This window comes from Massilia sp. 9I (assembly GCF_902506415.1).
In the GTDB taxonomy this organism is placed as follows: domain Bacteria; phylum Pseudomonadota; class Gammaproteobacteria; order Burkholderiales; family Burkholderiaceae_D; genus Telluria.
In genome coordinates this window covers 3142698-3198950 of sequence record NZ_LR733275.1, presented here as the reverse complement: position 1 = coordinate 3198950, position 56253 = coordinate 3142698, and the positions used below count along the sequence as shown (strand labels likewise).

Below are 56253 nucleotides of genomic sequence, written 5' to 3'. Positions count from 1 at the left end.
TCGTGGTGTTCCTGTTCGCGGCGGCGGTGCTGGCGATCGAGGGCCTGTACCTGTGGTGGATGGGCACGCACGGCGCGGCGGCGCGCCGCATCGCGCGCCGGCTCCAGGTCATGTCCGGCTCGCCCGGACGCAGCGGTGAACGGATCTCGATCCTCAAGCAGCGGCCCTACAGCCGCAACCCCGCCTTCGACCGCCTGCTGCACCGGGTCCCGCTGGCGCAGAGGATCGATGCGCTGCTGATGCAGTCGGGCGCCACCCAGACGGTCGGGCAGTTCCTGGCATGGTCCTTCGGCTGCATGGCCGCCTTCGGCTTCGTGTCGCTCGCCTGGCCGCTGCCCGCCCCGCTGCGCGTGCTGGCGATGGCGCTCGGGCTGTGCCTGCCGTGGGTGCTGCTGCGCCGGGCGCGCCAGCGGCGCCTGCTGCGCATCGAACAGCAACTGCCGGACGCGGCCGACTTCATCGCGCGCGCCCTGCGCGCCGGCCACTCCTTCAGCAACGTGCTGCAGATCGTCGGCAACGAGCTGTCGGAGCCGCTCAGCGGCGAGTTCCGCATCGCGCGCGAGGAGATCAACTACGGCGTGCCGATGAACGAGGCGCTGCACGGCATGGCGGCGCGCATCCCCCTGACCGACCTGCGCTACCTGATCATCGCGGTGCTCATCCAGCGCGAATCGGGCGGCAACCTGGCCGAGATCCTGGGGAACATCAGCCAGATCATCCGCGCCCGCCTGAAGCTGGTGGCGCACGTGCGCGTGCTGTCGGCGGAGGGGCGGATGTCGGCCTGGATCCTGAGCCTGCTGCCCTTCGCGGTGCTGTGCATCATGCTGCTGACCAACCACAAGTACGTCAGCCTCCTCTGGACCGACCCGTCGGGCCAGCGCGCGCTCTGGTACTGTGCCGGCATGCTCGTGGTCGGCGTCATCTGGCTGCGCCGGATCATCCGCATCCGCGTCTGAGTCCGGCGCGCGACCCATCCCGAGGTGACCATGACATCCTCCCAGCTGATCTTCCTGTTCATTGTCCTGTGCGTCGTGTCCGGCCTGGCCTGGCTCGGCCTGGTCCTGTTCGCGCCGCTGGCGCTGCGCGAGCGCCTGCGCCACTTCCTCGGCAGCGCCGAGCCAAGCCAGCTCGATGCCGGCGGCGGCTGGGTCGAGCGCGTCGCCAGCGCCGCCAAGCCGCTGACCAGGCTGTCGATTCCCGACGAAGGCTGGGAAAAGTCGACGCTGCGCACGCGCTTCATGAATGCCGGCTGGCGCAACCCCTCCGCTCCCACCCTGTACTTCGCATCGAAGACCGGGTTGGCGCTGGCGCTGCCGGCGCTGGTGGCGCCGGCAGCGCTGATCTACGGCAGCGCGCTGAACGGCGGGCGCCTGATGGCGCTGCTGCTGGTGGCGGCCTCGCTCGGCTACTACCTGCCGAACATCGTCCTGGAACGGATCATGCAGCGGCGCCGCCGCGAGATCTTCGAAACCATCCCGGATGCGCTCGACCTGTTGACGGTCTGCGTCGAAGCCGGCCTGAGCCTGGAACGCGCACTGGTGAAAGTCGCCGGCGAGATCCACATCAAGAGCGCGGTGCTGGCGCAGGAACTGCAGCTGGTGCTGATGGAGATGCGGGCCGGCTTCAGCAAGGAGAAGGCGCTGCGCAACTTCGCGCTGCGTTCGGGCGTCGAAGACGTCGACACCCTGGTGGCCATGCTGATCCAGTCGGAACGCTTCGGTACCAGCGTCGGCGACTCGCTGCGCGTGCAGTCCGACAATCTGCGCTACAAGCGCCGCATGATGGCAGAGGAATGCGCCGCCAAGATCGGCCTGAAGCTGCTGTTCCCCCTGATTTTCTGCATTTTCCCGATGCTGATGGTAGTGCTGCTCGGCCCCGCCGCGATCCAGATCGCGCGGACGCTGAAGGCACTGCCCGGCACGCACTGAACACGAAGGAGGCCGATATGCGTATTCCCGTCCTACTTACTCGCCTGGCCCTGCTGGGCGCCGGCGCCGGCCTGGCGGCATGCGCGCCCTTCGACCTGCTGCCATCCGTCGACAGCGCCGGGCAGGCAGCGGCACTGCGCGCCGACGACGCCTACCTGGCCGGCCGCAACCACCACCTGGCGCGCCGCTACGACGAAGCGCGCGCCGCCTACCAGGCTGCGCTGCTGGCCGCGCCGCAGCACGTCAACGCGCGCAACGGCCTGGCCACCCTATATGCGGAGCAGCGCGACTTCGCCGCCGCCATCGCGCTGTGGCGTGCGCTGACCGAATCGCTGAAGATGGCCTCCGGCCCGGGCCAGGCCTATTTGTTCAGCAACCTCGGCAATGCTTACTTCCTCGATGGCGACTACGCCCAGGCGCTGGTGGCACTGGAAAAGGCCTGCCTGCTCGATCCCCTGAATCCGCGCTCCTGGCAGCTGCTGGGCGAAACCCTGCGTAAACTCGGGCAGGAAGAGCGCGGCCAGCAGATGCTGGGCCAGGCGGCCGCGCTGCGCGCGCACGACCTGCGCGCCGACTATGCGGCGGCCGGCGGCCAGACCCCGGTCGCGGCGATCGACCGCGCGCTCAAGGCGCCGGCGCGCGAGGAAGCGGGTTGGAGCCATGCCCAGCTGGTCGTGGGCACGGACGGCATGCTGGAACTGCGGCGCGGCCCGGCACCGGCAATGCCGCCTGCGCCGCTGCCGGCGCCAGTGGCCCCCGTCGGCAGCTCACCGGGCCTGGCGCTGGTCGAACTCCGTAACGGCAACGGGGTGCCGGGCATGGCGCGCATGCTGGCGCGCCAGGTCGGCAGCGATGGACTGAAGATCGCGCGCCTGTCGAACCAGCCGGGATTCGGGGTGCGCCGCACCCGCATCGAATTCGAGGCCGCCTACCGCGCGGCAGCGGAGCGCCTGGCCGGGCGCTTCGGCGACGTCCAGCTGCAGGAAGTGGCCAGCTGCGCGCCCGCCAAGCTGCGCGTGGTGATCGGCCGCGACATTGCCGGCCGCCGCGGCGCGAAATCGGCATTCGTCCTGCGGCCCCTGCCGCCGGCGATCGACGCCGCGGCGCCGGCGCTGGCTGTGAACAAAGCTGACTGAAAAAAGGTCCGTTTGCACGTTTGGCCGGCATCAAACGCCGATCCAGGGCTCCCGAGAGAATTGGCAGGTACGCCTTCTCTCGGGAGTCTTCCATGAACCTTTCCTACCGCATCCACCTGATCCTGCTCGGCCTGGTGCTGGCGATCCTCAGCGCCTGCGCGCCCTCGGGTACCCACCGCGGCACCGGCGAGTACATCGACGATACGGCCATCACCACGCGCGTCAAGACGGCCTTCGCCACCGACCCGCAGGTCAAGGCAACCGAAGTCCAGGTCGAAACCTACAAGGGAACGGTACAGCTGAGCGGCTTCGTCGATTCGTCCGAGAGCGCCGCGCGGGCGGCCCAGCTCGCCCGCGACGTGCCCGGGGTGAAGGAAGTGCGGAACAGCATGGTGATCAGGGAGCGAAGCCGCCAGTAGGGCGGCTTCGCGCTTGTGCAACTTACTTTGGCTTACTTCCAGGCTACCTTGCCCATGCCGTTGGCGTTGACGTTGCGGCTGGCCGGGTTGCCGTAGACCGTGGCCGAACCCATGCCGCTCAAGTCGACTTCGGCCGCGCGGGTGGCGTGTACCGTCGCGCCGCCCAGACCGCTCAAGTCGAGGTCGACCGATTCCGCGCGCAGGCCCTGCGCTTCCAGGCTGCCGACGCCGGCCAGCTTGGCGCGCAGCAGCTTGCTTTCGCCGCTGACGCTGATGCGGCCGGCGCCGCGCAGGCTCAGGTCCACGCGTTCCGCGCGCACGCCGTTCAGGGCCAGCCCGCCGACGCCGCCCAGGCGTGCATCGATGTTGCGGTAGCTGCTGTTCATGGTCACCGAGCCGGCGCCGTCCAGGGCGACCTGGATCGAATTGCCCGAGAAGCCGGTGAGGGTCGATGCGCCCACGCCCTGCGAGGTGAATTCGGCGAGGTTGGGAACGGTCAGCTCGGCGCGCAGTTTCTCGTGCATGTCGCCGTGGCGGTTGTTGAAGGATTCGGTACCGATTTCCAGCGTGTCGCCGCGCTGGGAAGTCGTGATGCGCTGGACGTAGCGGCGGTCGCCCGACACGACGAGCGAAGGCGTATTGCCCTGGCGCACGACGAGGTCGACGACGCCGTCCAGCTTGACCTTGGTAACCTTGGCATCGACGCTGCGGTTTTCGCGTACCACCTCGTCGGCGAAGGACGGGCTGGCGACCAGGGCGAGCGTGGCGGCAACGGCAGCGGTACTCAACAGTTTTTTCATGTTATGTGCTCCAGTAGGGTGGCGATGGAATCACTATAGGGGGCCGCCGCGGCGAGTCCGAGCCGATTGCGATGAACTGCGCAATCCGCGGGCTGGAGTGCAAAAAAGCGGGCGTGGTGGAACCAGGCCGCAGTCGGGTGAGGGCGCTTGCGCTTGGCAAGGAAGCATCGCGCCGAAGAGAACAGCTCAAGAGCCGGCCCTGGGCGCAGGCGGCCTGGCCAGGGTATGCACGCGGGACCGCCGGCGGCAGCCGGCGCTCCCAGGTGCTTACGGCATCGCTACTGCGCCGGTGCGGCGCGCTTGTACACCCGCACGTAGTCCACCAGCATCTGCTGGGGCAGGACCGTGCTGCTGTCCGGATTGCCCGGCCAGTGGCCGCCGACGGCCAGGTTCAGCAGCACGAAGAAAGGATGCTCGAACACCCAGTCGCCCTTGACCAGGTCTGGCCGCGCCGTATGGAACAGGATGCCGTCGCGGTACCAGCGGATCTCGCCGCGCTCCCATTCCACCGCGAACACATGGAAATCGTCGGCATAGATGCCGCTCGCCAAAGGCGAGGGGCTGCCGAAGGCCTTGTCGCCCGAATAGCCAGGGCCGTGCAGGGTGCCGTGCACGATCGCCGGTTCCTTGCCGATGTTCTCCATGATGTCGATCTCGCCCCCGCGCGGCCAGCCGACCCGCCCGATGTTCGCGCCCAGCATCCAGAACGCCGGCCAGATGCCCTGGCCCTTCGGCACTTTGATGCGCGCCTCGAAGCGGCCGTGCATCTGTTCCATCAGGCCCGCGGTCTTGATGCGCGCCGAGGTGTAGTCATTCTCGCCATGGCGTTCGCGGCGCGCCTCGATGACCAGCATGCCGTCGGCCACCCGCACATTCTCCGGCCGTCCGGTGTAATGCTGCAGCTCCTTGTTGCCCCAGCCATGGCCGCCGGTCTCAGGCACCCATTTGCTACGGTCGAGTTCGGCGCCGTCGAACTCGTCGCTCCAGGCCAGGATCCAGCCGGCGGGCGCCCCCGTGCCGGATGGGACGGCGCCCGGTGCGGCGCAGCCGGTCGCGGCCAGCGCGAGCAGCAGGGCCAGCGGCGCAAGCAGGATGCGGATCGGTTTCATGGGTCTCCTCGAGGTCTCAAGGCGCGGCAGGCTTGCGCGCCTGCTGCTGCCGGACGTGTTTCATGATGTTGACGAAGCTGTCGGTCCAGACCAGCCCCCTGTTTTCGGCAAGGAAGCGCAGCAGTTCCTCGTGGGCTTGCCTGGACACGCTGAGGTAGTCGCCGCCGATGCCGTGGAAAGTGAAATTGACCATCGTGCCGCGCCGCATGGCCTGCTTTACGATGGCGATCAGTTCCGCGCCACTGCTGCCGTTCGGGGCCGCCACCGGCACCGCGCGCGGATCGAGCGTCTCCATGGCGTCGATGACGCCGCTGCCGCCGGCGACCTTGATCCCGACGAAGGCGTCGCGCACCGCCGGCAGATAGTCGCGCCCGCCCGCATGTGTATCGCCGCAGGGCAGGGTATAGGTGCGCTCCCGGCGTCCATCGATGGCCGCCAGCATGGTGTTGGCCAGCAGGACCTGGTCGCGCATCTGTTCCACGCTGGTGGTGTCGAGGTCGCGCTGCGGCTCGACCCAGTCGCGCCCCGGTTTGCTGCGCGCGCACTGGTGGAACAGGCTGTGGTTGCCGAGCTCGTGTCCACGCCGCGCGGCCGCACGCCAGTCTTCCATGCGCCGCGCCACCGAAGGATTCGACAGCGTCAGGTAGAAGCTGCCCCTGAAGCCGTGTCGGTCGAGGGCGGGGATGGCGTGGTCGAGCTGCGAATCGAGGGCGTCGTCGTAGGCGAGGCTGACCGCCGCCCGCGCACCCTGCGGCCAGGGGAAGGCCGGGGCCGTGCCGGGCGCCGTGGCGAGGGACGGGCCCGCATGCAACGCGAGGGCCAGCGCCAGGGCCAGCCGGCGCCGTCCGCGCTCGCCCGTCCCGCCCGTCAACAGGGCGCGCCAGCGTGCCCGACCCGCTTGAAGAATCCCTGCCATGCGCATCCTTTTCGGCCTGATTTTGGAAACGTTACCAGAATGTCAAGAGACTATAGCATCGCCAATTTTTCAGTGTCAATCGCGCTCCCTCCGTTGTGCAGGACTGGGGCAAAGCGCGGTTTTCCCTCTGGCGCGATCGGGGTGTTGCAAATCAGCCGCATTCCAACTCATACCTACGTGGAATATTCCGTTGACAATTTTTTTTGCTAACCCTAATATTCAGACAACTGACGTGGAAACGTTTCCATGTATCAGATGGATTGCTTGAAAACGAAGCATCGCGAGATGCGAGCCTGAGCGATTACAGATGAACGAGCGCAGCGCGCAACCCTTTACCCGCACCCTGGCAGCGAGGACATCGGCACTGGCCGCATGTCCTCGCTGCGCCGCATGGTGGCGAGGAGGTGCCCGGGCTCATTGACAGCAAGACGGCAACAGACAGCAAGACAGCAAGCGCCGGCAGCGTGCAGCCTGGGTTCAGCCGGCACAGGTAGTGGAGACACCGTTGAATTGGGTGACGGTCATATTTAAAAAAACAGGAGAGCACCATGCATTACCCCAAGGCTAAACAGACATTGATGAGCCTGGCAGTAGCCAGCGCGTGCGCGGCATTCATGCCGGCGTATGCCCAGGAAGTCGCCTCGACCCCCGGCGCCGCCGCCACTACCGATCCGGCCGCGCAGGAAGCGACCAGCCCATCCTCGCCGGCCGGCGTCCAGACCGTCGTCGTCACCGGCCTGCGTGCCAGCCTGGAATCGTCGATGAACCTCAAGCGCAACGCGCAGGGCTTCGTCGACGGCATCGTCGCCGAAGACATCGGCAAATTCCCGGATACCAACCTGGCCGAATCGCTGCAGCGCATCAGCGGCGTCTCGATCGACCGCAGCATCGGCGAAGGCTCGAAGGTCACCGTGCGTGGCGTCGGCCCCGACTTCAACCTGGTGCTGCTGAACGGCCGCCAGATGCCGACCTCGATCCTGGGCGACCGTCCGGGCCGCGCCTACGACTTCGCCAACATCGCGTCCGAAGGCATCTCGCAGCTGCAGGTCTACAAATCGGCGCGCGCCGAGACCCCGACCGGCGGCATCGGCGCCACCATCAACGTGATCACCGCCCGTCCGCTGTCGCGTCCGGGCCTGCAGGCCACCGTCGCCGTCAAGGGCGTGCACGATACGTCGGCCTCGAACCTGCCGGGCGACGTCAAGCGTGGCGGGAAAGTCACGCCGGAACTGTCCGGCCTCTACAGCAACACCTCGGCCGACGGCCGCTTCGGTATCGCCCTGTCGGCCAGCTATCAGGAACGCAACCTGGGCTATAACGTGGCCTCGGTCGGCAATGGCTGGAAGGGCCCGTTCCGCGGCGACGAGAACAACTGGGGCACCATCCCGCAGCCGGGCACCCCGGGTTCCGAGAACATCACCAACCGTCCGGACCCGAGCGACGTATACCAGGTGCCGCAGAACCTGAACTACGCCATGAACGGCATTCAGCGCCAGCGTACCAACGGCCAGCTGACCTTCCAGTTCGCGCCGACCAAGGCCCTGACCACCACCCTCGACTACACCTACTCGGAAAACAAGATTCAGACTCGCCGCCAGGATCTGTCGGCCTGGTTCAACTTCGGTCCGTCCTCGAGCACCTGGACTGACGGCCCGGTCGCCGCGCCACTGGTCTACACCGAGATCATCAACCCGGCCACCAGCGACATCGCGATGGGCGGCGCCGACTTCGCCACCAAGACCGCCAACAATTCGATCGGTTTCAACGCCGCCTGGAAGGTCAATAGCGACATCCGCCTCGAGCTCGATGCTCACCATTCGACCGCCGAATCGAAGCCGGATAGCCCGTTCGGCTCGTCCAACGTGCTGGGCACCGCCAGCTTCAGCCGCGGCACCACCAGCGTCGACTTCTCCAAGGACCTGCCGGTCCTGAGCATCCAGGGCGCCGACTTTGCACGCGCACCCCAGCAGGTGACCGGTTCGGTGTTCGAGAACGCCTACGTCAAGAGCGAGATCAACCAGGTCCAGGCCCACGGCAGCTGGAAGATGCTGGAAGCGTCCGAGCTCAAGTTCGGCCTGGCCAGCACCGATGCGAAAAACCGCTCGGCCTTCTCGGTGCAGCAGCGCGACGACACCTGGGGTGGCGCCACGAAGCCGTCGGACTACCCGGCCAGCATGTTCCACCAGGAGAGCCTGCGTCAGTACTTCGACAACATCGATGGCAGCGAGAACCCGAACCTGTTCAACACCTTCTACACCTTCGACTTCGCCGCCCTGCGCCAGCTCGCCGCCAATGTGACCGGCAAGCCGGAGCTGTACATGCCGAAGCAGGGCTATACCACCGACCAGCGCACCCAGGAAAAGTCGAAGAGCCTGTACCTCCAGTTCAACACCGACTGGGACTTTGCGATGCCGGTGCATACCTCGGTGGGCGCGCGCTACGAGAAGACCGACGTCACCTCGACCGCGCTGGTGCCGATCGCCACTTCCTACACCTGGCTGTCGCAGAACGAATTCGCGGTGGGCTTCGGCACGCCTTCCTTCACGACCCTGACCGGCAAGTACCACCACTGGCTGCCGAGCTTCGACGCGGACATCGACCTGCGCTCCGACATGAAGGGCCGATTCAGCTACGGCGAGACAATCGGCCGCCCGCGCTATGACCAGCTAACCGGCGGCCAGGTGCTCGAGGTGCAGGGCCGTATCGAAGGCGGCAAGGGAACCCAGGGCAATCCGGGCCTGCTGCCGGTCAAGTCGAAGAACATCGACCTGGCTTGGGAGTGGTACTACAACAAGCAGAGCTTCGTCTCGCTCGGCCACTTCCGCAAGAGCCTGGAGAATTACGCCGGCCAGTCGGTCGTCGTCGCCCAGCCCTTCGGCCTGCACACCCCGGTGGGCGGCGCCTACTGGAATCAGGCGATCGCATCCGGTTGCGCAGCCTCCGATACCACCTGCATCCGCAACTACATCTTCCGCAACCTGAACGGCCGCCCGGGAGTCACGCGCGGCCCGGACGATACCAACGGCAATGCAACCGGTTCGATCGCCGGCCAGCCGAACGATCCGGTCACCAACTTCCAGATCACGAGCTACTCGAATCAAAAGGAGGCGCGCCTGCGCGGCCTGGAATTCAACATCCAGCATATGTTCGGCGCGTCCGGCTTTGGCTTCCAGGCCAACTACACCAAGGTCGATTCAGGCCTGGCGTATAACAACGCCAGCATCGGCGAGCAGTTTGCGCTGGTCGGCATGAGCGACTCGGCCAACCTGGTGGGTATCTTCGAGAACGAGAAGTGGAACGTGCGTGCGGCCTACAACTGGCGCGACAAGTTCCTCGCCTCGACCTTCGACGGCGCCGGCCCTAATCCGCAATACGTCGAAGCCTACGGCCAGCTTGACCTGAGCATCGGCTACAACATCAACAAGAACCTGAGCGTCCAATTCGAAGGCATCAACCTGACGGACGAGATCCGCCGCTTGCACGGCCGTAACGAGCGCCAGGCCCTGTACGTGGAGCAGTCCGGTCCGCGCTACATGCTGGCTGCCCGCTACAAGTTCTGACCCGACCCTCGCCGGGGCGCAAGCTCTGGCGAACGCAGGCAAGCAGCGGGCCGCATCCCACGGTCCGCTGCGGTTTTTTTGGGGTAGACTTGCTGAGTTAAGGTTTTGGAACGGACATGGTGAACACCACCATCAGGCATGTCGTGATCGTGGGCGGAGGTTCGGCCGGCTGGCTGACCGCCGCCGTCCTGGCTTCAAACTTCCAGCAGGAAGAGCGGGGCGGCCTGCGCATCACCCTGGTCGAGTCGCCCGACGTGCCGACAATCGGCGTGGGCGAGGGTACCTGGCCCACCATGCGCGACACCCTGCGCGCGGCCGGCCTGTCCGAAACCGACTTTTTCCGCGAGTGCGACGCCGCCTTCAAGCAGGGCTCGCGCTTCAACCGCTGGGTCACCGGCAGTGACGAAGACTATTACTTCCACCCCTTCGTGCTGCCCCAGGGCTGGGGCGACGCGGACCTGGCCGGGCGCTGGCTGGAGCGCCATTCGCACATTCCCTTCGCCGATTTCACCAGTTACCAGCCGCACCTGTGCGTGCACGGCCGCGCGCCGAAGCAGGCGATGACACCCGAATTCGCGGCGGTGGCCAACTATGGCTACCACCTCGACGCCGGCAAGTTCGGCCTGTTCCTGAAGAAGCACTGCCTGGAAAAGCTCGGCGTGCATTTTGTTTCGGACCACGTGACCGGCATCCGTTCCCATGAGAATGGCGACATCGCCGCCCTGCACACGAAAGCGCACGGCGAGCTGGCCGGCGACCTGTTCGTCGACTGCAGCGGCATGCAGTCGCTGCTGCTCGGGAAGCACTATGGCGTAGCTTTCCTTGCGCAGCGCGGGGTGCTGTTCAACGACCGCGCACTGGCGGTGCAGGTGCCCTACGCGAACGAGAACGACCCGATCGCCTCCCAGACCACCTCCACCGCGCAGGACGCCGGCTGGATCTGGGACATCGGCTTGCCGACCCGGCGCGGCATCGGTCACGTGTATTCGAGCGCGCATACGAGCGACGAGGACGCAGAAAGCGCGCTGCGCGCCTACATCCGGGCCAGCGGCGGTCCGGAAGACATCCCGTCGCCGCGCAAGCTCTCCTTCGAGCCCGGCTACCGCGAGCGCTTCTGGCACCGTAACTGCATCGCCATCGGGCTGTCCGCCGGCTTCATCGAGCCGCTGGAAGCCTCGGCGCTGGCCATGGTCGAACTGTCCGCCGCGATGCTGGCCGAGGAGATGCCCGTCACGCGCGCGCAGATGGAAGTCAGCGCACAGCGCTTCAACGAGACCTTCAGCTATCGCTGGGAGCGGGTAATCGATTTCCTCAAGCTGCACTACGTCCTGAGCCGGCGCGACGGTGCGCAGGACCCCTGCGGCTACTGGCGCGACAACCGCCGCGACGAGACCATTCCGGACCGTCTTGCGGGCATGCTGTCGCTGTGGCGCCACCGTCCGCCCTCGCGCAGCGACTTCAATCGCATCCCGGAGGTGTTCCCGGCGGCGAGTTACCAGTATATTTTGTACGGGATGGGCTTTTGCCCTGAACCCGGCCTCGCCCGGCGCCAGCGCGCCGGCGAGGGAGACGGCGAGACGGCGGACGGATTCTTCCGCCAGGCCGCCGACCTGACGCGCAGGATGCTGCCTGCGCTGCCGGACAACCGCACGCTCATCGCGCACATCCTGCGCCATGGGCTGCCCAAGTAGTCAACCAAGCGTGGACGCAAGACGCGAACGCATAACCAGAACTGAAAGAGACACACGATGGCCAATCCCGTACTGCTGAATAACATCGAACACAAGGACCTGCGCGTGATCCAGCGTCACGGCAGCGACATGGACGAGAGCCATCCCTTCGTGCCGACCTTCGCCGAAGAATTCCGCCTGCTGCAGGCCCACTATCCGATCATCTTCCGCAAGGAGACCGAGAACAGCCCGTTCGAACCGATCGCGCTGCTAGGCTTCGAAGCCAACGAAAACCTGTTCCTGGACGAGAAGGGCTGGGACGCGGCCACCGTTCCGCTGCTGATCGCGCGCCTGCCCTTCCTGATCGGCCGCGACGGCGACGAGCTGATGATCCACATCGACCTCGACAACCCGCGCGTCAGTAAGACCGAAGGCGAGCCGATCTTCCTGCCGCAAGGCGGCATGAGCCCCTACCTCGAGAACGTCAACGGCATGCTGGTCGCCGTCCACCAGGGCATGGAGTCGAACGTCGCCTTCATCGAGGCGCTGACGAAGCTCGAGCTGATCGAAGGCTTCTCGCTCGACGTCACTCTCGACGACGGCTCGCAGAACCGCCTGTCCGGCTTCTACACCATCAATGAAGAGCGCCTGGCGGCGCTGGACGCCGCGGCGCTCGACAGCCTGCACAAGGCCGGCTGGCTGGCGCCGATCTACTTCCAGCTGGCCTCGCTGTCGAATTTCCGCGCGCTGATCGACCGCAAGAATGCACGCCGTGCCGCTGCCAAAGCCTAATCCCATCCGCGAGCTCGCCGGCCTTACGCCGCGCGACCTCGGCCCCGGCATTCTCGAGGCTACCGAACCGGTAGTCCTGCGGGGGCTGGTGGCCGGGTGGCCGATGGTCCAGGCCGCGCGCGCGTCCGGCGCGGCGGCAAGCAGCTACCTGCGCCGCTTCTATCAGGACGCCAGCGTCACCGCGATGCTCGGGCCGCCCGAGATCGAAGGCCGCTTCTTCTACAACGAGGCGATGGACGGCTTCAACTTCGCACCGGTGCGGGTGCGGCTCGACAAGGTGCTGGCCGAGCTCGAACGCTATCAAGGCGTCTCGACGCAACCGGCGATCTACGTCGGCTCGACCACCATCGACACCTGCCTGCCGGGTTTCCACGACGAGAACCCGATCGACCTGGGCGGACGCGACGCGCTAGGCTCGATCTGGATCGGCAACCGCACCCGCATCGCCGCCCACTACGACCTGCCGGACAACCTGGCCTGCGTGGTGGCCGGCCGGCGCCGCTTCACCCTGTTCCCCCCTAGCCAGGTCGAGAACCTGTATATCGGCCCGCTCGACCTGACCCCGGCCGGGCAGGCCATCAGCCTGGTCGACTTCCTGAAGCCCGACCTGGCGCGCTTCCCGCGCTTCGCCACCGCGATGGAGCATGCGCTCACCGTGGACATGGAACCGGGCGACGCGCTGTTCATCCCGAGCATGTGGTGGCACCACATCGAGGCGCTGGAAGATTTCAATGTGCTGGTGAACTACTGGTGGCGCCAGTCGCCCGAGTTCATGGACACGCCAATGAACGCCTTGATGAACGCCCTGATGAGCGTGCGCGACCTGCCGCTTGAACAGCGCAAGGCCTGGGCCAATCTGTTCCGCCATTACGTGTTCGAGGCCGGCGAGGACACCGCGGCGCACATCCCCCCGGCCGCGCGCGGCGCGCTCGCGCCGATGAATGCCGACACGGTGCGCATGATCCGCGCCCAACTACTGAAAAGAATGAACCGCTGAGGAGACAAGCATGGACAAGGCAAGCATGGGAGCGAACGGCATGGGCAAGCCCGTGCGCCGCGTCGTCATCGCGGGCGGCGGCACCGCCGGCTGGATGGCGGCCGCCTGCATCTCGAAGGTGCTGGGCAAGCGCCTCGACATCAAGCTGGTCGAGTCCGACGAGATCGGCACGGTCGGCGTGGGCGAGGCGACCATTCCGACCCTGCTGAACTTCCATAACCTCCTCGAGATCAACGAGCAGGAGTTCATGGCCGAGACCAAGGCCACCTTCAAGCTCGGCATCAGTTTTGAGAACTGGCGCAACGTGAACGAGGACTATATCCACTCGTTCGGCCTGACCGGCACCGACCACTGGACCGCCGGCTTCCAGCACTTCTGGCACAAGGGCCGCGAACGTGGCCTGGCCGGCGACTACGGCGACTACTGCCTCGAACTGCGCGCCTCGCAAGAAAACAAGTTTGCGCACCTGCCGCGCCAGGGCATGAATTACGCCTACCACCTGGACGCCAGCGCCTATGCGCGCTACCTGCGCAAGTTCAGCGAGCGTTTCGGCGTGCAGCGCATCGAGGGCAAGATCGTCGACGTCACCACCAGCGCACTGACCGGCAACGTACGCTCGATCACGCTCGATTCCGGCGCCGACATCGAGGGCGACCTGTTCATCGATTGCACGGGTTTTCGCGGCCTGTTGATCGGGCAGGCGCTGGGCGTCGAGTACGAGAACTGGTCGCACTGGTTGTTCAACGACAGCGCCGCCGCGCTGCAAACGACCTCGGTGGGGGACGCCATACCGCTGACGCGCTCGATCGCCCATCCTTTCGGCTGGCAATGGCGCATCCCGCTGCAGCACCGCGTTGGCAACGGCATCGTGTTCTCCAGCCGCTACGTGGAAGAAGAGACGGCGATCCAGGCCCTGATGGGCAACATCGCCGGCGAGCCCCTGATGAAACCGCGCGTGATCAAGTTCACGCCGGGCCAGCGCAAGCAGGTCTGGAAGAACAACGTAGTGGCGGTCGGCCTGTCGAGCGGCTTCCTGGAACCGATCGAATCGACCAGCATCCACCTGATCCAGCGCAGCGTCCTGCGCCTGATGCAGATGTTCCCGACCCAGGGCATCTGGCAGACCGACGTCGATGAATTCAACCGCCAGGCCGCGCAGGAAATCGAGCATATCCGCGACTTCATCATCCTGCACTACAAGGTCACCAACCGCATCGACGCGCCTTACTGGCGGGATGCGCGCAACATGGACGTGCCGGCCTCGCTCCAGCACCGCATCGACCTGTTCCGCGAAACCGGCCGCGTGTTCCGCTTCCCGACCGAGCTGTTTGCAGAGAATTCGTGGATCCAGGTAATGCTGGGGCAGGGCATCATGCCGCTGCAGCACCACCAAACGGCGGACCTGATGGGGGACGAGGAGCTGTCGCACTTCCTCGGCGGGATCAAGGGACAGATCGACCGCACCGTGGCCGGCCTGCCTTCGCACCAGGCCTATGTCGAGCGTTACTGCTCGGCGCCGAAGTAAGCCAGGAACATCGACACCGCCGCCTCGATGACCGGTTCCTGCTGCGCGGGGGCTAGCGGGGCGGCGCCCATCGCCACCTGCGGCCAGAAGGCGAAGGCTTTCACCTGGCCCTGCAGCATCGTGGCGGCAAAGACCGGGTCGCCGGGTTTGAGGCGGCCGTCGGCCTGGGCCGCCCGGATCCAGCTGGTGACTCCTTCCTCGCGCTCGTTCAGGCGCGCGAATACCGGCAGCGCGCGCTCGGGCGCGTGGATCGCTTCCGAGATGGCGACGCGCGCCAGGTCGAGGAAATCGGGATCGTCCAGGGTGCGCATCTTCAGGCGCAGCAGCTCAGTAAGCTGCTCGCGCAATCCCACATCGCGGCGGTAAGGCAGCTCGAGCAGGGCTGCGCTGCTCTGGAACAGCTGCAGGATGGTCTCGGCGAACAGCTCTTCCTTGCTGGGGAAGTGGTTGTACACGGTTCGCTTGGAGACACCCGCCTCCAGCGCGATCTTGTCCATGCTGGTGGCTTCGAAACCGTTGGCGCGGAACTGGGCGGCGGCGGCCGTGACGATGGCTTTGCGCTTGAGATCGGTAAGGCGGGGCGTGTTCATCCTTTAATTTTACACTCACCAGTTTACTTTCTCAAAAAGAGAAACTACACTGTGTAGTGTACATTTACCGATTGCCCAATATGCGCATCCTGTTCACCGCCCTTATCCTTGGAGTTGCCGCCATCATGACCTACTGCAGCCTGGCCAGTGCCGCCCCGGCCTATCCCGTGTCATCTCATTACGTAGATGGCAAGTTCCGCAACGGTATAAAGATGCGTGAATACAGCTTTGGCGAGATGGTCTCGCTGTGGTGGAACGCCATGCTCAACAAGCCGGCCGGCACCATGCCGAAGGGGGCGATCCCGGTGCATGCCTTGAGCCGGGCCGCGCTGCTGGCCGCGCCGGACCGGACCCTGTTCCGCCTCGGGCACTCGACCATGCTGTTCAAGCTGGGCGGCGAATTCTATCTGACCGATCCGGTGTTCTCCGAGCGCGCTTCGCCGGTGCAGTGGGCTGGGCCCAAGCGTTTTCATGCGCCGCCGATCGGCATCGAAGAGCTGCCGCCGATCAAGGCCGTGATCCTGTCGCACGACCACTACGACCACCTCGACCACGCTGCCATCATGGCGCTGGCCGCCAAGACCGAACACTTCCTGGCGCCGCTGGGCGTGGGCGACCGCCTGGTGGAATGGGGCGTCGACGAATCGAAGGTGCGCCAGCTCGACTGGTGGCAGGAAGAGCGCATCGGCGGCGTGCGCTTCGTCGCCACCCCGGCCCAGCACTTCTCGGGCCGCACGCTCGGCGATCGTGACAGCACCCTGTGGGCGTCCTGGGTGATCCTGCACGACGAGCTGCGCCTGTTCTTCAGCGGCGATAGCGGCTACTTCAAGGGCTTCAAGACGATCGGCGAACGCTTCGGACCCTTCGACGTCGCGATGGTGGAAACCGGCGCCTACGACAAGCAGTGGCCCGACGTGCACATGCAGCCGGAAGAGACCCTGCAGGCCTTCCTCGACCTGAAGGGCAAGTGGCTGCTGCCGGTCCACAACGGCACCTTCGACCTGGCCCTGCACCGCTGGCAGGATCCGCTCGAGCGCATTGCGGCGCTGGCCGAGGCCAAGGGCGTCGCCCTGACAACGCCGGAGATGGGCGAGCCGCTCTCGCTGGCGCAGCCGCACGCCGGCCAATACTGGTGGCGCAAGGTCGACTGAAATGCATAATGCCCGCATCGAGCGGGCATTATTTTTTACCGAATGGTCAAAAATCAGTGTGCTACGACCGGCTGCTTGTGCAGGTTCGCGTACTTCAGGCCGAAGTACATGATGAACAGGTAGCACACGGCCGGCACCAGAAAGGACGGCTGCAGGCCGATGGTATCGGCGAACATGCCCTGCACGAAAGGCACCACGGCGCCGCCGACGATGGCCATGCACAGGATGCCCGAGCCCTGGCCGGTGAACTTGCCCAGGCCATGCAGCGCGAGGCTGAAGATGGTCGGGAACATGATCGAATTGCACAGGCCGACCGCGATGATCGCCCACATCGCCAGCGAGCCCTGGCCGAAGGTCGCGGTCAGCACCAGCAGGATCGAGCCGAGCGCGGTGACGGCCAGCGACTTGCCCGGGCTGACATAGCGCATCACGGCGAAACCGACGAAGCGGCCCACCAGCGCGCCGCCCCAGTACAGGCTGACGTACTGCGCCGCGTTCGCGTGGCTCAGGCCTGCAATATTGCCCTCGCCGAGGAAGTTGATCAGGAAGCTGCCGATGCTGACTTCGGCGCCCACGTACAGGAAGATCGCGACCGCGCCCAGCACCAGGTGGCGGTAAGCCATGGCGCCGCCCTTGCCGTCGACGGCCGGTTTGCCGTCGTCCGCGTGGCTGATCTTGGGCAGTTTGGCGAGTGCGAACAGGACCGCGAGGATCGCCAGCGCCGCGGCCAGGCCCAGGTAAGGACCCTGGACGGCGGCGGCTTCCGCGGCCTTGTGCGCGGCCTGCTCGGCGCTAGGTAACGCGGCCAGCTGGTCGGCGCTCAGGGCGACGGTCGACAGGATCAGGATGCCGCCCAGGCTCGGCGCCACGGTGGTGCCGAGCGAGTTGAAGGCCTGGGTCAGGGTCAGGCGGCTGGACGCGGTGCGCGCCGGTCCGAGCACGGTGACGTAGGGGTTGGCCGCCACCTGCAGGATGGTGATGCCGCTCGCCAGCACGAAGAAGGCGAACAGGAACAGGCCGTAGCCTCTTGTCGAGGCCGGGTAGAACAGGGCGCAGCCGGCGGCCGCGATCATCAGGCCGGTGACCGCGCCGTTCTGGTAGCCGATGCGGCGGATCAGGGCGCCGGCCGGCAGCGACACGATGAAATAGGCGCCGAAGAAGCAGAACTGCACCAGCATCGCCTCCAGGTAGGTGAGGGTGTAGATCGACTTCAGGTGCGGGATCAGGACGTCGTTGAGCGACGTGAGCAGGCCCCACATGAAGAACAGGATGGTGACGATGACGAGCGCGCTGGTGTGCGGGTTGTGCTCGCTCTCGGTCGCTTGCGCAAGTACTGGATTGGGTGCGGCGTTCTGCATGATGTCTCCGTATTGTTATTTCAGTGCTGCGATATGGTCCGTGAGCATGGCGGACACGCCGCGCAGCGCCGGGTACTGCTCGGTGATGAGGTAGGTTGGGATGCGCGCCAGGTAGGGACTGAGGCGCCCTTTGTCTTCGAAGCGCGTCCGGAAGCTCGACTCCGTAAACAGTTTACCCAGGCGCGGCACGATGCCGCCGCCAATGTACATGCCACCGGTCGCGCCCAGCGTCAGCGCCACGTTGCCGGCCACGCTGCCGAGCACTGCGCAGAAGGTCTGCACGGTCTTTACGCAATCGGCGGAACTGCCGTCGATCGCCGCGCCCGTGATGGCCGGCGCATCGATGCGCTTGCCGGTCAGCGCCCAGTGGATCAGCTCCAGGCCCATGCCCGACAGCAGGCGCTCGGCCGATACGTGGCCGTATTCGCCCCACAGCGCTTCCAGGATCGCGACTTCTTCCTTCGTGGACGGCGCGAAGCTGACATGGCCGCCTTCGCCCGCCAGCGCGATCCAGCGCTTCCCGGCCGGGATCACTCCGGATACACCGAGGCCGGTCCCGGGCCCGATCAGGCCAATGGGACGGTTCAGCAGTTCGACGCCACCGCCGATACGCTCGCGCCCAGTTGCGGCCAGGTGCGGCAGCGACATCGCCAGCGCGGCGAAGTCGTTCACCACCAGCAGCGTATCGAGGCCCTGCTGCTGGCGCAGTTCCTCGATCGAGAAGCTCCAGTGGTGGTTGGTCATGCTGACCCGGTCTTCCTCGACCGGATTGGCGATGGCGATGGCCGCATGGCGCAGGCCGGCGACCGCCAGCCCGCGCCCGGCGGCCTTGCCGAGGTAGGCCTGCATCGCTTCGCCCAGGCTCGGGTAGTCGGCGCAGGCCAGCACTTCGATGTCGTCGAAACCCTCAGCGCCTGCCTGCAGGGCGAAGCGGGCGTTGGTGCCGCCGACGTCGGCCAGCAGCTTCATTGCAGCTCCTCGCAGCGCACGGCGTCAGGTTCGCCCGCGGCGCCGCCAGCGATTTCGATGTTGGTGAAAGCGGCGGCGAAGGCGGCGCTGCTCGTCACGCTGAACGGTGTGTCGACCTTGGCCAGGTCAGTGCCCATGGCCTGGAAGCAGGCCAATGGAATCTTGACGGTCTGCTTGCCCTTGCCCGCGAGGCGCTTGAACAGAGCCGTGGTGTCGACGCTGCCGCCGCCCATGGCCATCTTTACCTTGCCACTCGGTGCGCTCGAGACGATGGTGTCGAAGCGCAGCGCCGCGTTGGCGCCGGCGGCTGCCGGCAGCACCATCGCACGGGCGCCACGCGCTTCCACCGTGGCCGGTCCGGTCCAGGTCACCAGCTTGGCGTCCTGCTGGGTGTTGACCTGCGAAGTCTGCACCGTCACGCCAGGCAGGGTGAAACTGGAGTTCAGGTCAGCGCCCAACACCAGTTGCTGCTGTCCGCTACGGATCGTGAGCGGGAAGCTGGCCCGGTCGGCCTGGCTGAACACCGGGAAGCTGTTGCTGACGCCGCAGCCGCCGGCCGGGTAGGTGGCGTCCAGCTTGCCGATCTTCGAGCGGGTGGCGGCTTTGAGGCCGTAGCCCCAGGCGAACAGCGGCGCATAGTTCTTGTCGCCGACGTTCAGATCCGTCTGGCAGGCCGACTTCGGCCACGAGAAGGGCAGCTTGCCGGTGAATTCATACCGCTTCGGTCCGGCGACCAGCAGATCCGACACGCCCTTGCCCTCGGTGCCCGGCAGCCAGGCCGCCACGAACACATCCGACAGGTTGAGCAGGTCGTTCACATACAGCGGACGGCCGGAGACGAACACGGTGACCACCGGCTTGCCCTTGCCGGCCACCGCCTGCAGCACGGCCAGGTCCTCCGGATAGCGGCTCGAGTGGCGCAGGGTGCCGTTGGGGCCGATGTCGCCGTCGCCTTCCGCATACGGGCGCTCGCCAATCACCGCCACCACCGCGTCGAATTTCGACACATCCAGGTCCTTCGCGTCGACGCTGAACGTGACGTTCTCCTTGCCCGCCGCCTCGCGGATGCCGGCCAGGATCGTGTCGGCGTTCGGGAAGTCGGCATTGGTATTGGCCGTGCCCTGCCAGGTGATCGACCAGCCACCGGTCTGGTTCGACAGGTCGTCCGCGGTCTTGCCGACCACCAGGATCTTCTTGCCGCGTGCGATCGGGAGCAGCGGCCGGTCATTCTTGATCAGCACCAGCGACTCGCGCACCGCGCGGCGCGCCAGCGTACGCGCCTGCATCGCCTCGTCGCGGCCGGCGTAGGCGTTCTGCGCCGGACTCTTGTCGAACAGGCCGGCGCGCAGCTTGACGCGGATGATGCGGCTGACGGCGTCGTCGATGCGCGCCATCGGGATCTCGCCGCTTTCCACCTGCTTGATGGTGTTGGCGATGAAGGCCTTCCAGTCGTCCGGCACCATGATCATGTCGTTGCCGGCATTGATGGCCTGGGGGCAGCTGTCGTTACGGCAGCCCGGCACTTCGCCGATGCCGTTCCAGTCGGTGACCACGAAGCCGTCGAAGCCCATCTTCGTCTTGAGCACGTCGGTCAGCATGCTGCGGCTGCCGTGCATCTTGCCGTAGTTGGTCCCTCCCGACACGTCGTTCCAGGAGTTGAACGAGGACATGACGGTCTGGGCGCCTGCCTGCAGGGCAGGGACGTAGCCGGCGCCATGGATGTTGATCATCTGCGCCTTGGTCGACTTGTTGACGCCGCGGTCCTTGCCGTTCTCGGTGCCGCCGTCGCCGATGAAGTGCTTGGCGGTGGCGATGGTATTGGCATCATCCTTGAGCATGCCCTGCATGCCGCGCACGTAGGCGCCGGCGTAGCTCTTCACCACCTCCGGGTTCTCGGAATAGCTTTCGTAGGTGCGTCCCCAGCGGTCGTCGCGCACCACCGCCAGGGTCGGGCCGAACACCCAGGCGATGCCGCTCGCGCGCGTGGCCTTGGCGGTGGCCGCGCCGATCTCTTCCAGCAGCTTCGGATTGCGCGCCGCGCCCAGGCCGATGTTGTGCGGGAAAAGGGTGGCGCCGAACACGTTGTTGTGGCCGTGGACCGCATCGGTGCCCCACACCACCGGCACCTTGACCGCCATGTCGGTCGCCATCGAGGCTTCGTGGTAGCGCTGCGCCAGCGCCAGCCACTCGGCCGCCTTGGCATGCTTGTTGTTGTTCGGCCAGCTGCCGCCGCCGTTCAGCACCGAGCCGAGGTAGTAGCGCTTCACGTCGTCCGGCGTGGCGCTCTTGATCTCGGGCTGGGTCATCTGGCCGACCTTCTGCGCCAGCGTCATTTTGCCGACGATGTCGCGCACGCGCTGCTCGAGCGCGGCGTCCTTGGCGATGGCGCTCTCTACCCGCGGCCAGTCGGTGATCGGCGCCGCGGTGGCGGGAAGGGCCAGCGCGATGGCCAGCGCCAGTACCGGGTTGCGAAGCTTGGGTGTCATGGTTGTCTCGCTTTGATTTTGTTGGTAGCTGCTTATTCGCCGTGCAGGAAGGCGCGGTACCACTTGCCGCTGCCCTTCAGGCGGCGCTGCTGGGTCGTGTAGTCGATGTGGGTGAGGCCGAAGCGCTTCAGGTAGCCCTCGGCCCATTCGAAGTTGTCGAGCAGGCTCCAGGCGAAGTAGCCCTTCACCGGCACGCCGTCCTTGATCGCGGATTTCAGGCTGGCCAGGTGGCGCATCAAGTAGTGGCGGCGCGCGACGTCGTCGATCTCGCCCTCGGCATTCACCTCGTCCGCATAGCAGGAGCCGTTCTCGGTGATGTACATCGGGCCCGGATGGTAATCCTTCTCGATGCGCAGCAGCAGTTCGGCCAGGCCTTGCGGCGCGACTTCCCAGCCCATGTAGGTGGTCTCGGCGCCTGGCGCCGGCGGCAGCACCCGTGCTCCCAGAGGAGCGTGATCGGGAGCGTGCTCGATGGTCTCCGGGAAGTAGTAGTTCACGCCCAGGAAATCGGTCGGCACCGCGATGGCTTCCATGTCGCCCGGCAGCACGATGGGCGCGGCGTCGCCGATCGCCTCCAGGGTCGCCTTCGGGTAGCCGCGGCCGTGCAGCGGATCGAGGAACCAGCGGTAGCGCAGGCCGTCATGCCGCTCGGTGGCGGCGATGTCCTCGGGATGCTGCGAGGCCGGGCGTACCGGATGCAGGCTGAGGGCGATGCCTGCCTTGGCATTGCGTACGTTGGCGCGGATCAGCGGCACCGCCTTGCCATGCGAGAGCAGCACGTGGTGGGCCACCTGCAGCGCGGTCTTGAAGTCGGTATTGCCCGGCGCGTGCCAGCCTTCGAAGTTGCCGATGATGGCGGTGCACCAGGGTTCGTTATGGGTAATCCAGTGCTGCACCCGATCGCCCAGGCGGCGCGTCATGGCATCGACGAAAGCCAGGTAGGCGTCGACGGTGGCGCGATTGTTCCAGCCGCCGAGGTCCTGCAGGTACTGCGGCAGGTCCCAGTGATACAGCGTGGCCCAGGGCTGCATGCCGCGCTCCAGCATGCCGTCCACCAGGCGCGAATAGAAGTCCAGGCCCTTTTCGTTCGGCTTGCCGCCCACTTCCGAGAAGATGCGCGGCCAGGCGATTGAGAAGCGGTAGGCGTTCAGTCCCATGTCGCGGCCGATGTCGAAGTCTTCCGGCCAGCGGTGGTAGTGGTCGCAGGCGACCGAGCCGTTGGAGCCGTCCTTGATCTTGCCGGGCGTGGCGGCGAAGCGGTCCCAGATCGATTCGACACGGCCGTCTTCCTGGCCGGCGCCTTCGATCTGGTAGGACGAGGTGGCGCAGCCCCACAAAAAGTCGGGGGCGAAATCGCCGCGCGATGGGGCGCTCGGCTCGGGAATGAAGGCGTTGGTCATGATCTGGTCTGTTTTATTCGTTATGCAAGGATATTTGGAAAGCTTTCCAATTGCAATCTAAAAAAAAGGCCGGCGAGCGGCCAGCCCTTTTATTTTTTCCTTTTCTTGGCCGTGCCCGCGCTCTCGCTCGGACCCTTGGCCAGCGAGGCGCGCAGGGTGACGCTGACCGGAAAAGTGCGCGTCACCGGGCGGTGCAGGTCGTAGCAGCGGTTCAGCAGCGCGTTCAGGCCGTTGAGCGTCATTTCGCGCCACGGCATGTGCACCGAAGTCAGGCGCGGCGCCGAGAACGCGGCGCTCGGGGTGTCGTCGTAGCCAATCACCGACAGGTCGCGCGGCACGCTGATGCCAGCTTCCTGGAAGTAGGCCAGCGCGCCGACCGCCATCTCGTCGTTGGCGCAGAATAGGGCGGTGCACTTGGTGCCCGAGTCGATCAGTGCCTTGGCCGCGGACCAGCCGCCCTGGGGCGAAAAGTCGCTCTCCGCTACCCAGACCTTGCCGGTATCGATGCCGTCCGCTTCCAGCTCGCGCATGAAGCCGTCGACGCGGGCCACGTTGTCGGACAGCGCCGCCGGGCCGGAAATCACGGCGATGTCGCGGTGCTTGTAGTCGAGCAGGGTACGTGCGGCCAGGCGTCCGCCCAGTGCGTGGTCGACCGTGAAGCACAGCTCCGGGATCTGGCTGAACTCGTGGTTCAGCGCCACGATCTGTTTCTGCTTGCCGCCCAGGGCTGCCAGGTCCTCGTCGGTAAGGGCGCTGGTCATCATGATGAGACCATCGCAGCCGCGCTCGATCAAAAATTCGATGCCTTCGATGGCCTGGCGCCGCGCGTCGCCCAGTCCGACGCCGAAGGCGACCACCATGTGCAGGCCGGCGGCGCGCAACTCGGTGTCGATGATCTGCAGGATCGGGGTGTAGAAGGTGCCGGAGAGGACCGGGATGTAGACGCCGACCATCCGGCTGGTGCCGGACAGCAGGGCGCGCGCTGCATGCGAGGGGCGAAAGCCCAGCTCGTCGATCGCCTTGCGCACGCGTTCCAGCGTGGCCGGGGAGACCGAGCCCTTGCCGCTCACCACGCGCGAGGCGGTGCCGAGACCAACGCCGGCGAGACGCGCTACGTCCTTGATGGTTGCCACTGACGATCCTTATCCTGTTGTTTAGTTATTTGATAAACACTGAAGCATACTGCATCCATCTGACACTGGCACCTGTCTTTAAAGGCGTTTGCCGTCTTTCGGATCGAATAGCGAGACCCGCGACGCGTCGATGTCGAAGCGCACCGCCTGGCCGCTGGCCAGTGGCCGCGGGTCGTGCACGATGCTGGAGAGCTGGTGGCCGCCGCAGTCGAGCCATACGACCTGATGGTTGCCCATCGGTTCCACCAGCGTGACGGTCGCCTGCAGCGGGCCGTTCGGCGCAATGTGGATGTCTTCCGGCCGCACCGCCAGCGTCACTGCCCCCGCGGGCGCGACGCAGTCGGGCGCCAGGTTCAGGGCCAGCGCGCCGGCGCTGAAGCGGCGCTGCACGTCGAGTTCTCCTTCCAGGCTGCCGTCGACGAAGTTCATCGAGGGCGAACCGAGGAAGCCGGCCACGAAGCGGTTGGCGGGACGCTCATAGACTTCGGCCGGCGTGCCGATCTGCTGGATGCGGCCGCCCTGCATCACCACGATGCGGGTGGCCAGGGTCATCGCCTCGGCCTGGTCGTGGGTCACGTAGATCATGGTCGAACCGAGCGTCTGGTGCAGCATCTTCAGTTCGCGTCGCAGTTCCGCGCGCAGCTTGGCGTCCAGGTTCGAGAGCGGCTCGTCGAACAGGTAGACGCCCGCTTCGCGCACCAGGGCGCGGCCGATCGCGACGCGCTGGCGCTGGCCGCCCGAGAGCTGGGCCGGTTTGCGGTCCAGCAGCATTTCTAACTGCAGCATCTCGGCCGCCTTCTGCACGCGGCGGGTGATCTCCGCCTTGGGCGCGCCAGAGATGCGCAGGCCGAAGGACATGTTCTTCTCGACCGTCATGGTCGGGTACAGCGCATACGACTGGAACACCATGCCGATCCCGCGTTCGCTCGGGTCGGCGTAGCTCATGTCGCGCCCGCCGATCTCGATGGCGCCATCGGCCAGGTCGATCAGGCCGGCGATGCTGTGCAGCAGGGTGGACTTGCCGCAGCCAGAAGGCCCGAGCAGGACCAGGAATTCGCCCGGTTCGACCTGCAGGTCGAGGTCGCGGATGACCTGGTTGCTGCCGCGGGTGATGCAGAGTTTGCGCAGGTGGACGTTCGACATGAGATTAACCTTTGACGGCGCCGGCGGCGATACCGCGCACGAACCAGCGTCCCGAGATGAAGTAGATCGCCAGCGGCAGCGCGGCCGTCAGGATGGTCGCGGCCATGTTGACGTTGTACAGGCGGGTGCCGGTGGTGGTGTTGATCACGTTGTTCAGCTGCACCGTCATCGGCGCATGCTCGCGGCCCGCGAACACCAGGCCGAGGATGTAGTCGTTCCACACCCCGGTGACCTGCATGATGGCGGCGACCACGATAATGGGCAGCGACATCGGCAGCATCACCTGCAGGAAGATGCGCCAGAAGCCGCCGCCGTCGATGCGCGCGGCCTGGAACAGCTCGTGCGGCACCGAGGCATAGTAATTCCGGAACAGCAGGGTCATGATCGGCATGCCGAAGATGACGTGCACCAGCACGATGGCCGGGAGCGAACCGAACACGCCGGCGCGCGCCATCATCCACACCAGCGGATAGATCATCACCTGCACCGGGATGAAGGCGCCCGCCAGCAGCACGCCGAACAGCAAATTCGCGCCGCGCGGCTTCCAGAACGACAGGGCATAGCCGTTGATGGCGCCGAGCAGGATCGGGATGACGGTGCTCGGCACCGTGATCGCTACCGAATTCCAGAAGCCGCCGCTGACCTGGCTCCAGGCGTTCTTCCACGGCTCGACGGTGGCAAGCAGGGGCAGGGCGAACACGTTGCCGTTCCTGATCTCGTCCATCGACTTAAAGGAGGTGATGATCATGACGTACAGCGGCAGCAGGAAGTACAGGGCGGCGCTGAACAGGAAGGCGTAGACGCCGATGCGGGCCGGCGAGAGTCGTTTGCGGCGCATGGCCGGGGCAGCATCGAAAGACATGACAGGGGCGGCGAGCGGCAAAGTGGTCTGGCTCATGCGCGTTTCCTCCGGCTGCGTGCGTAGGCATAGGGCGCCAGCAGGGCCAGCACCGGGATGAGCAGGGTCACGGCGCCGGCCGAGGCCAGCCCGATGTTCGAACGCAGGAACAGGTGGTCCATGATGAACTTGGCCGGCACCTCGCTCGCCGTGCCCGGTCCGCCGCCGGTCATCGCCACCACCGCGTCGTACAGCTTGACGACCGCGGTGCACAGCAGCAGAAACACGGTGGCCACCGTCGGTCCCAGCATCGGCAGCACGATCTGCAGATAGACGCGCCAGGCCGGGATGCCGTCCAGGCGCGCCGCCTTGTAGATCTCCGGATCGACGCCGCGCAGGCCGGCCAGCATCATCGCCATCACCAGGCCCGACGCCTGCCAGACGGCGGCGATGACGATGGTGTAGATAACCATCTCCTGGTCGATGATCCAGTCGAAGCTGAAGTTCGAAAAGCCCAGCTGGCGCACCGCGCCCTCGATGCCGGCGCCCGGCGCCAGCATCCATTGCCAGACCAGGCCCGTGGCGATGAAGGACATCGCATACGGATACAGGAAGACGGTGCGGAGAAAACCTTCGCCATTGACGTTCTGGTCGATGAAGGCGGCCAGCAGGAAGCCGAGCACCATGCAGGCGACGATGAACAGCGCGCCGTACACGGCCAGGTTGTTCAGCGAGATCAGCCAGCGCTCGTTGTCGAACAGGCGGATGTACTGGGCGGCGCCGATGAAGTTATCGGATGCGAAGGTGCGCGAGGCCGTGAAGGAGGTGCGGAAGGTCCACAGGGCCGCGCCGATGTAGGCGACCAGCACCGTCAGCGCCATCGGCAGCAGGGCGATGTGAGGACTCAGCTTGTGGGCGCGGATCGGGAGCATGGCGTCAGTATTTGAGTGCGTTGGCGATGCTCTTCTGGGCGCGTTCGGCCGGCATATTGGTGTTCCAGTAAGCGGTCAGGACGTCCTGCATGGCGCCGTTCTGGTCCGGCGTCAGGTAGACCTCGGTCACGCCGGCCTGGCGCGCGCGGTCCTTCATGATCTCGATGCCCTTGCGGGCGCACAGGTCGAGCTCCGTCGCGTCGACGTCGGTGCGCACCGGGATCGAGCCTTTCAGCTTGCTGAAGCCGACCTGCAGCGTGGGCTGCGACACCACCTTGGCCAGCAGCTGCTGGGCGCGCACGGATTGGGCGTTGTCGGTGCGCGGGAAAACGAACACGTCGCCCTGGATCAGGTAAGGCGTGGCGGCATTGAAGCCGGCCATGCAGCCGTAGTGCTGGCCCGCGCTTTGCCCCGCATTGGTGAACTCGCCCTTGGCCCAGTCGCCCATCACCTGGAAGCCGGCGCGTCCAGCGATGACGAGCGCAGTCGCGTCGTTCCAGTTGCGGCCCGGCGAGCCGGCATCCACATAGGACTTCAGGCGCTTGAAGGCCAGCAGCACATTGCGGAATTCGGGCGACAGCAGGGTCGATTGATCGCGATCGCGCATCGCCTTCAGGTACAGCTCCTTGCCGCCCATATTGGCCAGGATCGCCGAGAACAGCACGGTCTCCTGCCAGGACTGGCCGCCGTGGGCGAGGGGAATGATGCCGGCCGCCTTGAGCTTGTCGAGGGCGGCGAAGAATTCGGCCATGCTGCTTGGCTCCTTCGTGATGCCGGCCTTTTGGAAGGCGGCCTTCGAATACCAGAACCAGGTCTGCATGTGGATGTTCAGGGGCACCGCGTAGTAGTGACCCTGCACCTTGATGACGTCGATGATCGGCGGCGGCAGCATCTGGTCCCAGTTCTGGGCGCGCGCCACGCTGTCGACGTTGTTGAGCATCCCCGCTTCGATCACGTCGAGGAACTGCTTGGAGGTGTTGAACTGGGCCGCGGTGGGCGGGTTGCCGCCGACGATGCGGTTGATGGTCACGGCGCGCGACTGGTCGCCGCCGGCGATCGCGGTGTCGATCCAGACGCCGCCCGCATTGCGGTAGGCCTGGGCCACCTGCTTGACCGCGGCCGATTCGCCGCCGGATGTCCACCAGTGGATGACTTCGGCCTTGGGGGCGGCCGACGTGGCAAGCACCGACGCAGCCTGCGCCGACGCAGCGGCTGACATGGCAACGGCGAGCCATGCGCAGGCCGCCGCCAGGGTGCGTACTGTGAACATCGTGTCTCCGTTCTGCGCCATTATTTTTGGTAAGTTGGAAACGTTACCATCGGCTTTGCCCGACTATAGCACCGGGTGAAATCAGGGTCAAACAAATATTGCAATTAGGATTCTGGCACATTTTTCATGTCCGGAAGTCAAGTTTGAAGCAATGTGTTCCTGATTTCTCGCGCGACTTTTGTACTCAGCTGCAAGTTATTTGCGCAAAGAATCTGAACCCAGCGGTCCTGCGGTCTGCGCCCGCTCAACAGCCGGGTGCGCTGCCTTCCTAAGATGAGTTCAGGAGCCGGAGCTATCTGTGGCGCCGGCACCAGCCAGCACTCGTTGGGAGGAATCATGTCCGACGCAAAACGCACGGCTTCGCCGGAGCCCGCCGCCCGGCCATCTTCGCGCAGCGCAGCGCTGCTGGCGGAAAACGCAAGGCACTTGGCCCATCCCAACGTCGCCGCTTTCCTCAAGGCGATCGCCGCAGCCGAGGGCGGCGGCTATGACTTCAAGTACGGCGCGCTGAAGGGGCGTAACCACGACCCCTGGCGCTTCCGCGATACCTCTACCCATCCTGGGACTGGCATCGACGGCAAGACGACTGCTGCGGGGATGTACCAGATTACTCGACCGACCTGGGAGCATCACGGAGCCAAGCTGGGACTGAGGGACTTTTCGCCGCACACGCAGGACCTGATTGCGGTAGAGATCCTGCGCAGCCTCGGCGTGATCGAAGCCATCAAGAAGGGGAACATCGTCGAGGCCATGCCCAAGGTCGCCAAGATCTGGGCAGCATTGCCGAGAGGGCCGGGCCAGGCGAATCACTATCCGCCGCAGCCTTTCCTCAAGTTCGAGAAATTCCTGGCTGCGTACCGGTCTGCCGGCGGCCTGACGGGATAGGGCGGCCACCAAAGCAAAAAGCCCAACCGAGTGGCTGGGCTTTTGCTAGGAATACTGGTGCCGACTGCAGGACTCGAACCCGCCACCTGATGATTACAAATCAACTGCTCTACCTGATGAGCTAAGTCGGCGTGTGATCCTTAGAACAACGATTATACGCTATTTGATGCGTGTCAACGTCGGGCGTCCACCCTTCTTCGGAGGCTCGTCGTTGTCGTCCGGCGCCGGGACGGTTTCGGCCGGCGTCTCCTGCTTGGCCGGCACCGCCGACAGCGAGGGCGCCGACGCTTCTTCCGGCGCGGAGGATGCCATCTCGGACGCCGTGGTGTTCACCTCGAACGCCATGCCCTGGCCATTCTCGTTGGCGTAGATCGCCAGCACGTTCTGCACCGGGATGTACAGCTCGCGCGAGACGCCGTTGAAGCGGGCGCGGAAGTGGATCGCATCGTTGTCCATCTTCAGGCCCGAGGTGGCGCCGTAGCTGATGTTCAGGATGATCTCGCCCTTGCGCACGTATTCCATCGGCACCGTGGTAGCGGCGTCGACCTTGACGGCCAGGTAGGGCGTATAGCCGCTGTCCGTGCACCATTCGTAGATGGCGCGCAGGAGGTAGGGCTTGGTGGAGATCTCTGACATGGATGTGATTAAAAAAGCTATACCTGTGCGCGCCAGTTTAGCGGATTCGCCTGGGCGGCGTCCGAAACGGGCGCGTACCGAATTCCGGGACGCGCAATGCGGGCGAGGGAACTCGCCCGCAGGGCATCAACGGCGCATCACTTTCTCGGACGGGGTCAGCGCTTCGATGTAGGCCGGACGCGAGAAGATGCGTTCGGCGTACTTCATCAGCGGGGCCGCGGTCTTCGACAGCTCGATGCCGTAGTGGTCCAGGCGCCAGAGCAGCGGGGCAATCGCCACGTCCAGCATCGAGAACTCGTCACCCAGCATGTACTTGTTCTTCAGGAACAGCGGAGCCAGCGTGGTCAGGCGGTCGCGGATTTCCGAACGCGCCTTGTCGTGGTTCTTGTCGTTCGCCTTGTTGCGCTCGCTTTCCAGCGTGTGCACGTGGACGAACAGTTCCTTCTCGAAGTTGAACAGCATCAGGCGGGCACGGGCGCGCATCAGCGGGTCGGCCGGCATCAGCTGCGGGTGCGGGAAGCGCTCATCGATGTACTCGTTGATGATGTTCGACTCGTACAGGATCAGTTCGCGCTCGACCAGGATCGGGACCTGGCCGTACGGGTTCATGGTCGAAATGTCTTCCGGCTTGTTGAACAGGTCGACGTCGCGCACCTCGAAGTCCATGCCCTTTTCGAACAGGACGAGGCGGCAGCGTTGGGAGAACGGGCACGTGGTGCCGGAGTAGAGAACCATCATGGTTTGTAGTTCCTCAAGAAACAATGGGGTGAAGCGCCTAGCGATTCACCCCGAAAAATGATTGCCCGTATTATAGCCAACCGGGCAATGAAAGCGAATTTACTTCACTTCTTTCCAGTACGATTCATTCAGGCGCCAGGCCAGGAAGGCGAAAATCGACAGGAAGATCAACACAATTACGCCCAACTTCTTCCTTTGGCCTTGCGCTGGCTCAGCCATCCAGCTCAAGTATGCAACCAGGTCGGCGGTGGCGGTGTCGAACTCCTGGGAGCTCATCGTGCCCGGGGTGACTTGCTCGAAACCGGCGAACTTGTGGATCATCTTGCCATGTTCGTGCGGGTCCGGCACTTCCTGGAATTTCGCCTGGCGCACGCCCTGCTGCTGCCACATCACGTGCGGCATCGCCACGTTCGGCACCACCATGTTGTTCCAGCCGGTCGGGCGGGCGTCATCCTTGTAGAAGGAGCGCAGGTAGGTGTACAGGTAGTCCGCGCCGGTGCCCGAAGGCGACGATTTCGCGCGCGCGATCACCGACAGGTCCGGCGGCACCGCGCCGAACCAGGCCTTGGCGTCGTCCGGGCGCATCGCGGTCGTCATCATGCCGCCAACCTTGTCTTGCGAAAACAACAGGTTGCTCTTGATCTGCTCTTCCGACAGGCCGAGGTCGCGCAGGCGGTTGTAGCGCATGCTCGAGGCCGAGTGGCAGTTCAGGCAGTGGTTGATGAACAGCTTGGCGCCGTTCTGCAGCGACGACAGGTCGTGGCGATCCGGCGCGCGCTCCAGCGGGAAGCCTCCCTCGGAGGCGAATGCCAGTCCCGGCACCAGTGCCAGGACGGCGATCAGTTTCTTCGCAAATTTCATGTTGGTGTCCTTGTGCTCTGGTCCGATTAGTGTGGCGTGAAGGTAACGCGCGTCGGGACCGGCTTGAACCGGCCCATCGTGCTCCACCACGGCATCAACAGGAAGAACGCAAAGTACAGCAGGGTCGCCACTTGCGAAATGATGGTGTAGGCCGGGGTCGGCAGCTGGGTGCCCAGGTAGCCCAGGGCCACGAAGCACAGGCCGAACACCACGTACACCCACTTGTGCCAGTCCGGACGGTAGCGGATCGAGCGCGCCGGCGAGTGGTCGAGCCACGGCAGCAGGGCGATGATCACTACCGAGGAACCGAACAGCACCACGCCCCAGAACTTCGCATCCAGCACCTGCGGCAGCATGCCGACGATCAGGACCAGGCCGATGATGGCGACCACGATCTTGGTCTTGTAGGCCAGGCGCGATTTCAGCCAGATGAACACGACGTAGGCGGCGACCGCGGCCATCAGCACGTACATGAAGTCGGCGGTGGTGGCGCGCAGCACCGAGTAGAACGGGGTGAAGTACCAGGTCGGCGCGATGTGCGGCGGGGTCTTCATCGAGTCGGCCGGCAGGAAGTTGTTGTATTCCAGGAAGTAGCCGCCCATCTCAGGCGCGAAGAACACGACTGCCGAGAAGATCAGCAGGAATACCGACACGCCGAAGAAGTCCTTGGTCGAGTAGTACGGGTGCGACATGATGCCGTCCACCGGATGGCCGTTGGCGTCCAGGTTGTCCTTGATCTCGATGCCGTCCGGGTTGTTCGAGCCGACTTCGTGCAGCGCGATCAGGTGGGCGGCGACCAGGCCGAGGATGACCAGCGGCAGGGCGATGACGTGGAAGGCGAAGAAGCGGTTCAGGGTTGCGTCCGACACGACGTAGTCGCCGCGGATCCACAGCGACAGGTCCGGGCCGATCACGGGGATCGCACCGAACAGGTTGACGATCACCTGGGCGCCCCAGTAGGACATCTGGCCCCATGGCAGCAGGTAGCCGAAGAAGGCTTCGGCCATCAGGCACAGGAAGATCGCGAAGCCGAACAGCCAGATCAGCTCGCGCGGCTTGCGGTAGGAACCGTACATCAGGCCGCGCGCCATGTGCAGGTAGACCACGATGAAGAACATCGAGGCGCCGGTCGAGTGCATGTAGCGCACCAGCCAGCCCCACGGCACTTCGCGCATGATGTATTCGACCGAACCGAAGGCCAGGTTGGCGTCCGGCTTGTAGTGCATGGTCAGGAAGATGCCGGTGACGATCTGCAGCACCAGCACCAGCATCGCCAGCGAGCCGAACAGGTACCAGACGTTGAAGTTCTTGGGAGCGTAGTACTTGCCCCACTGGTCGTTCCACAGCTTCGACAGCGGGAAGCGGTCGTCGACCCAGGCCAGGGCCTTGGTGCCGACCGGTGCGTTGGCCGGAACCTGGGTTTCTTTGAATGGGCCGCCCATGTTATGCCTCGCCTTTCTCGTCTTTGCCGATCACGATCTTGTTATCGGACAGGTACATGTAAGGGGGAACATCCATGTTGGTCGGCGCCGGCTTGTTCTTGAACACGCGTGCCGACAGGTCGAAGGTCGAGCCGTGGCAAGGGCACAGGAAGCCGCCCGGCCAGTTGTCGGGCAGGTTCGGCTGCGGTCCCGACGCCAGGCGCGAGGACGGCGAGCAGCCCAGGTGGGAACAGATGCCGACCGCCACCAGCACGTCCTTGTGCTCCTGGCGGGCGCGGAACGGGTTCCGGGCATATTCCGGGGTGGGCAGCTGGTACTCTTTTTCGGAGTTCGGATCGGCCAGTTCGGCGCTGTCCTTTTCCAGGGTGGCCAGCATCTCGGGCGTGCGGCGCAGGATCCACACCGGCTTGCCGCGCCATTCGACCACTTTCATTTCGCCTGGCTTGACGTCGGAGATGTCGACCTCGACCGGGGCGCCGGCGGCTTTCGCGCGCTCCGACGGCTGGAAGGTGCTGACGAGAACTCCCGCCGTAGATACCCCGACGACGCCGCCTGCCGCGCATGTTGCGACGAGCAGCCCGCGCCGGCCTGAATCGACCTGCTTTTCATTACTCATACCAACCCCACTCCGTGAAAAACGAATCTTAAGAATTAATAAAGAGCTTCCAGCAACACAAAATTATATGTGAAGGGCAATACCGATTGGAAAAAAATTATCAAGCGGACACATCCACACGGAATATCCGTGTCTCCTTAGACCCGAAAAGCGTGTGTGCATCCGCAGCAAACGGGCTTGCGGTATCATGAATCCGCTTGACTCAATAACAATGAAAGGGGAAGCGATGTCCATGCTGGGAGAGTTCAAAACGTTCGCAATGCGCGGCAACGTCGTCGATCTTGCGGTCGGCGTGATCATCGGCGGCGCCTTTGGGCGCATCGTCGATTCGCTCGTCAAGGATGTGATCATGCCGCCGATCGGGATGTTGTTTGGCGGCCTCGATTTCGCTAATTACTACCTGCCCCTGAACGGCCAGGGCACGCATTTGCCGCTGGCGGAAGCGCAAAAAGCCGGCGCCGTCCTCGCTTACGGTAATTTTTTGACCATCCTCTTGAACTTCGTCCTGCTCGCCTTTGTCATCTTCCAGATGGTGCGCGTGGTGAACCGCCTGCGCGGGCCAAGCGAGGCGCCTACGGCGGCCGAGAAGGAAGAGATCCTGCTGCTGCGCGACATCCGCGATTCGTTGAGAAAGTAACAGGTGAACGACAGCGTCCATGAACTCAAGCCGCCGGGCACGCGCCCGCGGCGCCAGCCCGGTGGCCTCAAGCGCCTGTGGCTGCTGTTCGCGCAGGCCGTCACGGTCGCGCTGGCGCTGTACTTCGTGATCTCCACCATGCGCCCCGAGTGGCTGCAGCGCGCCCCGACCCAGGTCGCCATCGGCCCGGCCGGCAGCGCGGTGCCGGTGCTGCAGGCGCCCAGCCTGCCGGCCAGCGGCAGCTACCGCGAAGCGGCCGGGCGCGCCATGCCGGCCGTGGTCAACATCCTCACCAGCAAGGCCTCGCGCGAAACGCATCCGCTGCTGAAGGACCCCTTCTTCCGCCGCTTCTTCGGCGACCGGATGCCACCCGACGAGCAGATGGCCAGCCTGGGTTCGGGCGTGATCGTCAGCGGCGACGGCTACATCCTGACCAACAACCACGTGGTCGAAGGCGCCGACATCATCGAGGTCGGCCTGGCCGACGGCCGCAAGGCGGCGGCCACCATCGTCGGCACCGATCCCGAGACCGACCTGGCCGTGATCCGCATCGCGGAGCGCAAGCTGCCGGTGATGGTGCTGGGCGACCCCGACCAGGCCCGGGTGGGCGACGTGGTGCTGGCCATCGGCAATCCCTTCGGCGTGGGCCAGACCGTCACGCTCGGCATCATCTCTGCGCTGGGACGCAATAACCTGCACATCAACCATTTCGAGAATTTCATCCAGACCGACGCCGCGATCAACTTCGGCAACTCGGGCGGGGCCCTGGTCGACACCAACGGGCATCTGCTGGGGATCAATTCGGCCATCTATTCGCAGACCGGCGGCTCGGTCGGCATCGGTTTCGCCATCCCGGTCAGCACCGCCAAGACCGTGCTCGATTCCATCGTCAAGCACGGCCAGGTGGTGCGCGGCTGGATCGGCATCGAATCGCAGGACATCACGCCGGAACTGGCCGAAAGCTTTGGCCTTGGCCGCTCGAGCGGCGCCATCATCGCCGGCGTGGTGCGCGGCGGGCCGGCCGACCGCGCCGGGATGCAGCCGGGCGACATCCTGGTCGCGGTGGGCGGCAAGATGGTCGCCAATACCAGCGAGATGCTCAACCTGATCGCCCAGCTCGAGCCGGGCGAAAAGGCGCCGCTGCGCATCCTGCGCAAGAACCGCGAGTCCACGCTCGACGTCACCGTCGGCAAGCGGCCGCGCCAGCCCCAATAACCCCTTCTTCGGACAACCATGCACCTGCGTGACCTGACGCAATTCTTAAGCGAGCTCAGCGAAAACAACAACCGCCCCTGGTTCCTGTGGAACAAACCGCGCTACGACATCCTGCGCGCGGAATTCCTCCAGGTCGTCACCGAACTCATTCAAGAGCTGGGTAGCTTCGATAAACAGGTGGCCGGCTGCGATCCCAAGAAAGCCCTGTTCCGCATTCACCGCGACGTGCGCTTCGCCAAGGACAAGCGGCCCTACAAGACCCATTTCTCGGCCGGCATCGCGCCCCTGAACAAGCGCCGTCCCAGCGCGGCGGGCGGTCCCACCTACTACTTCCACATCGAAGCCGACGGCAAGCTGCTGTTCGGCGCAGGCGAGTACCTGCCGCCGGCGCACCGGCTCAAGGCGATCCGCGAACACGTGGTCAACGATGCGACAGGCTTCAGCAAAATGTTGAAGAATAAGCATCTCCGCGCGACCTACGGTGACCTGCAGTTCGAAGACGTGCTGCAACGGCCGCCCAAGGGCGTCGATCCGAACCACCCATTGGTGGAATACCTCAAGCTCAAGAGCTATTTCGTGTGGATCGAGGTGCCGCTGCTGCTGAATGCGCCGGAACTGCTGGTGCCGCAGCTGGCAAGCGGCATGAAGGATGCGTTCGCGCTGGTCACCTGGCTGCGCAGCGTGCCGCAGCGCGAAGAAGAGGAATCAACCGAATAAATAAGGAGGGGCGACATGGCCTTGCAACACGCAGTTTCGGGCGAACGCATCGCATTACAGCGCGGCGACGACGACATCGCCCATTTCACGTCGATCGCGCTCGCCAAGACCGATCATATGGAATTGATCCGCTTGGTGGTGCCGAAGGAAAAGCCGATGCCCGAGCACTGGGTCGAAGGCGAGATGACCCTGGTATGCCTGGAAGGGGAAATCGCGTTCGACGCCTATGGACGCACGACCATCCTGCGGCCGAACGAGATGGTGTACCTGGAGGGCGGCGTGCCGCATGCGATCCGCGCCAACCAGGATGCGGTGGCCCTGATGACCATCCTGCTGGGCGCCGTCCGGACCGGCGGGCCGACCGGCGAATCGAGCAGCGCCCCGAGTTGAATCAAACGCCGGCGGGCCGGTCCCTCAGGCCAGCTCGTCGCGCGGATCGCGCGCCAGCAGCTGCTGCGCCATCTGGGTCGCCGCCACCCCATCGAACAGCACCGCCGCCACCGCCTCGGTGATCGGCATTTCCACTCCCAGCCTGCGCGCCAGCGCGCGCACCGACTTCGCACAGGGTACGCCTTCCGCGACGTGACCCAGTTCGGCCACGATGGTGTCCAGCTGCTTGCCCTGGGCCAGCGCCAGTCCCACGCGGCGGTTGCGCGACAGGTCGCCGGTGCAGGTGAGGATCAGGTCGCCCATGCCGGTCAGTCCCATGAAGGTGCCGGGCTGCGCGCCCAGGTGCACGCCCAGGCGGGTGATCTCGGCCAGGCCGCGCGTGATCAGGGCCGCGCGCGCGTTCAGCCCCAGGCCCAGGCCGTCGGCCGCGCCGGTGGCGATCGCCATCACGTTCTTCACCGCGCCGCCCACTTCCACGCCGACCATGTCGTCGCAGGCGTAGACGCGCAAATTGTTGCCGTGCGCCGCGGCCACCACGCGTTCGCGGAGTAGCGCCGAGGTCGAGGCCACGGTCAGCGCGCAGGGCAGGGCGCGCGCCACTTCCTGGGCAAAGGAAGGCCCTGAAAGGGCCGCGCCGGGAACGCTATCGCCCAGCACTTCGGCCACCACCTGGTGCGGCAACAGGCCGGTGCCGGCTTCGAAACCCTTGCACAGCCAGACCACGTTCGGCACATTCCGGCCCTTCAGCTGCCCCAGCAGCGGACGCAGGCCGGCCACCGGGCAGGCCAGGATCAGGAGCGGCGCTTCGCTCTCCTTCGCATCGATCACGTGCGCCAGCGCGGCCTCGAAATCGGCGCTCACCTGCAAGGCCGGCGGCAGCGGATAGCCCTTCAGATAGTGCAGGTTCTCGCGCGCGGCCTGGGTCTCGGCCATCTGCTCGGGATTACGGCCCCACAGCAGCACGTCGTGGCGGGCGGCCAGGGCGATGGCCACGGCCGTGCCCCAGGCGCCGGCGCCGAGGACGGTGATCTTGGATGGTGTTTTTTGTTCTGGCATGGAGATTAAAAAGAACGCGGCATCACAGGCCCCAGACGTCGTTGGCGCGCACGTAGCCGGCGATGCCGTCGCGGTGGCGAACCCGGATCCAGGCGAGCGCGGTGGGGTCGACCAGTTCCAGCACGACGCCCTTGTCGGCCGTCATCAGGACGGCGGAGGTTTCGTCGGGGCCGGCAAAGACCTTGGCGCCGGGCGTGCGCACCACCAGGTTGCGGCGTGCGCTCAAGCCCTTGGCCGGCGTCCAGGCCAGGTCGCCGTTGGCGTCGCGCACCTTGACCCAGTCGCCATAGCTCGACAGCACCTGCAGCGGCATGCCCTGCGGCGCGACGTACATGCGGGCGCCCTTGCTGGAAGGCGTGTCGTACAGGATCACCGGGGCCGCGCCGACGCTCTTGAAGTCGAAGGCGAACGCAGCCGGTGCTACCAGCAGGAGCACGCTTGCAAGGAGACGGATTGGAATCATGGCGGGCCGAAGGACCAGGGTGATCCGGGGCGCCGGAGGCCGGTACGCCCGGGGCGCGAACGCCGCTCGATTGCGGCGCCCGCGAATGGGTACAGCTTATTGCGCCGGAGTGGTAGCAGCCTGGGCCATTGCCTGCTGGCGCTGCTGGTAGAAGGCTTCGAAGTTGATCTCGGCCAGGTGCACCGGCGGGAAACCAGCACGGCTGATCACGTCAGCGATGTTGGCGCGCAGGTACGGGTAGACGATGTTCGGGCAGCCGATGCCCAGCAGCGGATCCATCTGCTCGGCCGGGATGTTGCGGGCTTCGAAGATGCCTGCCTGCTTGCCTTCGACCAGGAAGGCAACCTTGTCCTTCAGCTTGGCGGTGACGGTGATGGTCACGGTCGACTCGTAGATGCCCTCGGCGATGCTTTCAGCACCGACGTCCAGCGACACTTCGATGGTCGGGGCTTCCTGCTCGAGGAAGATCGACGGCGAATTCGGTTGTTCCAGCGACATGTCTTTCAGGTAGACGCGTTGGATTTGGAATACTGGTTGCAGGTTTTCGTCAGACATGGAACGCTTTCTAAATTGTGGGTGGACGGGCGCGCCGTCCCGGAACTTTGGTCAAACGCGACGGCAATTGTATCAAAATCAACTGGCGCGCAATACCCCCGCTGCCGCGCACCCGAAGCCCGTCAAATAAGGCGTTATTACCCGTTCAGCAGCGGGTCTAGGCGGCCTGCCTGGTCGAGCGCGTACAGGTCGTCGAAGCCGCCGACGTGGGTCTCGCCCACATAAATTTGCGGCACGGTGCGGCGGCCGGTGCGCTGCATCATGATCTGGCGCTGCTCCGGATCGAGGTCGACGCGGATGCGTTCGATGTCGGTCACGCCCTTGGCTTCGAGCAGGCGCTCGGCGCGGACGCAATAGGGGCAGCTGGCGGTGTGGTAGAGAACGACGTGTGCGGTCATGGTGCTTCCTTCCTGATTGCTTACTTCCGTTATTTGGTCACCGGCAAGCCGGCCGCGACCCAGGCCGCCTGGCCGCCTTCGAGCGCGTGGGCGTCTTCGAAGCCCGCCGCCTGCAGCTGGCGTAGGGCCTTGTCGGCGCGGGCGCCGGTCTGGCAGACGACGATCACGGTGCGGTTCTTCGACTTTTCCAGCTCGCCGATCCGGTTGCCCAAGTCTGCCAGCGGGATGTTTTTCGCGTCGCGCACGTGGCTGGCCGCGAATTCTTCGGCAGTCCTGACGTCCAGCACGAGGGTCTTGCCGCGGTTGATCATCTGCGTGGCCTGCAGCGGGGTGGCGCGTTTGCCGCGCGGAGCCAGTGCCGGCCAGAGCAGGGCGCCACCGGAAATCACGGCGATCGCTACGATGAAGATATTATCGAGAATGAATTTCACAAGGGTTCCGTTGGTTGAACTGAATCGGCGCATTATAAAATAGATGCCGATCGGGATTTCAATCGCACCTTTTATCCAAAGAGAGCTTATGTACAAAATCGTATTCATGCGCCATGGCGAATCCACCTGGAACCTGGAAAACCGCTTCACCGGCTGGACCGACGTCGACCTGACCGAGAAGGGCGTCAAGGAGGCCAAGAGCGCCGGCCGCGTGCTCAAGGAAGCCGGTTTCAGCTTCGACGTGGCCTACACCTCGGTGCTCAAGCGCGCGATCCGCACCCTGTGGCTGGCGCTGGACGAGATGGACATGATGTACCTGCCGATCAAGAACGATTGGCGCCTGAACGAGCGCCACTACGGCGCCCTGCAGGGTCTGGACAAGGGCGAAACGGCAGCCAAGTTCGGCGACGAGCAGGTGCTGGTATGGCGCCGCAGCTACGACACCCCGCCCCCGGCGCTCGAGGAAGGCGACGACCGCACCTCCTTCGGTGACCCGCGCTACGCCGGTCTGGCGAAGGATCAAATCCCGCTGACCGAATGCCTGAAGGACACCGTGGCGCGCGTGATGCCGGCCTGGGACGAGGAAATCGCCCCGGCCATCCGCGCCGGCAAGAAGATCCTGATCTCGGCCCACGGCAACAGCCTGCGCGCCATCATCAAGATGCTGGACAACATCAGCGACAGCGACATCGTCGGCCTGAACATTCCGAACGGCCAGCCGCTGGTCTATGAGCTGGACGAAAACCTGAAGCCGATCAAGCACTACTACCTGGGCGACCAGGAAGCGATCGCCGCCGCCGTGGCGGCCGTGGCCAACCAAGGGAAGGCGAAGTAAGTCTTGCGTTTGCCATTCACGAAGTCGGCCAGCGCGCTCCTGTTTGCGCTGCTGGCCCTCGCGCTGTCCGATTCCGCTCTTGCCCAACGCCAGACCGACCGCAGCCGCCAGAAGGCGACGGCGGAGAAGCAGCGCGTCGGCATCCAGCAAAAGCTGGAAGCGATCAAGCGCGACATCGCCCGCACCGAGGATGCCCGGGACGACGCCGCCGACGAGCTGGCCGAGTCCGAGGCCGCCATTTCCGACGCCAACCGCGCGCTGCGTGACCTGGCCGAGGAACAGGATGCGACCAGCACCCGCCTGCACGCGCTGTCGACCGAAGGAGAACGGCTGCAGCAAACAATTGTTTTTCAAAAGAAACAATTGTCGCAATTGCTGCGCGAGCACTACGTGGCCGGCAACGAAGACCGGATCAAGCTGCTGCTGTCGGGCGACAACCCGAACCGCATCAACCGCGACCTGCAGATGATGGCCTATGTCTCGCAGGCGCAGGCGAAACTGCTGAACTCGCTGCGCGCCAACCTGGCCGAAGTCGAGGCCAACCGCGACAAGGTCGAGAACGCCCAGCAGGAACTGCAGGAAATCGCCGACGAGCAGCGCGACCAGAAATCCCTGCTGGAAAAGGAAAAGACCAAGCGCAGCGCCCTGCTGCAGAACCTGTCGACGCGCCTGGCCGACCAGCGCAAGCAGGCCGACCGCCTGCAGCGCGACGAACAGCGCATGAGCGGCCTGGTCGACCGCCTGTCGCGCCTGATCCGCGAGCAGGCCGAGGCGGAAGCGCGCCGCCAGGCCGCGCTGGCCGCCGCCAAAGCGAAGGCCGAGGCGGAAGAAAAGGCGCGCGCCCTGGCGCGAGCCAAGGCGGCGTCCGAGAAGGCCGAGCGCGAGCGCATCGCACGCCAGAACGCCAAGCCGGGCACGAAGCCGGTGCCGGAACCCGAGCCGCCCAAAGTGGCCGAGCAGCCGAAACCGGTGGAAAGCAAACCGAGCGCGCCGCCGCCGCCGGAAGTCGCGCTGGCCCCGCCGGCGCCGGCGGGGGCGTTTGCCGCCCTCAAGGGGCGCCTGAGTGCCCCGGTGAACGGCACCGTGGTGGCGCGCTTCGGCAGCCGCCGCGGCCAGGGCCCGACCTGGAAAGGGACGTTCATCAAGGCGCCGGAGGGCGCCGAAGTGCGCGCCGTCGGACCGGGCCGCATCGTGCACGCCGACTGGTTGAAAGGCTGGGGCAACCTGATCATCATCGACCACGGCGGCGAATACCTGTCGACCTACGGAAACAACTCGGCCCTGCTGAAACATGTGGGCGACATGGTCAAGGCGGGCGAGGTGATCGCGAGCGCGGGCAATACCGGCGGCAACGAGGAATCGGGGCTATACTTTGAGCTCAGGCATCGCGGCCAGCCCTTCGATCCGGCAGGCTGGATCAAATTCTAGGGGCACCACATATGGGTAAGGCAAAGAACTTCGGACTGATCGGACTGGGCATGGTGGCCGGCGTGGCTGCCTCCTTCCAGTTCTCGGCGCACGCGCAGAAGGAAACCGGTGCGCCGCTGCCGCTGGACGAACTGCGCCAGCTGGCCGACGTCTACGGCCTGATCAAGACCGACTACGTCGAGCCGGTCTCGGACAAGAAGCTGCTGTCGGAAGCCATCGGCGGCATGGTCGCCTCGCTCGATCCGCACTCCGTCTACCTGGACCAGAAGGCCTACAAGGAGATGAAGGAAGCGGTGCAGGGCAAGTTCGTCGGCGTCGGCATCGAAGTGGCCAGCGAAGACGGCTACGTCAAGATCGTCGCCCCGATCGAGGACACGCCGGCGCACAAAGCCGGCATCAAGTCCGGCGACCTGATCACCCGTATCGACAATGTCCCGGTGCGCAATATGTCGCTCGACGAAGCGATCAAGCGCATGCGCGGCAAGGCCGGCAGCAAGGTCACGCTCACCATCGCGCGCCGCGGCGAGGACCGCCCCTGGGTGGTGCCGGTGCAGCGCCAGGAAATCGTGGTCGGCAGCGTCAAGGCCAAGATGATCGAGCCGGGCTACGCCTGGCTGCGCGTCAGCCAGTTCCAGGAAAACACCGTCGAGGAACTGGCCAAGAAGGCCAAGGCCTTGTACGCCGAGAACCCGGAGATCAAGGGCCTGGTGCTCGACCTGCGCAACGACCCGGGCGGCCTGCTGCCCGGCGCCATCGGCGTGTCGGCCGCCTTCCTGCCCCAGCAGGATCAATTGATTGTCTCGACCAAGGGCCAGCTGGCCGATTCGAACCACCAGTTCTACGGCCGCCGCGAATTCTATGCCCAGCGTGGCGCCGATCCGCTGGCCGGCTTGCCGGCGGGCCTGAAGAGCGTGCCGATGGTGGTGCTGGTGAACGGCGGCTCGGCCTCGGCCTCCGAGATCGTGGCCGGCGCGCTGCAGGACTACAAGCGCGCCATCATCATGGGCAGCCAGACCTTCGGCAAGGGCTCGGTACAAACCCTGCGCCAGCTGTCGCCCGACACCGCCGTCAAGCTGACCACCGCGCGCTACTACACCCCGAAAGGCCGCCCGATCCAGGCGGTCGGCATCGTGCCCGATATGCGGGTGGACGAGAGCGCGGATGGCGACGCCCTGGCGGTGCTGCGCGTGCGCGAAGCCGACCTGCAGGGCCACCTGACCGGGGAAGGCGAGAAGACCCCGGCCGCCAAGGAGCAGAAGGAAGCCTTCGAGGCCCAGCAGCGCGCGATCGCCAAGCTGAAAGACCGCAAGCCGCTCGACTACGGCGGCAAGGACGACTTCCAGCTGGCGCAGGCGATCAATCACTTCAAGGGACAGGCTGTGCAGCTGGCAAAGTCGGAGCCGGAAGCCGCCAAGCCGGCGGCGCCGAAGACGCTGCCGGGGACGGAGCAGAAGCCGGCGGAGATCAAGGGGCCGGCGAAGAAATAAATTGGCTCCCGGCCTTCGCCGGGATGACGTTGCTTGGGTTCGATGGTGATCGCCGGCGTAACTCTTTAACCCCAAGCCTAAAGACCGTCATCCCCGCGTAGGCGGGGATCCAAGTTGAATTTCGTCGCACACCCGGAACGATGAACGACACCCAACTCCTGCGCTACTCCCGCCACATCCTGCTGGACGACATCGGCATCGACGGCCAGCAGCGCCTGCTCGACGCGCACGCCTTGGTCATCGGCGCCGGCGGCCTCGGCTCGCCGGCTGCGCTCTACCTGGCGTCCGGCGGCATCGGCCACATCACCCTGGTCGACGACGATGAGGTCGACCTGACCAACCTGCAGCGCCAGGTGATGCACACGACGGCGCGCATCGGCCAGCCGAAAGCCGACTCCGGCCGCGCAGCCCTGCTCGCCATCAACCCCGAGATCGAGGTCACCGCCCTGCGCGAGCGTGCCGGCGGCGAACGCCTGCGCGAACTGGTGCGGGAAGCAACGGTAGTGCTCGACTGCAGCGACAACTTCGCCACCCGCCACGCCGTCAACCGCGCCTGCGTGCTGGAAGGCACGCCCCTGGTCTCCGGCGCCGTGATCCGCTTCGACGGCCAGCTGTCGGTATTCGACACCCGCACGCCAAGCGCTCCCTGCTACGCCTGCCTGTTCCCGGAAGACAGTAACTTCGAAGACGTTGCCTGCAGCACCATGGGCGTGTTCGCGCCCCTGGTCGGCGTGGTCGGGGCCATGCAGGCGGCCGAAGCCATGAAACTGGTGGCCGGCATCGGCGAACCGCTGGCCGGACGCCTGTTGCTGCTCGACGGGCGGGCCATGGAATGGACCGGGGTCAAAGTCGCGCGCAATCCTGCGTGCCCGGTTTGCTCCTTCCGGCGACAATGAGTACAAAAACAAGACCGCTTTAAGACAGAATTAAACTGCCCTAGTCAGTACAATATCTACGGTGCACGTGGTAGCCCGTGCAGACATGCTGGCATATACTGTCAGCCTTCAAACGTCTATCTTACAAAGAGCATCCATGCACATTGTTTCGCAACGCAAGCGCCGCGCAGGCGGTTTCACCCTGGTCGAGATCATGGTCGTCGTGGTGATCATCGGCATCCTCGGCGCCCTGGTGGTGCCGAAACTGCTGGGCCGTACCGGCGAAGCGCGCGTGACCGCGGCCAAGACCGACATTGCCACCATGATGCAGGCGCTCAAGCTCTACAAGCTCGACAACCAGCGCTACCCGAGCACCGAGCAGGGCCTGCAGGCCCTGATCACCAAGCCCACCGCGGGCCCGGCCGCCAACGGCTGGAAGGCCGGCGGCTACATGGAGAAGTTGCCGAAGGATCCGTGGGGCAACGCCTACCAATACCTGTCGCCAGGCATCCATGGCGAAGTGGACATCTTCTCGCTGGGCGCCGATGGCCAGCCCGGCGGCACCGGTGAGGATGCCGACGTCGGTTCCTGGGAATAAGGAAAGCAGATGCGGGCCCGCAGCGCCCAGGGAACGCACAACGGCGGCTTCACCCTGGTGGAGCTGCTGGTCGTGATGGTCATCATCGGCATCACGCTGGGCCTGGCTTCGCTCAACGCCATCCCCTCGCCGCGCCAGGACCTGCAGCAGGAGGCCCAGCGCCTGTCCCTGCTCCTGCAGCTGGCGCGTGACGAAGCCATCGTGCGCAACCGCCAGGTCGCCTTCGAGGCCAACGGCGAACGCTACCGTTTCGTGGTGCGCAACGACACCGGCTGGGAGCCGGTCACCCGCGACGACCTGCTGCGCGAACGCACTTTCCGCGGCGCCCCGCTGCAGCTGGTGCTGCAACCGACCATGAGCGCCGACCCCAGCACCGTGCGCATCACCTTCGGGCGCGAGCCGGTCGACAAACCCTTCGTGCTGACCCTCGCCACCGGCGGCAACGCGGTCGCGATCCGCGCCGACGGCGTCGGCCACTTTACGGTGGAATGAACATGCGCGCTCGCCAATCCGGCTTCACCCTGCTCGAAGTGCTGGTTGCCCTCGTGATCGTCGGTACCGCACTCGGCGCCGGCCTGCGCGCGGTCGGCAGCCTGACATCCAACAGCGCCGGCCTGCGCGCCTCCATGATGGCGACCTGGTCGGCAGAGAACCGCCTGGTGCAGATACGACTGGGCAAGGAATTTCCCGAAGTCGGCAAGCGCAACTTCCCCTGTCCCCAGGGGGAGCTGAACCTGATCTGCGAAGAACAGGTACTGACCAGCCCGAATCCACAATTGCGCCGGATCGAAGTGTCGGTGTTCGCGGCGGAACGTCCCGAGCAACGTATCGTCAAACTGGTCCAGCTCGTGCTGAGGCCTTCACGGACATGACCCTGCCTATTCGCACACGCCGGGGCTTCACCCTGGTCGAACTGCTGGTGGCGATCAGCATCCTTGCCATCCTGGCGGTGCTTGGCTGGCGTGGGCTGGACGGCATCGTGCGCGCCCGCATCGCACTGACCGAGCAGATGGAAGTCACGCGCGGCATGCAGTTGGCCTTTGCCCAGATGCAGAGCGACTGCGAACACCTGGCCGGGCACGAGATCATCGGCCGCCGGCCCAATCTGCAATGGGCCGACAACCGTTTCGTCCTGGTGCGCAAGGTCTACAACGAGAATGAAGCGTCGCAGCTGGTCGTGGTGTCCTACCGCGTGGTGGACGGCAACCTGGTGCGGCGCGAATCGCGCGGCACGCGTGACCTGGCTCAGCTCGAGGCCTTGTGGCAGGCTGCCGCCAGCGACGCACCGTCAGACGCGGCCTCGCCTGTGACCTTACAGGGCGGCCTGGCTGGCATGAGTATCCTGGTCTACCAGGCCAACCAATGGCGCTCGGAAGCGGCGGCTGCCGACAACGCCCCGGCTGAAGACCCGACCGGGTTGCAGGTCGGCCTGGTAGCGCAGGGGCAGGCCCAGCCCCTAACGAAATTTTTCCTGCTCGGAGGAACCTGATGCGCGCACCGTTCCGTGCCCGGCGCCAGCGCGGCGTCGCGGTCGTCACCGCGCTGTTGCTGACCACCCTGGCCATCTCGATCGTCGCCAGTCTGTTCTGGCAGCAGCAGGTCCAGGTGCGTTCGATGGAAAACCAGCGCCTGCAACTGCAGACCAAGTGGATCCTGCGCGGCGCCCTCGACTGGGCCAGCCTGGTGTTGCGCCAGGATGCCTATACCTCGGTATACACCTCGCTCGACCAGGTCTGGGCCACGCCCCTGGCCGAAACCCGCCTGGACCAGTACATCGAACGCGAGCGGGTCGAAGGTGAAAATTTTGACGCGACACTGTCCGGTAACATTATTGACGCCACGTCGCGTTACAATCTGGGCAATCTGGCAAGGAACCGCGACAAGGACGAACAGCAGGTGGCGATCCTGCAGCGCTTGCTGGACAACCTGCGCCTCGATCCGCGCATGGGAAACCGGATCGCGGATTTCGTTGCGCAGGGACAGCAGGTGGCGGCGCCGGCGGATCCGGCGGCAACGCCGGGCGGAGGGAGCGGTGGAGGCGGCGCCGAAGGCGGCGGAGGTAGTGGCGGCGGAGGTGGCGGAGGTGGCGGAGGCGGAAGCGTGGGTACGGCCCTGCCGCCGGTGCCGCCCGTGAACGGCGTGCCGATCCCGCTGCTGCAGGTCGACGACCTGCTGGCGTTGCAGGGCATCACGCCGGCGATCCTTACGCAGCTGCGACCCTTCCTGATCGTGCTACCAGCTGGAATCGAGGCAACGAAGCTGAACGTGAATACCGTGCCGGCCGAGCTGTTGGCGGCGATCGTGCCAGGAATGTCGCTGTCCCAGGCCAATAGCCTAGTGGCACGGCGCAAGACGGCGGCATGGCGCACCCCGGCGGATTTCCAAAGCCAGGCCGCGAATGGTGTGGATTTGCCCGATACCTGGGACATCAAGAGCAGCTGGTTTATCGTACAGAGCCGGATCCGGCTCGACCGTGCGGCCCTGAACGCGGAATCGCTGATCCGGCGCAATCCCGTCGTCAGTGTCGGCGGCGGCACACAAGTAATCTGGACCCGCCAGAACTAGAAGAAAGCGAGACAGTTTGACTACTCTCTACATCCGCCATCCGGCCCGGGCCGAAGGCGAGGGCGCGCTGTGCCGCTTCGCGGTAGTGTCCGATGGTGGCGCCATCGTGCAGCAAGGCGAAGGCCTGTTGCGCAACCTGGGCGACGCGGTCGCCGCCAGCCGCCGCGTGGTGCTGCTGCTGGCCGGCGCCGACGTCAGCATCATGGCGGTGCAGGCGCCGCCGCTCACCGGCGCGCGCCTGCGCGCAGCCTTGCCGGCGCTGGTCGAAGAACACATCCTCGGCGACCCGCTCGACTGCGTGCTGATGGCCGGCCCGGCCCTGCCGGACGGGCGCCGCCCGGTCGGCGTGGTCCAGCGCGACTGGCTCGAACCAACGGTGCGCGCCCTGCTCGGCATGGGAGCGAAAGCGGTGGCCGCCTACCCTTCGCAGCTGTGCCTGCCCCTGCTGCCGGGCAGCGTCAGCGCCGCCATCGGCGCCAACGAACTGCTGCTGCGCCAGGGCCAGTACGAAGGCCTCGGCCTGGCCCTCGACGGCAACCCGACGCTCACCCTGCAGACGGCGCGCGCGCTGGCCGGCGACGCGCCCCTGATCCTCTACGTGCCGCACGAACAGCTGGGCGAATACCAGGTGTTGCTGGCGGAAGCCGGTCCCGGCATCAGCCTGGAAAGCGATGCGTGGGAACACTGGATCGCAGGTAGTAAAAGCAGCAGCCTGGACCTGGTGCAGGGGCTCGGCGCCGCCGGCGTGGCCCGGCGCGACTGGAGCCGCTGGCGCTGGCCGATCCGCCTGGCGCTCGCCGCCATCGTGGTCAACATCATCGGCGTCAACATCGAATGGCTGCGCCTCAAGCGCGAAGCCACCGCGGTGCGCCAGGCCATGGACCAGACCTTCCGCAGCGCCTATCCGAACCAGCCGGTGATCGACCCGGTGGCCCAGATGCGCCAGAACATCGACCGCGCCAAGACCGCCAGCGGCCAGGTCAGCCAGGACGAGTTTGGCTGGATCGCGGGCGCCTTCGGCGAAGCGGTACGTGGTCTGGGACGCCCGCCCGGCATTGCGTCAATGGAGTTCCGGGAACGGGCCCTGACTGTGCGCGTCAAACCGGAAACCGTCGACCCCGCCAGCACCGGCCAGTTGCGCGCCGCCCTCGGCGCGCGCAACCTGAGCCTGGAAGAAACGCCGCCCGCCACCTGGGTCATCCGCGGCACCGCAGCCGGTGCCGCCGCGCCGGCAGCAACTTCGGGAGCAGCACCATGAACGCAGCAAGCAATTTCCGGGGACAAGTCGGCGCCGTACGCGAGCGCGCGCTCGCCTGGTGGCTGTCGCGCACCGACCAGGAGCGCAAGTTCCTGGCCGTGGGCGGGGCCGTGGTCCTGGTCTCGCTGGTCTACGCACTGCTGCTGGCGCCGGCCATCGAGGGCCGCGACACCCTGCGCCGCTCGCTGCCCGCGCTGCGCCAGCAGGCCGCCCAGCTGCAGAGCATGGCCGCGGAAGCCTCCACCCTGGCCGCCAACCCGGCGCCCCAGGTGCCGCCGATGACGGCCGACGCGCTGAATGCCAGCATGGCCCAGCGTGGCCTGAAGGCCGGCTCGCTCACCATGACCGGCGAATACGCCAAGATCCAGTTCAACGGCGTCTCCTTCGCCAACCTGGTCTCCTGGCTCGATGCCCAGCGGCGCGAGAACCGGGTCCAGGTGCAGGACGCCGCTTTCACCGCCTTGGGCGCGGTAGGCCAGGTCGACGCCACCCTTACGCTGCGCCAGGCCAGCGCGCCCGGCCAATGAGGCGCCTGCTGCTGTGGCTGGTGCCGGTGGTATTGGCCGTGCTCGTCACGGTGCTGGCTTTCCTGCCCGCCACCTGGCTCGGGCCGATGGTCGAAAAGCAGACCGGCGGTCGTTTGACTCTCGGGGATGCGCAGGGTACGCTCTGGAGCGGCTCAGCCTTCATCGGCGGAGCGCCGGGCGAGGGTGGGGCGGTGACGCCGCTGCTGCCGGGCCGCTTCGCCTGGCGTCTGTCGCCCCTGGTGCTGCTGGGCCAGGTCGACATGGAAATGGAGAATCCGCAAGCGCTGGCGCGCCCGGTCCGCATCACGGGCAGCTGGTCGCAGTGGCAGGTGAGCAGCGGCGAACTGCTGCTGCCGGCGGAAGGCCTGGCCGGGCTCGGCGCGCCGCTCAACACGCTGGCGCCCAGCGGGACCATCCGTCTGGTGTGGAATACGGTCGACCTGCTGCGCCAGAACAATACGGTCGCGGTGCAGGGCAGAACAGTATTAAGCCTCAGCGACATGAGTTCGCGCATGTCGCCCGTGCGGCCGCTGGGCAGCTATGAAATGGCATTCGACTGGCGCGGCAGCCAGGCCGACCTCAATTTGCGTACCGTGCGCGGTGCGCTCGTATTGACAGGCTCGGGTATGCTGCAGAAGGGCCGCCTGCGCTTTTCCGGCCAGGCGTCGGCCGCCGATGGATACGAACAGACGCTGGGCAATATGCTCAACCTGCTGGGCCAGCGCCGCATGGTGAACGGCAAAAACATAATCGCACTCGAGTTCAGATAATGACCAACAATACCCGTACCATCGTCGCCCACAAGACCCTGCGCCTGCCTGCCTTGCGCCGCCTCGCCGCTGGCGCCATGCTGTGCTGCTTCGCCGCGACCACCGTGCCGGTCGCGCCGGCCTGGGCCCAGGACAGTGCGAACGCCGCGGCGCTGAGCTTCGTCAACGCCGATATCGAATCGGTGATCAAGGCGATCGGCCACTACACCGGCATGACCTTCATCATCGACCCGCGCGTCAAGGGCACCCTCACCCTGGTGTCGGAAAAGTCGCTGACCAAGACCCAGGCCTTTGCCCTGCTCACCTCGACGCTGCGCCTGCAGGGCTATGCGGTGGTCACCAGCGGCGACGGCTATGCCAAGGTGGTGCCGGAAGCGGAAGCCAAGGCCCAGTCCTCGCCGACCCAGGTCGGCGGCGTGCGCGCCAGCCGCGCCACCGGCGACCAGATCGCGACCCAGGTGTTTTATCTGTCCTACGAATCGGCGGCGAATCTCACCGCCGTGCTGCGTCCGCTGATCTCGCCGAACAATTCCATCATGGCGAACCCGGGCAACAACACCCTGGTCATCACCGATTACGCCGACAACCTGCGCCGCCTGGCCAAGATCATCGGCGCGCTTGATACCCCGGTGGCGGCCGACCTCGACGTGATCCCGATCCGCAATGCGATCGCCTCCGACGTCGCCGCCCTCGTTACCCGCCTGATGGAACCGGCGGCCGGTGGCGACTCGGGCCGCGTCACCGTGCTGGCCGATCCGCGCACCAATTCCGTCGTGATCCGCGCGCCCTCGCAGGCGCGCGCCAACCTGGCCAAGTCGCTGATCGCCCGCCTCGACCAGCAGACATCGTCGCAAGGCAATATCCACGTCGTCTATCTGAAGAACGCTGACGCCAGCCGCGTGGCCCAGACCCTGCGCGCCGTGGTGTCGCAGGACGCGTCGGCGGTGCCGGTGCAGCAGCAGGGCACCTCGGGCGGCTCGATCCAGGCCGGATCCACCACCGGCAGCGGCCAGGGCGGCCTCGGCGGCCAGCAGGGCCAGCAGAGCAGCACCGGCATGGCCGGCACCGGCAACACCTATGGCCAGCAGAGCCAGCTCACCGCGGGCGGCGCCGGCGGCGGCCAGGGTTCCGGCTTCATCCAGGCCGACGCCTCGACCAACAGCCTGATCATCACCGCGCCGGATGCGGTCTACCGCAACTTGCGCAGCGTCATCGACCAGCTCGACGTGCGCCGCGCCCAGGTCTACATCGAGGCGCTGGTGGTCGAAGTGACTTCCAACAAGGCCTCCGAGTTCGGCGTGCAGTGGATCGGCGCCTCCGGCGACAGCGACAGCAAGTACCGTGTCGGCGGCATCCAGAATTTCACCGGCGGCGCCCAGGGCAGCAGCATCGTCAACCTGGCCGCGGCTGCCAGCACCGGCCTGTCGGGCACCTCGGTGCCGACCGTGCCGGGCGGCCTGACCTTCGGCCTGTTCCGCCAGGTCGGCGGCGAGCTTGGCCTGGGCGCGGTGGCGCGCGCCCTTGAAAACGATGGCAACGCCAACATCTTGTCGACACCGAACATGATCACACTGGACAACGAGCTGGCGACGATCAAGGTCGGCCAGAACGTCCCGATCATTACGGGTTCGTACACGACCACGGCCGCTACCGGCGGCGGCAATCCGTTCCAGACGGTCGACCGCCGCGACGTCGGCCTGCTGCTCAAGGTACGCCCGCAGATCTCGGAAGGCGGTACGATCAAGATGGCGATCTACCACGAAAACTCGAGCGTCGACCCGTCCACCCGCACCGCGGCATCGGGCCTGACCACCAACGTGCGCGCGATCGAAAGCAATGTGCTGGCCGACGACGGCCAGATCATCGTGCTCGGCGGCCTGATCGAGGATACCGAGGGCGATGGCCAAGAGAAAGTACGCGGCCTGGGCGACATCCCGGTGCTGGGCAACCTGTTCAAGTACCGCACCCGCAGTCGGGTCAAGACCAACCTGATGGTGTTCCTGCGCCCGGTAGTGGTGCGCAGCAAAGAAGCATCGAATGCGCTGGCCATGGACCGTTACGACTACATGCGCGCCGCCGGCGCGTCGGGCCAGGCCTCTCAGGACGAGACCGTCCTGATGCGCAACCTCGGCGTGCCGGCCCTGCCGCCGCTGACCAATGGCCAGCCGCCGGTCGGCGGCACCATGGCGACCGCGCCAGTGCAGACGGCGCCGGCAGCCGGCGCTGCGCCGGGCGCGGCCAGCGGCCAGGGCGTGCCGCCGAACCAGCCGGCGCAGCCCGCTTCGCAGTTCCGCCCGGTGACGCCATCGAACCAGAAATAAGCAGACCATGAACAATTTGTTGCCTTTCGCCTTCGCCCGTGATCACGGCGTGCTGGCGCGCGGCGGGGACGAACCGGGCCAGGCCATCGAGGTGCTGGTCTCCGGTGCCACCGCCCCTGCCGCCATCGCGGAAGTCTCGCGCCGTTTCGGCCGCATCACCCTGCGCCGCCTCGAGCGCGGCGAGCTCGACGAGGCCATCGCCAAGGCCTATGCCGGCTCCGGCGGCGACGCCTCGCAGGTGGTGGACGAGTTCGACGCCGACCTCGACCTCACCCGGCTGCTGCAGGACGTGCCGGCCATCGAAGACCTGCTGGAATCCTCGGATGACGCACCCGTCATCCGCATGATCAACGCGCTGCTCACGCAGTCGCTGCGCGAAGGCGCGTCCGACATCCACATCGAGCCCTTCGAACAGACCTCGGTGGTGCGCTTCCGCGTCGACGGCGCGCTGCGCGACATCGTGCGCCCCAGGAAAGCGATCCACGCGTCGCTGATCTCGCGTATCAAGATCATGTCGCAGCTCGACATCGCCGAGAAGCGCCTGCCGCAGGACGGCCGCATCACCCTGCGCATCGGCGGCAAACCGGTCGACGTACGCGTCTCGACCCTGCCGACCGGGCACGGTGAGCGCGCGGTGCTGCGCCTGCTCGATAAGGAAGCCGGCCGCCTCGACCTGTCGCACCTGGGCATGAGCCCGGAGCTGCTGCCGCAGTTCGACCGCCTGATCAACCAGCCGCACGGCATCGTGCTGGTGACCGGCCCGACCGGTTCCGGTAAAACCACCACGCTGTACGCGGCGCTGTCGCGCCTGAACGCGGCCACCACCAACATCATGACGGTGGAAGACCCGATCGAATACGACCTCAACGGTGTCGGCCAGACCCAGGTCAACGCCCGCATCGACATGACCTTCGCCAAGGCCCTGCGCGCCATCCTGCGCCAGGACCCGGACGTGATCATGATCGGCGAGATCCGCGACCTGGAAACGGCGCAGATCGCGGTCCAGGCTTCGCTTACGGGCCACCTGGTGCTGGCGACCCTGCACACCAATGACGCGGCCTCGGCCGTCACCCGCCTGCTCGACATGGGCATCGAGCCGTTCCTGCTGTCCTCGTCGCTGCTCGGTGTGATGGCGCAGCGCCTGGTGCGTAAGCTCTGCGTGTACTGCAAGGTCAGCGACGCCAGCGGCTGGCATGCGGTGGGCTGCGAACGCTGCGGCCACACCGGTTACCACGGCCGGGTCGGCGTCTACGAGCTGCTGGAAACCAATGAGGAAATCCGGGCCCAGATCCACAACCAGGCGTCGGAAGCCGAGATCCGCGACACGGCGCAAAAGGCCGGCATGAAGACCATGCGCGAGGACGGCGAACGCTGGCTGCGGGACGGCACCACCACGCGCGCCGAACTGGTGCGCGTGACCAAGGATTAAGGACAGCCGATGCCGGCATTTCGCTACGAAGCCGTCGACGCGGGCGGCGCCACCAAGAAGGGCGTGGTCAACGCCGACAGCCCGCGCTCGGCGCGCGCCGACCTGCGCGTGCAGGGCCTCACGCCTCTGAGTGTGGAGATGATTGCGGCCCAGGTGGACGAAGCGGGCGTGGCGCGCTCGCGCGGCCTGGGCGAGCGCCTGTCGCAGGTCGAGCTGGCCCTGTTCACGCGCCAGCTGGCCAGCCTGCTGGAAGCCGGCCTGCCGCTGGAGCAGGCCTTCACCGCGCTGCTGGAACAGGCCGAGCGGCCCTACGTGCGCGACCTGATCGCCTCGATCCGCTCCGAAGTGATGGGCGGCGTGTCCTTTTCCAGCGCGCTGTCGCGCCATCCGCGCGACTTCGCCGAGATCTACCGCGCCCTGGTCTCGTCGGGCGAGCAGATCGGCCAGCTGGCGCGTGTGCTGTCGCGCCTGGCCGACTACATCGAACGCCGCAACGCCCTGGTGCAGAAGGTGCGCCTGGCCTTCACCTACCCGGCGATCGTCACCGTGGTGGCCTTCGCCATCGTCATCTTCCTGCTCACCTACGTGGTGCCGCAGATCGTCTCCGTGTTCGCCAACACCAAGCAGAAGCTGCCCTTCCTCACCGTGATGATGCTGGCGATTTCCGACTTCGTGCGGGCCTACGGCATCTACGTCGCGATCCTGCTGGTCGGCGCATTCTGGATGTGGCGGCGCGCGCTGCGCAACCCCGACCTCAAGCGGCGCTGGCATACCTGGCTGCTGAACGCCCCCGTGTACGGCAAGTTCGAGCGCAGCCTGAACACGGCGCGCTTCGCCAGCACGCTGGCAATCACCACCGGTTCCGGCGTGCCGATCCTGCGCGCGCTCGAGACCAGCCGCGACACCCTGTCGAATGTGGCGATGGCCGAACTGGTCGACCAGGCGACCGCCAGCGTGCGCGAAGGCGTGAGCCTGGCGCGCGCGCTGTCGGCCCAGAAGCACTTCCCGCCGATGCTGGTGCACATGATCCGCGCCGGCGAAATCACCGGCGAGCTGCCCGCCATGCTCGAGCGCGCCGCCAACTCGCAGCAGGCCGACCTGGAGCGCCGCACGCTCACCATCGCCGGCCTGCTGGAGCCGGTGCTGATCCTGGCCATGGGCCTGGTGGTGCTCCTGATCGTGCTGGCGGTCCTGATGCCGATCATCGAGATCAACCAGCTGGTGCGCTGAACGAGAATAACAACAAGGAAGCCATGAACAAGCGTTTGCCTCTCCTTTTCACCCTGCTCGCGCTGATCCTGCTGGTGGCCTCGATCGCCTACTGGTTCCTGCAGCTGTACAAGCCCGAGCAGCGTCCGCTGGCGCCGCCGCCCGTGGTGGCGCAGGCCGAGCCGAGCCCGGAGGCTGCCGCCTACCTGTTCGGCGGCCAGCCGACCGCGGTGGCGATCTCCAACTACCAGCTCACCGGCGTCATTTCCGCCGGCCCCGCCAGCGCCGTGATCCTGGTGGCCGAAGGCTCGCCACCGAAAGCGGTGCGCATCGGCCGCGAGATCGTGCCGGGCGTGACGGTGGCCGAAGTGCACCCGCGCTACATCATGCTGTCCGAAGGCGGCGTGATGAAACGGGTCGACCTGGCGCCGGATACCGGCGCCTCCGGCCAGATGGGCGGCATGGCCACCCCGCCGGGGGCAGGGCACCAGCCGGTCGCCGTCGCGCCGGCGCCGGGTGTCGAGCCCCAGACTTCGCCGGGTGTCGTCGCTGCGCCGCCGACCATGCAATCGGTGCCGCCGGCAGGCGGCCCACCGGGCGGCACGCCGACCACCCCGGAGAACGCGATCCCGGCAGGTTATGTGCCGGAACCGAACGCGGATGGCAACGTGCCCGGCCAGCCCAACCAGCAGCAAGGCCAGAACCCGCCGCCGCCGAACCAGGTGCAGATGCCGCCGCCCACCCGTGCGGTAGGGAGCCCGGTGAACCAGCCCTCCCAGGTCCAGTAAGCAAAAACGCCGCAGCGATGCGGCGTTTTTCTTTAGGACTTGCCGTGCCCATGCATATCCCGGTATAAAGTTGCTACCTGTCAAATCCATAACGCCCACCGGAGGTAGCACTTGAATCGCACCCATGCCCTGTCGCGTATCGCCCTGTCTTGCCTGGCCGCCCTGAGCTGGTCCACCGCCCAGGCCGCCGACGTCACCATCACCGCCGACCGCCTGCTCGACGTGCGCACCGGCCGCATGGTGCAGAACCCGGAAATCCTGGTGCGCGACGGCCGCGTCGTCAGCATCAAGCCGAATGCCGGCGCAGCTGGCGGCGGCGACGGCGAGCGTATCGCCCTGCCGGGCATGACCCTGGTGCCGGGCCTGATCGACATGCACGTCCACCTCGATTCCGACCCCACCTACGGCGGCTACACCGGCCTCGAATACAACGACCGCTTCTGGTCGGCCCTGGCCGTGGCCCACGCCGGCAAGACCCTGGACGCCGGCTTCACCACCGTGCGCAACGTCGGCGCGTCGGACTGGAACGACGTCGGCCTGAGCCAGGCGATCGCCGCCGGCAAGGTGCGCGGCCCGCGTATCGTTCCTGCGGCCTGGTCCTTCGGCGCCACCGGCGGCCACTGCGATAGCACCTACTTCCCGCCCTCGATGGAAGAGAAGAACCCGTACAACGCCGACGGCCCGGACGCGGTGCGCAAGTCGGTACGCGCGCTGCGCAAGTATGGCGCCCAGGTGATCAAGGTCTGCGCCACCGGCGGCGTGTTCTCGCGTAACACCGAGCCCGGCCAGCAGCAGATGAACTACGCCGAACTGCGCGCCGCGGTGGAAGAGGCGGCCCAGTGGGGCCTGAAGGTGGCGGCCCACGCCCACGGCGCGGCCGGCATCAAGGATGCGATCCGCGCCGGCGTCACCACCATCGAGCACGCCAGCCTGATCGACGACGAGGGGATCGCGCTCGCCAAGAAACATGGCGCCTGGCTGTCGATGGACATCTACAACGG

Annotated in this window: 55 protein-coding genes and 1 tRNA gene (2 of these 56 running past the window's edge); 32 read left to right on the top strand and 24 right to left on the bottom strand. The window is 66.0% G+C overall.

Features of this window, described 5'->3' with window-relative positions:
• The 4 genes from GV068_RS14305 to GV068_RS14290 form a co-directional block, all read left to right on the top strand.
• Window positions 1-956, top strand: partial view of a type II secretion system F family protein gene (locus GV068_RS14305; RefSeq protein WP_159698898.1) — the 3' portion only. It extends 22 nt beyond the left edge of the window; 956 of the gene's 978 nt are visible here — the last part of the coding sequence; its start codon lies beyond the left edge, outside the window; it ends in the stop codon at window positions 954-956.
• Window positions 957-986: 30 nt separating this feature from the next.
• A complete protein-coding gene (locus tag GV068_RS14300; RefSeq protein WP_159698895.1) occupies window positions 987-1928 on the top strand; it encodes a type II secretion system F family protein in 942 nt (313 codons plus the stop codon).
• Window positions 1929-1945: 17 nt separating this feature from the next.
• Entirely contained in the window at window positions 1946-3064 is a 1119-nt protein-coding gene (locus GV068_RS14295; protein WP_159698892.1) for a tetratricopeptide repeat protein, read from the top strand.
• Window positions 3065-3156: 92 nt separating this feature from the next.
• Complete coding sequence (locus GV068_RS14290) at window positions 3157-3483, top strand: BON domain-containing protein (protein WP_159698889.1); 327 nt, start codon at window positions 3157-3159, stop codon at window positions 3481-3483.
• Window positions 3484-3515: 32 nt separating this feature from the next.
• Here the strand turns inward: GV068_RS14290 and GV068_RS14285 are convergent, their stop codons facing one another.
• The 3 genes from GV068_RS14285 to GV068_RS14275 all read right to left on the bottom strand — a co-directional run bounded on the left by GV068_RS14285 (window position 3516) and on the right by GV068_RS14275 (window position 6308).
• Window positions 3516-4283 (bottom strand): GIN domain-containing protein, encoded by a 768-nt coding sequence (locus tag GV068_RS14285; RefSeq protein WP_229464200.1) that lies wholly within the window; start codon window positions 4281-4283, stop codon window positions 3516-3518.
• A 278-nt stretch (window positions 4284-4561) separates the two neighbouring features.
• A complete protein-coding gene (locus tag GV068_RS14280; protein ID WP_159698885.1) occupies window positions 4562-5392 on the bottom strand; it encodes a family 16 glycosylhydrolase in 831 nt (276 codons plus the stop codon).
• Between the two features lie 16 nt (window positions 5393-5408).
• Window positions 5409-6308, bottom strand: a complete 900-nt coding sequence (locus tag GV068_RS14275) for a polysaccharide deacetylase family protein (protein WP_159698882.1) — start codon at window positions 6306-6308, stop codon at window positions 5409-5411.
• A gap of 578 nt (window positions 6309-6886) precedes the next feature.
• Here GV068_RS14275 and GV068_RS14270 point away from each other — a divergent pair.
• The 5 genes from GV068_RS14270 (at window position 6887) to GV068_RS14250 (ending at window position 14852) form a co-directional block, all read left to right on the top strand.
• Window positions 6887-9868, top strand: coding sequence for a TonB-dependent receptor (locus GV068_RS14270; protein ID WP_229464198.1), 2982 nt, complete (start codon window positions 6887-6889; stop codon window positions 9866-9868).
• A 116-nt stretch (window positions 9869-9984) separates the two neighbouring features.
• Entirely contained in the window at window positions 9985-11559 is a 1575-nt protein-coding gene (locus GV068_RS14265) for a tryptophan halogenase family protein (protein ID WP_201303292.1), read from the top strand.
• 57 nt (window positions 11560-11616) lie between these two features.
• Entirely contained in the window at window positions 11617-12330 is a 714-nt protein-coding gene (locus GV068_RS14260) for a SapC family protein (protein ID WP_159698876.1), read from the top strand.
• On the top strand, window positions 12302-13327 hold the full coding sequence (locus tag GV068_RS14255; RefSeq protein WP_159698873.1) for a cupin-like domain-containing protein: 1026 nt from the start codon (window positions 12302-12304) through the stop codon (window positions 13325-13327). The genes GV068_RS14260 and GV068_RS14255 overlap by 29 nt, the downstream gene beginning before the upstream one ends.
• Before the next feature lie 10 nt (window positions 13328-13337).
• Window positions 13338-14852: a tryptophan halogenase family protein gene (locus tag GV068_RS14250; RefSeq protein WP_229464196.1), complete on the top strand. Its 1515-nt coding sequence runs from the start codon at window positions 13338-13340 to the stop codon at window positions 14850-14852.
• Here GV068_RS14250 and GV068_RS14245 read toward each other — a convergent pair.
• The gene (locus tag GV068_RS14245; RefSeq protein ID WP_159698870.1) at window positions 14831-15442 is read right to left on the bottom strand and encodes a TetR/AcrR family transcriptional regulator; all 612 of its coding nucleotides are present in this window, start codon (window positions 15440-15442) and stop codon (window positions 14831-14833) included. The genes GV068_RS14250 and GV068_RS14245 overlap by 22 nt on opposite strands.
• A 125-nt stretch (window positions 15443-15567) precedes the next feature.
• Between GV068_RS14245 and GV068_RS14240 the strand changes: the two genes are divergently transcribed.
• On the top strand, window positions 15568-16593 hold the full coding sequence (locus tag GV068_RS14240) for an MBL fold metallo-hydrolase (protein ID WP_229464194.1): 1026 nt from the start codon (window positions 15568-15570) through the stop codon (window positions 16591-16593).
• 53 nt (window positions 16594-16646) lie between these two features.
• On the opposite strand, the gene GV068_RS14235 is transcribed toward GV068_RS14240, so the two are convergent.
• The 9 genes from GV068_RS14235 to GV068_RS14195 form a co-directional block, all read right to left on the bottom strand.
• Window positions 16647-17951 (bottom strand): sugar MFS transporter, encoded by a 1305-nt coding sequence (locus tag GV068_RS14235; protein ID WP_159698864.1) that lies wholly within the window; start codon window positions 17949-17951, stop codon window positions 16647-16649.
• A 15-nt stretch (window positions 17952-17966) separates the two neighbouring features.
• A complete protein-coding gene (locus tag GV068_RS14230) occupies window positions 17967-18920 on the bottom strand; it encodes a glucokinase (RefSeq protein WP_159698861.1) in 954 nt (317 codons plus the stop codon).
• A complete protein-coding gene (locus tag GV068_RS14225; RefSeq protein WP_159698858.1) occupies window positions 18917-21406 on the bottom strand; it encodes a glycoside hydrolase family 3 protein in 2490 nt (829 codons plus the stop codon). Before GV068_RS14225 ends, GV068_RS14230 begins: the two co-directional genes overlap by 4 nt.
• Before the next feature lie 32 nt (window positions 21407-21438).
• Complete coding sequence (locus GV068_RS14220; RefSeq protein WP_159698855.1) at window positions 21439-22806, bottom strand: GH1 family beta-glucosidase; 1368 nt, start codon at window positions 22804-22806, stop codon at window positions 21439-21441.
• Between the two features lie 89 nt (window positions 22807-22895).
• Window positions 22896-23939, bottom strand: coding sequence for a LacI family DNA-binding transcriptional regulator (locus tag GV068_RS14215; RefSeq protein ID WP_159698852.1), 1044 nt, complete (start codon window positions 23937-23939; stop codon window positions 22896-22898).
• Window positions 23940-24017: 78 nt separating this feature from the next.
• The gene (locus tag GV068_RS14210; protein ID WP_159698849.1) at window positions 24018-25082 is read right to left on the bottom strand and encodes an ABC transporter ATP-binding protein; all 1065 of its coding nucleotides are present in this window, start codon (window positions 25080-25082) and stop codon (window positions 24018-24020) included.
• A gap of 4 nt (window positions 25083-25086) precedes the next feature.
• Window positions 25087-25944: a carbohydrate ABC transporter permease gene (locus GV068_RS14205; RefSeq protein ID WP_229464562.1), complete on the bottom strand. Its 858-nt coding sequence runs from the start codon at window positions 25942-25944 to the stop codon at window positions 25087-25089.
• Between the two features lie 32 nt (window positions 25945-25976).
• Window positions 25977-26852, bottom strand: coding sequence for a carbohydrate ABC transporter permease (locus GV068_RS14200; RefSeq protein ID WP_159698843.1), 876 nt, complete (start codon window positions 26850-26852; stop codon window positions 25977-25979).
• A gap of 4 nt (window positions 26853-26856) precedes the next feature.
• Complete coding sequence (locus GV068_RS14195; protein WP_159698840.1) at window positions 26857-28122, bottom strand: ABC transporter substrate-binding protein; 1266 nt, start codon at window positions 28120-28122, stop codon at window positions 26857-26859.
• A 336-nt stretch (window positions 28123-28458) separates the two neighbouring features.
• Between GV068_RS14195 and GV068_RS14190 the strand changes: the two genes are divergently transcribed.
• Complete coding sequence (locus GV068_RS14190; protein WP_229464192.1) at window positions 28459-29007, top strand: paar repeat-containing protein; 549 nt, start codon at window positions 28459-28461, stop codon at window positions 29005-29007.
• 55 nt (window positions 29008-29062) lie between these two features.
• On the opposite strand, the gene GV068_RS14185 is transcribed toward GV068_RS14190, so the two are convergent.
• From GV068_RS14185 to petA, 6 genes are all read right to left on the bottom strand, one after another.
• Window positions 29063-29138 (bottom strand) — tRNA-Thr (locus GV068_RS14185).
• Between the two features lie 28 nt (window positions 29139-29166).
• Window positions 29167-29643: a ClpXP protease specificity-enhancing factor gene (locus GV068_RS14180; RefSeq protein WP_159698837.1), complete on the bottom strand. Its 477-nt coding sequence runs from the start codon at window positions 29641-29643 to the stop codon at window positions 29167-29169.
• Window positions 29644-29769: 126 nt separating this feature from the next.
• A complete protein-coding gene (locus GV068_RS14175; protein WP_159698834.1) occupies window positions 29770-30381 on the bottom strand; it encodes a glutathione S-transferase N-terminal domain-containing protein in 612 nt (203 codons plus the stop codon).
• 99 nt (window positions 30382-30480) lie between these two features.
• Window positions 30481-31242: a cytochrome c1 gene (locus GV068_RS14170; RefSeq protein ID WP_159698831.1), complete on the bottom strand. Its 762-nt coding sequence runs from the start codon at window positions 31240-31242 to the stop codon at window positions 30481-30483.
• Between the two features lie 26 nt (window positions 31243-31268).
• Entirely contained in the window at window positions 31269-32684 is a 1416-nt protein-coding gene (locus GV068_RS14165) for a cytochrome b N-terminal domain-containing protein (RefSeq protein WP_159698828.1), read from the bottom strand.
• A 1-nt stretch (window position 32685) separates the two neighbouring features.
• Window positions 32686-33300, bottom strand: coding sequence for a ubiquinol-cytochrome c reductase iron-sulfur subunit (gene petA, locus GV068_RS14160; RefSeq protein ID WP_159698825.1), 615 nt, complete (start codon window positions 33298-33300; stop codon window positions 32686-32688).
• A gap of 226 nt (window positions 33301-33526) precedes the next feature.
• Between petA and mscL the strand changes: the two genes are divergently transcribed.
• Genes mscL through GV068_RS14140 form a run of 4 tightly spaced genes read left to right on the top strand, consistent with a single transcriptional unit; the run spans window position 33527 to window position 36259 of the window.
• A complete protein-coding gene (mscL, locus tag GV068_RS14155) occupies window positions 33527-33937 on the top strand; it encodes a large conductance mechanosensitive channel protein MscL (protein ID WP_159705016.1) in 411 nt (136 codons plus the stop codon).
• A 3-nt stretch (window positions 33938-33940) separates the two neighbouring features.
• Window positions 33941-35152: a Do family serine endopeptidase gene (locus GV068_RS14150; protein ID WP_229464191.1), complete on the top strand. Its 1212-nt coding sequence runs from the start codon at window positions 33941-33943 to the stop codon at window positions 35150-35152.
• Between the two features lie 18 nt (window positions 35153-35170).
• Window positions 35171-35869: a DUF2461 domain-containing protein gene (locus GV068_RS14145; RefSeq protein ID WP_159698822.1), complete on the top strand. Its 699-nt coding sequence runs from the start codon at window positions 35171-35173 to the stop codon at window positions 35867-35869.
• 15 nt (window positions 35870-35884) lie between these two features.
• Window positions 35885-36259 (top strand): cupin domain-containing protein, encoded by a 375-nt coding sequence (locus GV068_RS14140; protein WP_159698819.1) that lies wholly within the window; start codon window positions 35885-35887, stop codon window positions 36257-36259.
• A 24-nt stretch (window positions 36260-36283) separates the two neighbouring features.
• On the opposite strand, the gene GV068_RS14135 is transcribed toward GV068_RS14140, so the two are convergent.
• The 5 genes from GV068_RS14135 to GV068_RS14115 form a co-directional block, all read right to left on the bottom strand.
• Complete coding sequence (locus tag GV068_RS14135; RefSeq protein ID WP_159698816.1) at window positions 36284-37315, bottom strand: NAD(P)H-dependent glycerol-3-phosphate dehydrogenase; 1032 nt, start codon at window positions 37313-37315, stop codon at window positions 36284-36286.
• Window positions 37316-37337: 22 nt separating this feature from the next.
• Complete coding sequence (locus GV068_RS14130) at window positions 37338-37778, bottom strand: SH3 domain-containing protein (protein ID WP_159698813.1); 441 nt, start codon at window positions 37776-37778, stop codon at window positions 37338-37340.
• A 96-nt stretch (window positions 37779-37874) separates the two neighbouring features.
• Window positions 37875-38333 carry a protein-export chaperone SecB gene (gene secB, locus GV068_RS14125; RefSeq protein ID WP_159698810.1) on the bottom strand — a complete coding sequence of 153 codons (459 nt, stop codon included), beginning with the start codon at window positions 38331-38333 and terminating at the stop codon, window positions 37875-37877.
• Window positions 38334-38470: 137 nt separating this feature from the next.
• Entirely contained in the window at window positions 38471-38731 is a 261-nt protein-coding gene (gene grxC / locus GV068_RS14120; protein WP_159698807.1) for a glutaredoxin 3, read from the bottom strand.
• A 29-nt stretch (window positions 38732-38760) separates the two neighbouring features.
• Window positions 38761-39162, bottom strand: coding sequence for a rhodanese-like domain-containing protein (locus GV068_RS14115; protein WP_159698804.1), 402 nt, complete (start codon window positions 39160-39162; stop codon window positions 38761-38763).
• 88 nt (window positions 39163-39250) lie between these two features.
• Here GV068_RS14115 and gpmA point away from each other — a divergent pair, with 88 nt between their 5' ends.
• From gpmA to GV068_RS14030, 17 genes are all read left to right on the top strand, one after another.
• Entirely contained in the window at window positions 39251-39997 is a 747-nt protein-coding gene (gene gpmA, locus GV068_RS14110; RefSeq protein WP_159698801.1) for a 2,3-diphosphoglycerate-dependent phosphoglycerate mutase, read from the top strand.
• A 9-nt stretch (window positions 39998-40006) separates the two neighbouring features.
• On the top strand, window positions 40007-41425 hold the full coding sequence (locus tag GV068_RS14105; RefSeq protein WP_159705010.1) for a murein hydrolase activator EnvC: 1419 nt from the start codon (window positions 40007-40009) through the stop codon (window positions 41423-41425).
• 11 nt (window positions 41426-41436) lie between these two features.
• Window positions 41437-42912, top strand: a complete 1476-nt coding sequence (locus GV068_RS14100; protein WP_159698798.1) for a S41 family peptidase — start codon at window positions 41437-41439, stop codon at window positions 42910-42912.
• Between the two features lie 140 nt (window positions 42913-43052).
• The gene (locus GV068_RS14095) at window positions 43053-43808 is read left to right on the top strand and encodes a molybdopterin-synthase adenylyltransferase MoeB (protein ID WP_159698795.1); all 756 of its coding nucleotides are present in this window, start codon (window positions 43053-43055) and stop codon (window positions 43806-43808) included.
• 136 nt (window positions 43809-43944) lie between these two features.
• Window positions 43945-44385 carry a type II secretion system major pseudopilin GspG gene (gene gspG, locus GV068_RS14090; RefSeq protein WP_159698792.1) on the top strand — a complete coding sequence of 147 codons (441 nt, stop codon included), beginning with the start codon at window positions 43945-43947 and terminating at the stop codon, window positions 44383-44385.
• A gap of 9 nt (window positions 44386-44394) precedes the next feature.
• Window positions 44395-44877 carry a GspH/FimT family pseudopilin gene (locus tag GV068_RS14085; protein ID WP_159698789.1) on the top strand — a complete coding sequence of 161 codons (483 nt, stop codon included), beginning with the start codon at window positions 44395-44397 and terminating at the stop codon, window positions 44875-44877.
• Window positions 44874-45257: a type II secretion system minor pseudopilin GspI gene (gspI, locus tag GV068_RS14080; protein ID WP_159698786.1), complete on the top strand. Its 384-nt coding sequence runs from the start codon at window positions 44874-44876 to the stop codon at window positions 45255-45257. Before GV068_RS14085 ends, gspI begins: the two co-directional genes overlap by 4 nt.
• Window positions 45254-45874, top strand: coding sequence for a type II secretion system protein J (locus GV068_RS14075; protein ID WP_159698783.1), 621 nt, complete (start codon window positions 45254-45256; stop codon window positions 45872-45874). Before gspI ends, GV068_RS14075 begins: the two co-directional genes overlap by 4 nt.
• Entirely contained in the window at window positions 45874-46950 is a 1077-nt protein-coding gene (gene gspK, locus GV068_RS14070) for a type II secretion system minor pseudopilin GspK (RefSeq protein ID WP_159698780.1), read from the top strand. Before GV068_RS14075 ends, gspK begins: the two co-directional genes overlap by 1 nt.
• Before the next feature lie 16 nt (window positions 46951-46966).
• Window positions 46967-48208, top strand: coding sequence for a type II secretion system protein GspL (gene gspL / locus GV068_RS14065; RefSeq protein WP_159698777.1), 1242 nt, complete (start codon window positions 46967-46969; stop codon window positions 48206-48208).
• Complete coding sequence (gene gspM, locus GV068_RS14060; protein WP_159698774.1) at window positions 48205-48735, top strand: type II secretion system protein GspM; 531 nt, start codon at window positions 48205-48207, stop codon at window positions 48733-48735. Before gspL ends, gspM begins: the two co-directional genes overlap by 4 nt.
• A complete protein-coding gene (gspN, locus tag GV068_RS14055) occupies window positions 48732-49505 on the top strand; it encodes a type II secretion system protein N (protein WP_159698771.1) in 774 nt (257 codons plus the stop codon). Before gspM ends, gspN begins: the two co-directional genes overlap by 4 nt.
• Window positions 49505-51826, top strand: coding sequence for a type II secretion system secretin GspD (gene gspD, locus GV068_RS14050; protein WP_159698768.1), 2322 nt, complete (start codon window positions 49505-49507; stop codon window positions 51824-51826). The genes gspN and gspD overlap by 1 nt, the downstream gene beginning before the upstream one ends.
• Before the next feature lie 7 nt (window positions 51827-51833).
• Window positions 51834-53255, top strand: coding sequence for a type II secretion system ATPase GspE (gene gspE, locus GV068_RS14045; protein ID WP_159698765.1), 1422 nt, complete (start codon window positions 51834-51836; stop codon window positions 53253-53255).
• A gap of 9 nt (window positions 53256-53264) precedes the next feature.
• Complete coding sequence (gspF, locus tag GV068_RS14040) at window positions 53265-54485, top strand: type II secretion system inner membrane protein GspF (RefSeq protein WP_159698762.1); 1221 nt, start codon at window positions 53265-53267, stop codon at window positions 54483-54485.
• 23 nt (window positions 54486-54508) lie between these two features.
• On the top strand, window positions 54509-55252 hold the full coding sequence (locus GV068_RS14035; RefSeq protein WP_201303291.1) for a hypothetical protein: 744 nt from the start codon (window positions 54509-54511) through the stop codon (window positions 55250-55252).
• 111 nt (window positions 55253-55363) lie between these two features.
• Window positions 55364-56253: the 5' portion of an amidohydrolase family protein gene (locus GV068_RS14030; protein ID WP_308637229.1), read on the top strand. The gene runs 400 nt beyond the window's last position; 890 of the gene's 1290 nt are visible here — the first part of the coding sequence; it begins with the start codon at window positions 55364-55366; the stop codon falls past the right edge of the window.

Excerpts from the sequence above, each read along its gene's own strand:
- GV068_RS14190 (WP_229464192.1), top strand. The coding sequence starts at position 28,459 with ATGTCCGACGCAAAACGCACGGCTTCGCCGGAGCCCGCCGCCCGGCCA.
- GV068_RS14280 (WP_159698885.1), bottom strand. The coding sequence starts at position 5,392 with ATGAAACCGATCCGCATCCTGCTTGCGCCGCTGGCCCTGCTGCTCGCG.
- gspG (WP_159698792.1), top strand. The coding sequence starts at position 43,945 with ATGCACATTGTTTCGCAACGCAAGCGCCGCGCAGGCGGTTTCACCCTG.
- GV068_RS14230 (WP_159698861.1), bottom strand. The coding sequence starts at position 18,920 with ATGAAGCTGCTGGCCGACGTCGGCGGCACCAACGCCCGCTTCGCCCTG.
- GV068_RS14085 (WP_159698789.1), top strand. The coding sequence starts at position 44,395 with ATGCGGGCCCGCAGCGCCCAGGGAACGCACAACGGCGGCTTCACCCTG.
- GV068_RS14130 (WP_159698813.1), bottom strand. The coding sequence starts at position 37,778 with ATGATTCCAATCCGTCTCCTTGCAAGCGTGCTCCTGCTGGTAGCACCG.
- GV068_RS14170 (WP_159698831.1), bottom strand. The coding sequence starts at position 31,242 with ATGAAATTTGCGAAGAAACTGATCGCCGTCCTGGCACTGGTGCCGGGA.
- GV068_RS14245 (WP_159698870.1), bottom strand. The coding sequence starts at position 15,442 with ATGAACACGCCCCGCCTTACCGATCTCAAGCGCAAAGCCATCGTCACG.
- GV068_RS14140 (WP_159698819.1), top strand. The coding sequence starts at position 35,885 with ATGGCCTTGCAACACGCAGTTTCGGGCGAACGCATCGCATTACAGCGC.
- GV068_RS14180 (WP_159698837.1), bottom strand. The coding sequence starts at position 29,643 with ATGTCAGAGATCTCCACCAAGCCCTACCTCCTGCGCGCCATCTACGAA.
- GV068_RS14240 (WP_229464194.1), top strand. The coding sequence starts at position 15,568 with ATGACCTACTGCAGCCTGGCCAGTGCCGCCCCGGCCTATCCCGTGTCA.
- gspI (WP_159698786.1), top strand. The coding sequence starts at position 44,874 with ATGAACATGCGCGCTCGCCAATCCGGCTTCACCCTGCTCGAAGTGCTG.
- mscL (WP_159705016.1), top strand. The coding sequence starts at position 33,527 with ATGTCCATGCTGGGAGAGTTCAAAACGTTCGCAATGCGCGGCAACGTC.
- secB (WP_159698810.1), bottom strand. The coding sequence starts at position 38,333 with ATGTCTGACGAAAACCTGCAACCAGTATTCCAAATCCAACGCGTCTAC.
- GV068_RS14145 (WP_159698822.1), top strand. The coding sequence starts at position 35,171 with ATGCACCTGCGTGACCTGACGCAATTCTTAAGCGAGCTCAGCGAAAAC.
- grxC (WP_159698807.1), bottom strand. The coding sequence starts at position 38,731 with ATGACCGCACACGTCGTTCTCTACCACACCGCCAGCTGCCCCTATTGC.
- GV068_RS14300 (WP_159698895.1), top strand. The coding sequence starts at position 987 with ATGACATCCTCCCAGCTGATCTTCCTGTTCATTGTCCTGTGCGTCGTG.
- GV068_RS14275 (WP_159698882.1), bottom strand. The coding sequence starts at position 6,308 with ATGGCAGGGATTCTTCAAGCGGGTCGGGCACGCTGGCGCGCCCTGTTG.
- GV068_RS14135 (WP_159698816.1), bottom strand. The coding sequence starts at position 37,315 with ATGCCAGAACAAAAAACACCATCCAAGATCACCGTCCTCGGCGCCGGC.
- gspF (WP_159698762.1), top strand. The coding sequence starts at position 53,265 with ATGCCGGCATTTCGCTACGAAGCCGTCGACGCGGGCGGCGCCACCAAG.
- GV068_RS14270 (WP_229464198.1), top strand. The coding sequence starts at position 6,887 with ATGAGCCTGGCAGTAGCCAGCGCGTGCGCGGCATTCATGCCGGCGTAT.
- gspN (WP_159698771.1), top strand. The coding sequence starts at position 48,732 with ATGAGGCGCCTGCTGCTGTGGCTGGTGCCGGTGGTATTGGCCGTGCTC.
- gpmA (WP_159698801.1), top strand. The coding sequence starts at position 39,251 with ATGTACAAAATCGTATTCATGCGCCATGGCGAATCCACCTGGAACCTG.
- GV068_RS14285 (WP_229464200.1), bottom strand. The coding sequence starts at position 4,283 with ATGAAAAAACTGTTGAGTACCGCTGCCGTTGCCGCCACGCTCGCCCTG.
- GV068_RS14195 (WP_159698840.1), bottom strand. The coding sequence starts at position 28,122 with ATGTTCACAGTACGCACCCTGGCGGCGGCCTGCGCATGGCTCGCCGTT.
- GV068_RS14075 (WP_159698783.1), top strand. The coding sequence starts at position 45,254 with ATGACCCTGCCTATTCGCACACGCCGGGGCTTCACCCTGGTCGAACTG.
- GV068_RS14295 (WP_159698892.1), top strand. The coding sequence starts at position 1,946 with ATGCGTATTCCCGTCCTACTTACTCGCCTGGCCCTGCTGGGCGCCGGC.
- petA (WP_159698825.1), bottom strand. The coding sequence starts at position 33,300 with ATGAGTAATGAAAAGCAGGTCGATTCAGGCCGGCGCGGGCTGCTCGTC.
- GV068_RS14265 (WP_201303292.1), top strand. The coding sequence starts at position 9,985 with ATGGTGAACACCACCATCAGGCATGTCGTGATCGTGGGCGGAGGTTCG.
- GV068_RS14200 (WP_159698843.1), bottom strand. The coding sequence starts at position 26,852 with ATGCTCCCGATCCGCGCCCACAAGCTGAGTCCTCACATCGCCCTGCTG.
- gspM (WP_159698774.1), top strand. The coding sequence starts at position 48,205 with ATGAACGCAGCAAGCAATTTCCGGGGACAAGTCGGCGCCGTACGCGAG.
- GV068_RS14260 (WP_159698876.1), top strand. The coding sequence starts at position 11,617 with ATGGCCAATCCCGTACTGCTGAATAACATCGAACACAAGGACCTGCGC.
- GV068_RS14095 (WP_159698795.1), top strand. The coding sequence starts at position 43,053 with ATGAACGACACCCAACTCCTGCGCTACTCCCGCCACATCCTGCTGGAC.
- GV068_RS14250 (WP_229464196.1), top strand. The coding sequence starts at position 13,338 with ATGGACAAGGCAAGCATGGGAGCGAACGGCATGGGCAAGCCCGTGCGC.
- gspE (WP_159698765.1), top strand. The coding sequence starts at position 51,834 with ATGAACAATTTGTTGCCTTTCGCCTTCGCCCGTGATCACGGCGTGCTG.
- GV068_RS14035 (WP_201303291.1), top strand. The coding sequence starts at position 54,509 with ATGAACAAGCGTTTGCCTCTCCTTTTCACCCTGCTCGCGCTGATCCTG.
- GV068_RS14100 (WP_159698798.1), top strand. The coding sequence starts at position 41,437 with ATGGGTAAGGCAAAGAACTTCGGACTGATCGGACTGGGCATGGTGGCC.
- GV068_RS14175 (WP_159698834.1), bottom strand. The coding sequence starts at position 30,381 with ATGATGGTTCTCTACTCCGGCACCACGTGCCCGTTCTCCCAACGCTGC.
- gspD (WP_159698768.1), top strand. The coding sequence starts at position 49,505 with ATGACCAACAATACCCGTACCATCGTCGCCCACAAGACCCTGCGCCTG.
- GV068_RS14210 (WP_159698849.1), bottom strand. The coding sequence starts at position 25,082 with ATGTCGAACGTCCACCTGCGCAAACTCTGCATCACCCGCGGCAGCAAC.
- GV068_RS14220 (WP_159698855.1), bottom strand. The coding sequence starts at position 22,806 with ATGACCAACGCCTTCATTCCCGAGCCGAGCGCCCCATCGCGCGGCGAT.
- GV068_RS14165 (WP_159698828.1), bottom strand. The coding sequence starts at position 32,684 with ATGGGCGGCCCATTCAAAGAAACCCAGGTTCCGGCCAACGCACCGGTC.
- GV068_RS14255 (WP_159698873.1), top strand. The coding sequence starts at position 12,302 with ATGCACGCCGTGCCGCTGCCAAAGCCTAATCCCATCCGCGAGCTCGCC.
- GV068_RS14205 (WP_229464562.1), bottom strand. The coding sequence starts at position 25,944 with ATGTCTTTCGATGCTGCCCCGGCCATGCGCCGCAAACGACTCTCGCCG.
- GV068_RS14235 (WP_159698864.1), bottom strand. The coding sequence starts at position 17,951 with ATGCAGAACGCCGCACCCAATCCAGTACTTGCGCAAGCGACCGAGAGC.
- gspK (WP_159698780.1), top strand. The coding sequence starts at position 45,874 with ATGCGCGCACCGTTCCGTGCCCGGCGCCAGCGCGGCGTCGCGGTCGTC.
- GV068_RS14225 (WP_159698858.1), bottom strand. The coding sequence starts at position 21,406 with ATGACACCCAAGCTTCGCAACCCGGTACTGGCGCTGGCCATCGCGCTG.
- GV068_RS14290 (WP_159698889.1), top strand. The coding sequence starts at position 3,157 with ATGAACCTTTCCTACCGCATCCACCTGATCCTGCTCGGCCTGGTGCTG.